General features: G+C 56.7%; 35 protein-coding genes and 6 pseudogenes. 20 read left to right on the plus strand and 21 right to left on the minus strand.

All coding sequences use genetic code 11. From position 1 onward, the window contains the following. Positions 1–137 precede the first annotated feature (137 nt). Positions 138–1,385: a phage NrS-1 polymerase family protein gene (locus D1409_RS23495; RefSeq protein WP_123539397.1), complete on the plus strand. Its 1,248-nt coding sequence runs from the start codon at positions 138–140 to the stop codon at positions 1,383–1,385. 1,078 nt (positions 1,386–2,463) lie between these two features. Here the strand turns inward: D1409_RS23495 and D1409_RS23500 are convergent. Further along, a pseudogene (locus tag D1409_RS23500) lies at positions 2,464–2,943 on the minus strand (DUF234 domain-containing protein); the annotation flags it as partial. A gap of 12 nt (positions 2,944–2,955) precedes the next feature. Then, positions 2,956–3,748, minus strand: a pseudogene (locus D1409_RS23505) (RNA-guided endonuclease InsQ/TnpB family protein); the annotation flags it as partial. Positions 3,749–3,893: 145 nt separating this feature from the next. On the opposite strand from D1409_RS23505, the gene tnpA reads away from it, so the two are divergent. Continuing rightward, positions 3,894–4,283 (plus strand): IS200/IS605 family transposase, encoded by a 390-nt coding sequence (gene tnpA, locus D1409_RS23510; protein WP_123539399.1) that lies wholly within the window; start codon positions 3,894–3,896, stop codon positions 4,281–4,283. Then, entirely contained in the window at positions 4,280–5,518 is a 1,239-nt protein-coding gene (locus D1409_RS23515) for an RNA-guided endonuclease InsQ/TnpB family protein (RefSeq protein ID WP_123539400.1), read from the plus strand. Before tnpA ends, D1409_RS23515 begins: the two co-directional genes overlap by 4 nt. A 70-nt stretch (positions 5,519–5,588) precedes the next feature. On the opposite strand, the pseudogene D1409_RS25495 reads toward D1409_RS23515, so the two are convergent. Together D1409_RS25495 and D1409_RS25010 are read right to left on the minus strand one after the other, a co-directional pair. Continuing rightward, positions 5,589–5,747 (minus strand): annotated as a pseudogene (locus D1409_RS25495) (ATP-binding protein); the annotation flags it as partial. A 240-nt stretch (positions 5,748–5,987) separates the two neighbouring features. Next, positions 5,988–6,323, minus strand: coding sequence for a DUF7344 domain-containing protein (locus D1409_RS25010; RefSeq protein WP_164471878.1), 336 nt, complete (start codon positions 6,321–6,323; stop codon positions 5,988–5,990). Positions 6,324–6,757: 434 nt separating this feature from the next. On the opposite strand from D1409_RS25010, the gene D1409_RS23525 reads away from it, so the two are divergent. Then, a complete protein-coding gene (locus tag D1409_RS23525; RefSeq protein ID WP_123539401.1) occupies positions 6,758–8,401 on the plus strand; it encodes a sensor histidine kinase in 1,644 nt (547 codons plus the stop codon). A gap of 380 nt (positions 8,402–8,781) precedes the next feature. Here D1409_RS23525 and D1409_RS23535 read toward each other — a convergent pair whose 3' ends face one another. After that, positions 8,782–12,549, minus strand: a complete 3,768-nt coding sequence (locus tag D1409_RS23535; protein WP_123539402.1) for an ATP-binding protein — start codon at positions 12,547–12,549, stop codon at positions 8,782–8,784. 103 nt (positions 12,550–12,652) lie between these two features. Here D1409_RS23535 and D1409_RS23540 point away from each other — a divergent pair. Beyond that, positions 12,653–12,832: pseudogene (locus tag D1409_RS23540) on the plus strand (RNA-guided endonuclease TnpB family protein); the annotation flags it as partial. Between the two features lie 183 nt (positions 12,833–13,015). Beyond that, positions 13,016–14,221, plus strand: coding sequence for an RNA-guided endonuclease InsQ/TnpB family protein (locus tag D1409_RS23545; RefSeq protein ID WP_123539403.1), 1,206 nt, complete (start codon positions 13,016–13,018; stop codon positions 14,219–14,221). A 78-nt stretch (positions 14,222–14,299) separates the two neighbouring features. Here D1409_RS23545 and D1409_RS25790 read toward each other — a convergent pair whose 3' ends face one another. Next, entirely contained in the window at positions 14,300–14,740 is a 441-nt protein-coding gene (locus D1409_RS25790; RefSeq protein ID WP_123539404.1) for a hypothetical protein, read from the minus strand. Further along, positions 14,737–15,258: a DUF7342 family protein gene (locus D1409_RS23555; RefSeq protein WP_123539405.1), complete on the minus strand. Its 522-nt coding sequence runs from the start codon at positions 15,256–15,258 to the stop codon at positions 14,737–14,739. The genes D1409_RS25790 and D1409_RS23555 overlap by 4 nt, the downstream gene beginning before the upstream one ends. A 116-nt stretch (positions 15,259–15,374) precedes the next feature. Here D1409_RS23555 and D1409_RS23560 point away from each other — a divergent pair. Together D1409_RS23560 and D1409_RS25695 are read left to right on the plus strand one after the other, a co-directional pair. Further along, positions 15,375–15,467 (plus strand): annotated as a pseudogene (locus tag D1409_RS23560) (IS200/IS605 family transposase); the annotation flags it as partial. Positions 15,468–15,676: 209 nt separating this feature from the next. Continuing rightward, positions 15,677–15,919 (plus strand): annotated as a pseudogene (locus D1409_RS25695) (RNA-guided endonuclease InsQ/TnpB family protein); the annotation flags it as partial. Positions 15,920–16,338: 419 nt separating this feature from the next. Here D1409_RS25695 and D1409_RS23570 read toward each other — a convergent pair. From D1409_RS23570 to D1409_RS23590, 5 genes are all read right to left on the minus strand, one after another. After that, the gene (locus D1409_RS23570; protein WP_123539406.1) at positions 16,339–16,668 is read right to left on the minus strand and encodes a type II toxin-antitoxin system PemK/MazF family toxin; all 330 of its coding nucleotides are present in this window, start codon (positions 16,666–16,668) and stop codon (positions 16,339–16,341) included. Then, the gene (locus tag D1409_RS23575) at positions 16,661–17,047 is read right to left on the minus strand and encodes a helix-turn-helix transcriptional regulator (RefSeq protein WP_123539407.1); all 387 of its coding nucleotides are present in this window, start codon (positions 17,045–17,047) and stop codon (positions 16,661–16,663) included. Before D1409_RS23575 ends, D1409_RS23570 begins: the two co-directional genes overlap by 8 nt. 209 nt (positions 17,048–17,256) lie before the next feature. Continuing rightward, entirely contained in the window at positions 17,257–17,487 is a 231-nt protein-coding gene (locus D1409_RS23580) for a hypothetical protein (protein WP_123539408.1), read from the minus strand. Between the two features lie 245 nt (positions 17,488–17,732). Next, positions 17,733–18,278, minus strand: a complete 546-nt coding sequence (locus D1409_RS25500; protein ID WP_123539409.1) for a hypothetical protein — start codon at positions 18,276–18,278, stop codon at positions 17,733–17,735. A 6-nt stretch (positions 18,279–18,284) separates the two neighbouring features. Beyond that, on the minus strand, positions 18,285–18,800 hold the full coding sequence (locus D1409_RS23590; protein ID WP_123539410.1) for a DUF7437 domain-containing protein: 516 nt from the start codon (positions 18,798–18,800) through the stop codon (positions 18,285–18,287). Positions 18,801–19,087: 287 nt separating this feature from the next. Between D1409_RS23590 and D1409_RS23595 the strand changes: the two genes are divergently transcribed. From D1409_RS23595 to D1409_RS23615, 5 genes are all read left to right on the plus strand, one after another. Beyond that, the gene (locus D1409_RS23595) at positions 19,088–19,501 is read left to right on the plus strand and encodes a hypothetical protein (protein ID WP_206425178.1); all 414 of its coding nucleotides are present in this window, start codon (positions 19,088–19,090) and stop codon (positions 19,499–19,501) included. 239 nt (positions 19,502–19,740) lie between these two features. Continuing rightward, positions 19,741–21,222, plus strand: coding sequence for a hypothetical protein (locus D1409_RS23600; RefSeq protein ID WP_123539411.1), 1,482 nt, complete (start codon positions 19,741–19,743; stop codon positions 21,220–21,222). An 816-nt stretch (positions 21,223–22,038) separates the two neighbouring features. Further along, positions 22,039–23,415 (plus strand): energy-coupling factor transporter transmembrane protein EcfT, encoded by a 1,377-nt coding sequence (locus tag D1409_RS23605; protein WP_235853724.1) that lies wholly within the window; start codon positions 22,039–22,041, stop codon positions 23,413–23,415. Positions 23,416–23,489: 74 nt separating this feature from the next. After that, positions 23,490–24,431: a hypothetical protein gene (locus tag D1409_RS23610; protein ID WP_328587674.1), complete on the plus strand. Its 942-nt coding sequence runs from the start codon at positions 23,490–23,492 to the stop codon at positions 24,429–24,431. Then, positions 24,428–26,383, plus strand: a complete 1,956-nt coding sequence (locus tag D1409_RS23615) for a VirB4 family type IV secretion system protein (RefSeq protein ID WP_235853727.1) — start codon at positions 24,428–24,430, stop codon at positions 26,381–26,383. The genes D1409_RS23610 and D1409_RS23615 overlap by 4 nt, the downstream gene beginning before the upstream one ends. On the opposite strand, the gene D1409_RS23620 is transcribed toward D1409_RS23615, so the two are convergent. Next, positions 26,346–27,356 (minus strand): ROK family protein, encoded by a 1,011-nt coding sequence (locus D1409_RS23620; RefSeq protein ID WP_123539414.1) that lies wholly within the window; start codon positions 27,354–27,356, stop codon positions 26,346–26,348. The genes D1409_RS23615 and D1409_RS23620 overlap by 38 nt on opposite strands. A 348-nt stretch (positions 27,357–27,704) precedes the next feature. Next, positions 27,705–28,544 carry an aldo/keto reductase gene (locus tag D1409_RS23625; protein WP_123539415.1) on the minus strand — a complete coding sequence of 280 codons (840 nt, stop codon included), beginning with the start codon at positions 28,542–28,544 and terminating at the stop codon, positions 27,705–27,707. A gap of 108 nt (positions 28,545–28,652) precedes the next feature. On the opposite strand from D1409_RS23625, the gene D1409_RS23630 reads away from it, so the two are divergent. Continuing rightward, the gene (locus tag D1409_RS23630) at positions 28,653–29,654 is read left to right on the plus strand and encodes a Gfo/Idh/MocA family protein (protein WP_123539416.1); all 1,002 of its coding nucleotides are present in this window, start codon (positions 28,653–28,655) and stop codon (positions 29,652–29,654) included. A 69-nt stretch (positions 29,655–29,723) separates the two neighbouring features. On the opposite strand, the gene D1409_RS25015 is transcribed toward D1409_RS23630, so the two are convergent. From D1409_RS25015 to D1409_RS23640, 3 genes are all read right to left on the minus strand, one after another. Further along, positions 29,724–29,864 (minus strand): hypothetical protein, encoded by a 141-nt coding sequence (locus D1409_RS25015; RefSeq protein WP_164471879.1) that lies wholly within the window; start codon positions 29,862–29,864, stop codon positions 29,724–29,726. 177 nt (positions 29,865–30,041) lie between these two features. After that, complete coding sequence (locus tag D1409_RS23635) at positions 30,042–30,341, minus strand: hypothetical protein (RefSeq protein ID WP_123539417.1); 300 nt, start codon at positions 30,339–30,341, stop codon at positions 30,042–30,044. Positions 30,342–30,487: 146 nt separating this feature from the next. Further along, a complete protein-coding gene (locus D1409_RS23640; protein WP_123539426.1) occupies positions 30,488–30,772 on the minus strand; it encodes a helix-turn-helix domain-containing protein in 285 nt (94 codons plus the stop codon). 355 nt (positions 30,773–31,127) lie between these two features. Between D1409_RS23640 and D1409_RS23645 the strand changes: the two genes are divergently transcribed. Both D1409_RS23645 and D1409_RS23650 read left to right on the plus strand, forming a co-directional pair. Continuing rightward, complete coding sequence (locus D1409_RS23645; RefSeq protein ID WP_123539418.1) at positions 31,128–31,988, plus strand: coiled-coil domain-containing protein; 861 nt, start codon at positions 31,128–31,130, stop codon at positions 31,986–31,988. Positions 31,989–32,797: 809 nt separating this feature from the next. Next, positions 32,798–35,719, plus strand: a complete 2,922-nt coding sequence (locus D1409_RS23650) for a LamG-like jellyroll fold domain-containing protein (protein ID WP_164471880.1) — start codon at positions 32,798–32,800, stop codon at positions 35,717–35,719. Positions 35,720–35,756: 37 nt separating this feature from the next. On the opposite strand, the gene D1409_RS23655 is transcribed toward D1409_RS23650, so the two are convergent. Then, the gene (locus D1409_RS23655) at positions 35,757–36,917 is read right to left on the minus strand and encodes a glycosyltransferase family 4 protein (RefSeq protein WP_123539420.1); all 1,161 of its coding nucleotides are present in this window, start codon (positions 36,915–36,917) and stop codon (positions 35,757–35,759) included. Positions 36,918–37,079: 162 nt separating this feature from the next. On the opposite strand from D1409_RS23655, the gene D1409_RS23660 reads away from it, so the two are divergent. Continuing rightward, positions 37,080–38,171, plus strand: a complete 1,092-nt coding sequence (locus D1409_RS23660; RefSeq protein WP_123539421.1) for a glycosyltransferase family 4 protein — start codon at positions 37,080–37,082, stop codon at positions 38,169–38,171. Here the strand turns inward: D1409_RS23660 and D1409_RS23665 are convergent, their stop codons facing one another. The 3 genes from D1409_RS23665 to D1409_RS23670 all read right to left on the minus strand — a co-directional run bounded on the left by D1409_RS23665 (position 38,172) and on the right by D1409_RS23670 (position 41,722). Next, positions 38,172–39,659: a flippase gene (locus D1409_RS23665; protein WP_123539422.1), complete on the minus strand. Its 1,488-nt coding sequence runs from the start codon at positions 39,657–39,659 to the stop codon at positions 38,172–38,174. 1 nt (position 39,660) lies between these two features. Further along, positions 39,661–40,464, minus strand: a complete 804-nt coding sequence (locus tag D1409_RS25020; RefSeq protein WP_164471881.1) for an alkaline phosphatase family protein — start codon at positions 40,462–40,464, stop codon at positions 39,661–39,663. A gap of 142 nt (positions 40,465–40,606) precedes the next feature. Beyond that, entirely contained in the window at positions 40,607–41,722 is a 1,116-nt protein-coding gene (locus D1409_RS23670; protein WP_123539423.1) for a glycosyltransferase family 4 protein, read from the minus strand. A 291-nt stretch (positions 41,723–42,013) separates the two neighbouring features. Between D1409_RS23670 and D1409_RS23675 the strand changes: the two genes are divergently transcribed. From D1409_RS23675 to D1409_RS23680, 3 genes are all read left to right on the plus strand, one after another. Next, complete coding sequence (locus tag D1409_RS23675; RefSeq protein WP_123539424.1) at positions 42,014–42,898, plus strand: alkaline phosphatase family protein; 885 nt, start codon at positions 42,014–42,016, stop codon at positions 42,896–42,898. A gap of 373 nt (positions 42,899–43,271) precedes the next feature. Further along, positions 43,272–44,483 (plus strand): hypothetical protein, encoded by a 1,212-nt coding sequence (locus tag D1409_RS25025; protein ID WP_164471882.1) that lies wholly within the window; start codon positions 43,272–43,274, stop codon positions 44,481–44,483. A 223-nt stretch (positions 44,484–44,706) separates the two neighbouring features. Beyond that, positions 44,707–45,765 (plus strand): sulfatase, encoded by a 1,059-nt coding sequence (locus D1409_RS23680; RefSeq protein WP_123539425.1) that lies wholly within the window; start codon positions 44,707–44,709, stop codon positions 45,763–45,765. The last annotated feature ends 105 nt before the right edge of the window (positions 45,766–45,870 follow it).

Consider the following 45,870-nt stretch of genomic DNA (forward strand, 5'->3'; position numbering starts at 1 on the left):
ACTGTCTCAGTAGCCGCCGCATTCAAGAAGTCGTTAACCGAAGCTACGTCTTGCAGGGCGTTGGAGCTGGTGGACACAGTTTCCAAACCCTGCGGCCTCCCTTGGGAGGCTTTCTATGACACGCTCTACCGGACGAAATGACGGATCGCGAGCAGTGGGTCTGCTGGCGAATCCAGGAGCGAAGCGGCAAGGAGACGAAGGTCCCGATAAATCCGCACACGGGATCGTTCGGGTCGGCGACGAATCCCGATTCCTGGGCGTCGTTCGAGACTGCCCGCGAGTACGCCACCGACGGGGCCGCCGAAGGGCTGGGATTCGTCTTCACCGAAGACGATCCGCTGGTCGGAGTCGACCTCGATACGTGTCGCGTCCCGGAAACGGGGACGCTGACCGACGAAGCGGCAGATATCGTCGAGCGACTCGCCTCCTACACGGAGGTGAGCCCTTCGGGGACCGGCGTTCACGTGCTCGCGCTCGGTGGTCTACCCGGAGACCGCAATCGAAGGGACTGGGTCGAGATGTACGACGACGCCCGATTCTTCACCGTCACCGGCGAACATCTCGACGGCACACCAGTGACCGTCGAGAGTCGCGCCCCCGCGATCGGGTCCGTCCACGCGGAGTTCGTCGCCGGCGAACAGGACCCACCCAACGATGGAGGCGATATCGAGGCTGCTTCAGAGATAGCCGAGAAGGCGACGGAAGCGCCCGATACATCCGAAGCCGCCGACCAGGGAGAAGCCGACGAGGACGATGGATTGTCCGACGAGAACGATGGATTACCCGACGAGGAGATCATCGACAAAGCCCATGCCGCAACGAACGGCGAGAAGTTCGAGCGGCTTTGGCGCGGGCGGACGACGGGCTACGACAGCCATTCGGAGGCGGACATGGGCCTGTGTGCGCTGCTGGCGTTCTGGACCGGGGGTGACCGAGTGCAGATCGACCGGCTCTTTCGCGACTCCGGATTGATGCGCGAGAAGTGGGACGAGCGCCACTTCGCCGACGGGAGCACGTACGGGGAGAAGACGATCGAGCGCGTACTCGCGGGGACGACCGATTTCTACGAGCCACCCCGGACCGAAGCGACAGGTGCAGGTGCCGACGACACTGCATCGAAATCAAACGAGTCGGTCGAGGCCACGGCCGAGACGGTCACACTTCGACAGCAACTGGACGAACTGACCGCGCGCCAGAAGCGACATCTCGACCTCATCGCCGAGCTCCAGGAGCAAGTCGAAGGTCTCGAAGCACGAAACCAACGGCTCACGGCCGAACTCGAAACAGCCCAGTCCGAGACAGAATCCGACCAGGAAAATCCAGCCGTCGAGTCCGGTTCACTCCTCACGAGACTCCGACAGGTAGTCTCGCGCCGAGACACGTGACCGGAGATGTCGCGTTGAGAAGAGAGCTCTTCAGCTCCGTTCCATCTGAAACAAGGGTGTGTCGGTGATGGGATTCGAGACTGCCGTGGCAGTGGTTGCTCCGTGTCCACAGCGTGTAGTCGGGTGCGGAAGATTCGAGCAGAACAGGTACACCGGGGGAAGAGTCGGTCTCCCCGGTGAATTTGGCATACTCGGGTAATAATGTCCTAGCCACCAGCAGTACGAATAACCAGATTACCGCAATATACTGTGTTTCAAGGGGTGTACCGGCGGTTGCTGGGATTCATAGCTCTCGGAGGGTGGGATAGCGATGTCGGGGACGGCTGAATTCGCTGCCCTCCGGTGATACCTGGGGAGAATCGGAGCGAAACGCTAGTTCGAGAGCGGAACACCAAGTAAGTCTGAGAAGTGGATTTGCCGGTACAGGAGCGTCTCGGCTGTCAAAGTAGGTGATTCGGCAGTGAGCTAGCGGTCGGAGTTCGAACAGGCAAACGGACACGTATCGACGATAGAGCGTGCATCTCCCGATGACCGACCAAGAAAGTTGATGAGCCCAACCATGCCGTTCGATGTCGATGAAGATTCTGCGTCGAGTGGATGACGAAACCCCGGGTACACGGACAGATTCACTGTCGAGAGGTATTCTATAACGGTCTCAACTGTGAATCAGAAGGGCACTCGATCGAGTGACTCTCCCGATATCGCCATGTCTGAACGCCGCCCGTTCGAACGACCGCTTCCTCCGAAGCACCAGCACACCCAGTCCCCAGTACATTACCACAGAAACCACACCTTACGGCCGAAATCGGGCTTGTACCGCCGTTCGAACGACTGATTTCGCTGAAAAACCGGTCCACAGCTTTCCTGTGACTACAAGCCGTCGCTGGAGCGACGAGATGGAGACTGCGGGACAGTACACAACTAGTTTCGAGCCCATTCTCCGCTAGATCCACCGTCTGTTCTGGGAGAGGCGCGCATTCACAAACCCCCGTTTCGACTGCGATAGATCCGTCCCGTGGAAACGGTCGGGTTTCTCCGAGTAGGGAAATTCTGGCCCTGAACCGAGCAGTCACAACACTTACTGGTCGGCTTTACCCTCAAGAACACCAACGATATCGGATAGATCGAAGAGACGGAGGTCGTCACGCTCGTCTGCAGCTTCCTCGACCGAGCGTTTGAACCCGGAGCGGCTGAACAAGGCGAATTCATACGTCGGCTCGCCACTTCCGGTGGGCGTCCAGTCGATGTGCTCTACGTCATCTTCGAGGTCTGCGAGCACGTCATAGCCGAGGGGGGTGTTGGTAAATTTCGCTTCGCCAGCGATCAGCGTTGACTCGTCAGTTGGTGCGACGACATCTACCTCCCGGCCCTTGTACCACCACTGGCTTGGCACCTGTGTGAGCTGGTAGTCTGCATAGAGCGCTGGCACCGCCTGGTGACAGAGCGATTCGAACGTTTCGCTGACGAAGTCGGGCAGTTCCGGTTCGATGAGGTCCGCGTACGCGTTCTCACCGTAGAGTTCGTACTGTCCCTCGCGGCCGTAGAGATACCGGAAGTGAACTACCGCACCCTACTCAACCGTTGAAACGGTTTCCTTGAGGGCGGGGCTTCCTGACTCGACGACGCCACTTGCATCCACACGAACGGAGGCATCGCCTCCGTCGGTGGACACAGCGGTAGCAGTCTCCGCAGGCGTTGCTTCGGAGTGACCCACTCCTATTTGCTGCAAACCACGCGCCAGCACGTTCGCTGCTGCGTTCAAATCCCGATCAGCATCGAACCCACATGACGGACACGAGTCCTCGCGCACCCACAACGGTTTCTCTACGGACACACCACACGACGCGCACTCCTTCGTTGTGCCGCTCGGAGAAACCGGTTCGACGTGACACCCATTCTTCCGGCCGTGGTGCTCGAAAATTGTGATGAGATCACGCCATCCAACTTCAGCTGTATTCCGAGTACTCCCTTCTCCTTGCATGAGATCCCTCACGTTCAGGTCTTCTAGGAACACCGCGTCGTACGTTGTGGTGTAGAAATACGCAAGTTTATGCTTGAAATCACGCTTCTTCGTAGTCATCGATGCATGCACTGACGCGACTCGTCGTCGTTGCTTCGACCAATTGTTCGACCCTTCTGTTTTGCGGGAGAGCGACTGTTGCTCACGTTCGAGCCGCTCCCTGGATGTTGATGCCGAGATCGATGCCGACGCAGTCCGATGCATCGATTTCATCCGGTGACGGAAGTTCAACCTCTACGTCTCGTTCAACGCTGAATGAGACGTGCCAGTCACCTGTGGGTTCGTGTTTTAACGCGACTTCTTTGATGTCTGCGTCGTTCGGTATTGGTCGGTGCTGTGTGATACAGACCGATAGCGCATACCTCTGTCTTCAGGCGGAGGTCAAGCGATAGGCATAGTGCGTCAATCCACGAGTCCCGCCATTGCCGGGTTTCCCCACGGTTTTCCGGGGGTGTTAAGACGACGACGGCCTATAGTGTGGAACACGGATGAAGACCACACGACATGCGACCTACAACCTCAATTACCACATAGTGTGGTTGCCGAAGTACCGCCACTCGGTACTTGTCAACGAGGTCGCCGACCGTGTGCGAAACATCCTCCACGAAATCGCCGACAACAAGGGCTTAGAAATAATCGAACTGACCGTTCAACCCGACCACATTCACCTGTTTGTCAATAGTCCACCAAAACACGCCCCGTCGCTTCTCGCCAACTGGTTCAAGGGTATTTCCTCACGGAAATACAACCACCGCTACGCCGACAACGACGGCGAGAAGATTCGATGGGCGCGGGGCTACTACGCAGGGACGGCGGGGAGCGTTTCCGGCGAAACGGTACAGGACTACATTCAGCGTCACGAGGAGGGCGACCAATGACCGAACTCACGAAGACGCTGGAACTGAAACTGGTAGACCCGAACGCGCACAAACGGCGGAAACTCCATGAGACGCGTGATGCCTACCAGCAGGCCCTCGCCGATGCGTTCGACGCTGGTTGCACCACCCAAACCGAAGCGAACGACGTGGTAGTCAACTACGACCTGTCTGGGTACGCGAAGAACGCCCTCAAGAAGTACGTCCCGCAGTTGACGACGACATACAACGCGGACGAGTTGCACGACGACCACCCCGTTCGATTCACCAACGAGGGACTTCGCCTCGACCACAAGCCCGAGAACGCTATCGAGTGGTACGTCAAAGTCCCGCACCACGAAGACTACCATCTCTGGATGCCAGCACAACCGAACCCTGACCAACGAGACTGGCTGGAAGCGTTGAACGCGGGGGACGCTGAGATGGGCGAGAGTCGGCTATTCCAACGAGACGGAACGTGGTATCTCCACGTCACCGTCACCCGCGACGTAGAGGACTGCTCCGAAGCGTCCGAAGATGAACGGACACCTATCGGAGTGGACATCGGGGAAGCGTCACTCGTCACGGTGTGTCACCGCGACGACCACGGTTCTCCAACCCACCCCAAACTGTGGGCCGACGAGGGCAAGACCGTTCGGCGGCTCAGCAAGACCTACTTCACCGCCACGCGACGGCTTCAGAAGCGAAGCAGTGAGCGTGTCGCCGAATCCTACGGTGACGACCTGTGGAACCAGATAGACGACGTGTTCCACCGCGTCACCCGTGAAGTCGTGGCGTACGCCGAATCCGTCGAGAATCCCGTGCTGGTTCTGGAAGACCTGACGTACATTCGAGAGTCGATGGACTACGGCGAGTATATGAATCGCCGTCTCCACGGCTGGGGGTTCGCCAAACTCCACGCCCAGATTCGGTACAAGGCCGTCGAGAAGCGGATCCCCGTCGAGACGGTGAATCCGCGCAACACCTCGAAAGAGTGCCATGCGTGTGGTGAAGGAGGGTATCGTCCGAAACAAGCGACGTTCACATGTACGAACGACGACTGCTGGATGGGCGAATACCAAGCCGACGTGAACGGGGCAATAAACATCGCAGACCGCTACCTCAGCGGAGAGAGTCGGTCCAGAGAACACAAGACCGACGATGACTCGGCTGAGGATGGGGCGCGTTTGGCCGCGCCACAAGACAGCCACGCCGATGCTGACACCCAGCAGGCGACGCGTGGAACGTATGCGTCTTGAAACCTGAGGGCCGCGCTCGGCCTGAAATCCCATGGTGGGATTCCCGCGCCTTCAGGCGCGGGAGGAGGTCAAAGTACACGGCATCGTCGCGGTCGGCAATCGATTGGCGGACGAGCTCGCTCTTGCCGATCTGGCGGCGCCCATAGATAATTGCGAGTTCTGCAGCGTCACTCTCATAAAGTGACTGCAACCGATCGAGTTCCTCGATACGGTTGACGAACTGGTCCATACCCCCAGTCGTTGTGGGAGATACATATGAATTCCAAAGTTAGGAGTTAGAATATAATAGTCTGAACTATAATATTCCGATCCCTAATACGGTGGATCGATCACAGGATCTCAATGGGGTACTCTATTTTCAACTGAAGCGGTAGCGTGGAGTCCCCTTCCTCAAGGAACGAGCGAAGCGAGCAAGAAGGGAGCAAGTAGGGAGGGGAGGAGCGCGTTCGTATCGGCCACAAACAATTCTTTATTCCGTGAACATTGCCATTGCCTCATGCAATAACTCAGGAACGGACTCGTGACCGTAATACCTGATCTCTTCACTTCTTTGGTCGAAATCAATCCATCCTGTGGATTGCAGGGTTGGAAGATGTCTGTGAAAGAGGGATAGTATGAGTTTTTCACGGTCACGATCTGGCATTCGTGCGGAAATATGGGCGACTAAATCGTTCAGTGGTGCAGAGTGACCGTCGTTAAAATTTTCAAAAAAGTTGATTATTTCCCTTCGAACGTGGTGGCTTAAGTCTTCAAAAATAGTGTCCGCCATCTCAGCTTTCTCTGGATAACAATCTGCGGACTCCATGGATGGCTGTATGTGGTTAACGAATATACATATTGTGGGCCGTGTTTAGACGCTCGGAAGAGCGGTTGAGAAGACTGTTTCTCGAGCCTTCGAGAAGAAACAGTTGACGAGTATCGGCAGCTTCCGAGCCGAGATCGGTCTGATCAGCTTGCAATGGTTGTAGTAGCCGGGCAATTCGAGGCGGGGAAGCAATCGGTCGAGCCGAACTACGTGCGTCTATTCATCCACGATCGAGAGACAGGCTCTCAACGGCCCGCAATTCGGCGTCTAAACAAGGCCGAGGAGGTGCTGAACTAGACAGTGCCTTTGGATTATATTTCACTGGAGAGTGGGTACGAAGAACTGCGGGTAGACCGTGACTCTGTGCTCTGTGGTTTTTTCAGGCGTTGAAAGCCATCAATAGAGTCTTGCCAGTCACTGTCTTTTGTCGCGTTATGGCTTTGTTATCGCCGTCTCTGACGTTTTCTCTGTATGTCGGGTGGTTCGCTCTCGCGGCAGTCGGCTGTTTCGGAAGCGTCACTCGCCTCCAGCGCATCAGCGACGCAGACACACGTCGAGGGCTGCTGGCGCTCCTTCTTACGAGCGGTGGGTGGGCGACTGCCCACGTCGGGTTTCTCGTCTCGCCGGCGAGACAACTCAAGCTCGGCTGGTACGTTCTCGGCTTGATTTTGGGGCTTGCAGCCGTTGGTGCGTGGCTGTACTTCTGCTCGGCCTATACGAATCGAACGTATCATCGTAACCCGACATATCGCCGGCTCGCTATCGGTGTCTTCGTCGTACTCGTCGCTGTGAAAGTCACGAATCCACTTCACCACGGATATTTTACAGCGACCACGGTCGCCACGCCGTTCCCGCATCTATCCGTCTCCACGGGCCCGCTTCATTGGACCGCGATGGGTCTGTCCTACGCGCTGGCGTTCGTTGGCTACTTCATGCTCCTCGAACTGTTCACCGCGATCGACCTCGATACCCGCCCACTCGTGCTACTGGTTGGGATTTCCGGTCTCCCGGTCGTGGCGGACCTCGTCGGCTACACAATGCCCATACTCGTCGATATCACGTACGAACCTCTCGGCGTCGCCGTCTTCGCCATCGGCGTCGTATTCGTCTATCTCGACCGGTTCGAAGCCGTTCAACTCGCTACAGAACGGAATGTACCTGTTCTGGTGCTCGACACAGACGGCCACATTCGAGATACGAACCGGGCCGCCCGTCATCTCTTCCCGGATCTCGATACGGTGCGGGATGCGCCGCTCGATGCGGTGCTCCCATCGGTGGCGGAGTGTCTCGACAGTGAAAACCCGATCCTGAAGATACGGTACAATGGAGGGAATCGATATTTTCGGATCACAGAAACGCCCTACGGAACGGCGAAACGTGGGCTTGGAAGCACCCTGACGTTTACGGATGTAACTGAGCGCGAGCAGTACCGCCACGAACTGGAACGACAGAACGAGCGCCTCGACAGGTTCGCCAGTCTTGTGAGCCATGATATGAGGAATCCGCTGAACGTCGCACAGGGCCGGTTCGACCTCGTCCGCAAAGACCTGGACCCGAGTGACGACAACGTAGCGGCAATCGAACGGGCACTCACGCGAATGGAGACGCTGATCGACGAAATGCTCACGCTAGCCCGGAATGGCCAACAGGTCGAACAGTGGGATGCAGTGCGACTCTCGACGTTTGTTTCGGACTGCTGGGCGATGGTTGAGACAGGTGAGGCTAAAATAACGGTCACATCCGATCTCACCTTCGAAGCGAATCCCGACCGGTTGAAGCGACTGTTCGAGAATCTCTTCCGAAACGCGATCGAACACGGGGGGACGGATGTGACTGTCACTGTGGGTGCGCTTGATGACGAAGCCGGGTTTTTCGTTGCCGATGACGGCCCCGGAATTCCAGGAACTGAGCGTAACAACGTCTTTGGGGCGGGATATACGACCAGCGAAACTGGGACTGGGTTCGGACTGGCCATCGTCGACGATATTGCCGCCGCGCATGGGTGGGAGATTCGAATCATCGAGAGCGCCGCTGGTGGTGCCCGATTTGAGGTCGTGGACGTAGACATCGTCGAGTGAGAGACCATCGAGACACAGCAAGCAGCACGTCTACAGCCTGTCCGCCAGCAGGTGACGGCGATAGTCCTGCCCCGTTCGACCGACAGATCTTGGAGTACCCTTCGTGATCGTCTCGAGACGACGAATCAAGTCACGGATGCTGTGGTCACGGACGCCGAAGGCCATCCCGCTCTACGGAGCGCCGGTGGGATAGCCATCCGAACCCACAGAACTCACACGATCACCTTCACCCGCCACCAGACGCGTCAGCTCCAGGTGAAGATGCAGACTGGCCCAACGACCACCGACGGATGCTCGAAGTGGTTCTCGACGAAATCGAAACGCGAATTCAGGACACCTGGTCGACAGAGAGAGCCACCAGCGACCGGCGAGTCGTCCGCTCACCAGCCCGGAGTGTCGAGGAATCGATTGCGGAACGACCCGATCGTCAGGATGTTCGAGAAGCCCGGTTCGTCGAAGGCGACGCGCGTCAGTGCGTAGGACTCGCTGTATGTTCTCTCGATGCGCGGATTTCCGCCACCGGGATTGTGGAGCGCCCGGATCACTTCGTGACCTTCCGAGCGGCCTTCGACGACCCAGTAGGCCCGGTCGGGATCGCAGGCGGCCATCTTGTCGTAGTCGGCCGGCACTGCCCGGAGGGTATCGTGGTTCGAGCGTTCGGCCTCGCCTGTGATCACGACGTCGCCATCACCGTCGAGGACCGCAACGTCGAGGCGGCCGTCCTCGACTGGGTAGTACGTCTCGACGCTCGCGGCGGGATGGTCGGGGTCGTCGACGAACTGGGATTCGAAGCCGCGCCGCATCGTCTCGACCATCATGACGTGTAGACTGGACTCGCTGAGGTCACCGACGCCGTCTCCGTGGGCGTGGCCCTCTCTGTGGGCGGCACCGATGAGTTCGCGCCCCTTCGGCGTCACCGTATACAGCGTGTGGGGATGGCGGCCGTCGATAGAGACGAGGCCGTCGACGATGAGTTCGTCGAACGCCTCCTCGGAGAGGCCGGCATACGCCCGGAGTCGCTCCATGCCGTCGTGGACGATATCGTACTCCCACCGAGTGTCGTACTCCCGTTGGTGGGCGTTGTATACGAGCTGTAGACAGAGAAACTGGGCGTCGGAGTACTCATACGTCGAGCGCTCGGCCGGCGAACGCGTCACCCCGGCATCGACCGTCGGGACGTCCGCTCGGTCGACAGCGGCGAGATCGCCGTGACACTCGATCGCATCGATGAGAGAGGCCAGACGGCGCCCGTAGCGCGTTCCGCAGGCCGCACAGGCGATGGACTGCGACGGTGGATGAAACTCGACAGCGCCCGGCAGGCGGCGCGTGAAGGGCAACGTGGTATCGAGCGTCGTATGCTCGGTGGCGAGTGGCTTCTCGGGATCGGACTCGGCGTGACTCTCGCGCCCGTCGGTGGGCGAGAACGCAGTCACCGAGGCAGTCTGTGTCAGGGAGATGGCCTGTCGGCGCGAACGTTCGGCGCGCTGGGTTCGAGCTGCCTCGAAGGTCGCGCGTCGGGTCGCAGAGAGCGAGTGGTCTCCCTCGGGATGGCCAGGCGGAAGGGGGAGCGAATCGAGCAGGATCGGACGGGACGGTTCAGCGCCGAAGGGCGTCGGGAGTGAGGCGAGCCACTCACCGGGTGCCAGCCCGCGAAGCCGGTTGGCCGCGTCCGCGGGAGCCTCGTCGTCAGTTGTGAAGAGCTTGGCGAGCGCGGCGTCGTCGGTGACGTTCCCGGAGACGATCGTCCCGATGTTGTTGACGGCTTCGTCGTAGGCCGCCTCGTCGATGCGCTGGAGTTGCTTGGGATACTGCAAGGAGAGCGTGACACCGACGCCGAAACTGCGCCCCTCACGAAGGAGGTCGGCGACGATACCCGAGGCGGCGACCGTCGCGGACTCTTCGAGATGAATATTGACCAGCGGAGGGTCCGCAGATGTCCCGAACTGCTGTCGGCGTTCGCGCTCGCGGCGCTTGAGTGCCGTCCATATCTGCGAGAGGACGACCAGTGTGAGCGCGCGCTGTGGCTCGGCTCGAAGCTTGCTCGTCTCGATGATGACGACGCAGTCCTCGTCGAGTTTCGCCCGCCAGTCGAACGATTCGACGGTCGGTCCGTCCTCCGACTGGGGTGCATAGCTGAACAGCGGTGCGATGCGGCTGTCCATCGCCGCTTTCGCGACTCGCCTGGCGGCGCCGTCGATGATATTCGCGAGCGTGTCGTCGTTGGTCTCGGCGATGCGCTGGAGTTCTCGGCGCAGTCCCGCATCGATCACCGGGGGAGTGTGGCCGGTCTCGGCGAAGCGGCCGATACGTCGCTGGAGGGCTTCGAGCGTGAACTGGTCGCTTCCGTGAACGGGATCGAACATTGCCTTGACGATCGCCTCGATGACCAGTGGTGAGGCAACAGCGCGGTTGAACTGTTCTTCGCCCATGAGCGCTTCGAGCAGTTCCTCGGTGTGGTCGGCCACGTCCTCGACGGCCTGTGATCGGGCGACGCCCGACTCCTGCTGGCGAGTCACGTCGAAAAACGGCTCGGCAGGGACCATCTCTGCGGCATCGAACCGGTAGACGTTCTCGAGCGTGCCGTAGGTGGCGTAGTGGGCGCGCTCGTACTCGTCGGCCATCTGGCCGTCTTTGGGGTCGAAGACGACCGTCGCTCCCTCGGTCGCGGCGTGGTTCGGAAGCAAGCCGGTGACGCCGAAGACACTCTTGCCAGACCCAGTGCCGCCGCCGATGAGCATGTGAAGGCGCTGGAGCGCTGGGGGAACGGCGAGTGGCTCCGCCAGTCGAGTGCGGTCTCCTGTGAGCGGGAGCCCGATTTCGAAGCCGTCCGTTCGGTAGGTATCGAGGACGCGCTCGGGCGGAAGGTCGAGACCGGTGCGCTCGCCGGGTCGTGTTTCGAGCGCCCGGGTGGCCGACTCCGGGAGGTCCGCACCACCGAACACACAGAAACTGCCGACGGTCGTCGGGTCGGCGACGATCCGCGGGTGGGTATTCGTCGAGAAGGGGATCGAGAGACCGAGCCCCGCTTCGAGCCGACGACTCAGGCGAAATCCACGGAGTGTCCGAGAGACGACCGAATCGAGAAGCGCCGTCGCGTCGTCGCTGTCCAGTTCGTATCGAACCGGTGTGAGCCTGTAAAACTCCGTGCTCACGTCCGCGAAGGCCGATTCGAGTTCTTTCAGCGTGTCTTCGGGCGCGAGCGTCTCTGCGGGGCGCCCTTCATTCGCATCTTCGGTCGGAGGGGGAGAGTGGTCGACTCCGGATGTGGACTGGCCGAGTGCATCCGATCGCGGTCCGGTATCAGTTTGTCGGGAGGGGCTGGCCCCGCCGTCGGTCGCTGTCTCGGACGTAGGAGGCTCGAACGCGAGAGCGCGAGCGTTGACGTGGAAGGACTTGCTGGCGTCGACGGATTCGATCGACTCGATCCGCTCGCGACGGTCGGGCGGCAGGTCTCGCTTCGACTTCCGTTCCCACTCGGCCGAATCGGGAGACAGCTCGGCGACGAGTCGGTCCGCCCAGGAGAACTGCGGCGAGTGATACCTGTCGATAGTTGCCGTGGCATCCATCGTCCAGTCGGGCCTGGGTTCGAGGAGGACCTGAAAGACGACCGGTGTCTCGGTGCTTGCGAGCGTGCTGAGAACCGTCGAAAGCGGCCAGTTCGTGCGTTTGTCGGTCGCGAAGGATTCGAAGGGGCGAAGCCGGGTCTGCCAGTCGCTGGACCACGCTTCGCTCGCCAGCAACTCCAGTCCCGCGACCGGACGGTCGGCCAGCGACCGAGCAGTCGAATCGGTTGGGTCGTCGGATTCGCCTGTCTCGGTTCGTGATTTCGAACTAGAGGGTGGACGCGCGGTCACGAGGTCGGTCAGCGTCGTCGTGGTTGCGGACAGTTCGTACTCCCGTGGGAACGCCCGTTGGAGGTGACGTTTCAACTCCTGAGTCTGGAGGCCAGTCGCGCCGAAACAGTAGGTGACACCGTCGGCACTCCCGGTGGTCGTCAGCAGGATCTCGACAGTCGGCGTGTCGTCGCCACCGGCGGCGTGAAGCGCGCGGCAGGCGGTCCCGACGTGGTCGGGGTCGAGCGCGGTCGTCGTCGGGCGAACGACGAGATACTCGCGCTCGGTCGTCAGCGGATCGTCGTCGGTCGGCATCCCTGCGAGAGACCGGAGAATCCGATATGCGTCTATCGATTGTGGGATCCGCAATTTCGGAGACCCGTTCGAAGTGTTTCCCCAAGTAGATACAACTCTCAGAGATGGGGGCGCGAACGCGGCGTGGAATATCCGTTCTCGCGGTCTGCAAGATGTAGGAGTGGGACACTCCGAATCAACGCCTGTGGAGACTGCGCTCCCTGCGGATACGTCCGTATCTGCAAAACGCGTCGTTGAAACAGGAAGCCCCACCCTCAAACGCGAGCCGTCAGGCGAGCGGTAGGGTGGGGCAGTTCACCTAATTCGAGGCGGAGGCCCACCCTCAAGGAGTGCCGGACTTCCGGCCCCGGCGGAAGCACAAGCGAGTAGGGTGGAGAGGAAGCCGACCCGGTATCAACCAGACACCAGACTGTTGCCTGCTAACTCCCAACCATTAAGTAACTACGAGCAGATATATGAAAATATCGTGGAGTACCGTCGAACCGCCGTTATCAAGCTCGACACACCCGAAGGAGCGGATACACACCTGCGGGAGACTGTCGAGCAATTCAAATACTGTTCCAACACCGCGAGCGAGTGGTGCTGGCACGGCGACGACGGCTACCACGTCACATCCAAGGCGAAGGCCGACGATGCGCTGTACGACCAGCTACGCGAGGACACGGAGTTGACCGCGAATCTCGTCCAGAAAGGGATTCATCAGGCTGTCGAATCCATCAAGAGCGGCGTCGAACGGCTCAAAAACGACCAAGATACGTCCCGTCCGACGTTCACGGCGGATACCGCTATCTACGACAAGCGAAGTGCCACGTTCCACCGCGACCACGTTTCGCTATCAACACCGGAGGGGCGTATCGAGTGCGACTACATTCTTCCCGACGACGCCGACGTACCGCCGACGAAGTACGTCACCAACGAGAACTACGAGTTTCGGCGGGCGACACTCCATCGACGCGACGGCGACTGGTACCTCCATGCGTCGATGCTCAAAGAGGATGACACCGACACCACGACCGAGCACAGAACAGTCCTCGGTGTGGACCTCGGTGTGAATCAACTTGCGGTCGCTTCGACCGGACGGTTCTGGTCGGCAAACGAGTTCAACCACTGGAAGCGAGAGTACGAAAAGCGACGTGGCGACCTCCAACAGTGCGGAACGCGAGCGGCACACGAGGCGATAGCGAGTGTCGAGCGCAAGGAGGGCGGACGCTTCGAGATGTTCCTGCATCGTGTCGCCAACGAGATCGTCGCCGAAGCCGCCGAACACGCCTGTTCGCATATCGTGTTCGAGGATTTGACCGACATTCGTGAGAACGTGCCACAGGCGTCGTGGCACCATCTGTGGGCGTTCCGTCGCCTCTACGAGTACGTCGAATACAAAGCCAGAGAGCAGGGTGTCCAAGCCGTCCAAGTAGACCCACGGAACACCTCGAAGCGGTGTTCGACCTGTGGGTTTACCCACGACGACAACCGCCACGGTGAGGACTTTGAATGTCTGGATTGCGGCTACCAGAACCACGCCGACTACAACGCTTCCAAGAACATCGGCCTTCAGTATCTCCGGCGTCAGCAAAACGCAGACGACGGAGGCGCACCCGTAGACGTGCGCTTGAATCGCGGGACGCTGAACGTGAGTGGAGAGTACGACCTTCCCGCCTCATCTGAGGCGTAGAACGGGAGTCCACGCGAAAGCCCTCCCCTCAACGAGCGAGCGGGGCCATTGCCCCCGAGCGAAGTAGGGGAGGGTAGTTTACTGATCGCTCCAGGCCTGTTCGATACGTCGATCGAGAGCCTCGAACACTACCGAGTAGGTCTCCAGCGGATGTGTCGGTAGTGATAGGTCCTCGACCGGATTTCCGTCCGGCGGCCGGTGGAAGTGGGTTCGCGAATTGTGTGCATTTGGATGTCGGTCCCACCGACACTCCCAGTGGGTCTCGTCGGCGTGTCTTTCGAGATATTGCATGGAAAAATCGCCGCTCGTGAACCACCTGATATCGAGTCGAGCATGATCGATAAATTGGGGATATTGGTCTGTGTCCAGCTCGGCCCGAAGGACTCGGAGGTCCTGTGGTCCGGGTTCGAAGCGTGTCTCTCTGACGAGCGGATCGTCGGCAAGATGACCTTCGAGGAGACGGAGCGTTTGTCGATCAGGCGGGCCTGTGGAGCCCGACGGCCCGGTCGGTGGCGTCATGCCGGGATAAGGTGACCATCGTTTCGTGCGATCTGATGAGCGAGTGCATACAGGCGAATATCACGGACGACACGCTGCCAGTCGGTGAGCGCGTCCATCCGCTCGTGGACTGCTTCGTGATCGTCGGCTTCGAACGCCGGTACAGTCGCCGGATCGTCCGCATCGAACCGTTCCTCGTACGCTTGCCGTTCAGCTTCGAGTTCGTCCACTCGCTCGAGAATCTCCTCGGTAGACAGACCGCGAGCGATGCGGCTCGCCTCCTGCCACTCGAAGTACGCTTCGTTGCGCGCATACCGTGCGGGCTGACTGTCCGTGTCCGCACGAGCGATACCCATCTCGGCGAGCCGGTCGAGATGCTTCTTCGCTGCATTCGGCGAACAGTCCGCGATATCCGCGATCTCGGCGGACGACGCGAGCGTCGTCGTCCCTACCAACACGTCGTATACCCGCCCAAATGTATCCGTATCGCCACCCCATCGCCGGCCGTCGGGCGTCGGTGCCGGGTCGAATCTGTCCATGGTGTTCGTATGCGCACTCGCGCAATATAATTTTCGAGTACGCATATATTTTCAAAGTCTATTTTGGGATTCTGAGTCCCGCAGCGACAGAGGGAAGCGAGGAAACGACGCAGAGAGGTCGATACGAACAGTCGTACTACATCGGAACTGCGGGACAAGTATCCAGCGAGACGATTGAACGGTATATCGAACGAACAGAACACGTTTGAGTGTCGGCTTCACCCTCGGGGTCAAGCCCCGAGGCACTCGCCTTGCTTATCTGTAGAGCCCCGATGAATTAATCTGACGGCGATAAATGAATAGGTAGCGGGGAGAGATTGACTATTGATGAATCTACCGGCCATATATGAATATTAAGGAGTCATCTGGTGTTGGTAGATACAACTCTCAGAGATAACCGGATAATTGTCACACTGTCTTGCATATCGGCTTTCGACGACACAAGAGCGACACCGAGCGAAACACCGCCGAGGACGGAACGGTCCTCGGGGTTGACCTTGGCATCAAGAACCTCTCCGTCACAAGTACCGCCTACTTCTTCAGCGGGCAGAATCTATCCCACAACCTCCGCGAGTTTGAGAAGGTGCGTGCTGGGCTCTAAGAGGCCGGAACACGGAGCGCCCACCGGACACTCGAAGAGTCGAGTGGCCGTGAAAGCAGGATTCTCGCGTTGAAAAAAGATGGCCTAAGACAGAATAGGCTATCTGAGAATTGGCTACTCAGAAATAGCATTTCGGGATGGACGGGCCGCCGTCAACCGGCCCCAAAAGGCGGACGACGTGACCGTTCCGACCCGACTCGACCAGCTGCGAAGTCCCCGAGGCCACATCCAAATTGATCAGACTCGCAGCGACCCTCGTGTTTACCGTGCCAGTTGGAGAGAGGATGGGATCTTATGTAACAACGCTCTTTGTGTCGAGGGAATTTGTTACATAAGACAAGATAGAGAGACACGCTGCACGAAGTTCTATCGGCGCTACCAGAGGTGGGGCTCTCGATAGGGTGCTCTGGAAGACAGAATGCATCCACTCAGTCACCCAGAATGCATCCACTCAGTCACCCCGAATGCACAAGTCGCGTTCAGGTGTGGCCGATCGCTTCGGATAGTGCTGCCACAGCCTCATCGACGACTTGCTGTGAGAGCGCGCCGACAGTGTGGTCGATGTTAGTCTCCGAGAGTACGGTCGGATATCTGGGCACAATATAGCTCTGTTTCGACAGCTGGCCGACCTCCCAATCGTCTGCGTTGATCGGGATACTGTCTTGGGCAGTAGTGGTCGAGATCCCAAGTGCGATGTGTTGGTCCGGGTAGTCCGGATTCGCATTGTTGCTGACGATCACATAGGGGCGGTTGTACGGCTGGAAAATCGCCGGATGGGTAACCACCTCGCAGCGGAGGTGCTCACTCATCTGTTCGGGACTCGCGCCAGGTCTCGATCTCCGACTCATCAGCGGCCTCTGCATCCCAGTCGACATCTCCCCACTCATCGTCGGACTCCGAGATCGCTCTCATACTGTTGATCGTGCTTTCGAAGCCTGCGATACGGTCGTCTTGAGCGAGCGCCCAATAGGTGTCCTTGTGTCGCACGAGGTCGCGCTTCTCCAGTCGCTGCAGCGTCGGTCCGATACTCCCCATGGGGATATCGACTTCTGCGTGAATCTCTGTCGGAGTGAACCCCTGATCTGGGTACTCGGCCAGGAACGAAAGTATCGTATGCGCGTTCGATCCGGGCCGGATCCAGTGATCGTAGTCTTCTGATTCAGTGTACTCGTCGAAATCGACTGGCATCCTATTCAAATGTATTTTCGATATCCGGTAGTATAAGCATTGCCACGACAGAGAATGACGAGTCCTGAGGCGCGTCTTATGTAACAAGGAGACTCGTATCAAGGGCATTTGTTACATAAGATATTACAGAGAGACACGCTGCACGAGATTCTATCGGCGCCACCAGAGTGGAGCGCTCTCGAACGGATGCTCTGGAAGACAGCATGCATTCACTCAACCAACTGGATTTTGCGAGTCGTATCGCCAAGCGAGCCCAGTACGAAGCCTTCGAATTCACGCTCATCGCTGAAGGCGCTCAAGTCCGCATTGGTAGTCACGAACATCCGAGCGACCACGAATACCTCGTCCGTATCGACGACGGCGCCCCAGTCGACTATCCCTGCGCCCACGATGAACACGACGAGGGCGCGTGAAAGCATCGCGTTGCCGTGGCGGTCCAATGGCCACCCGTTGATGCGATCACAGGTCGTAGGGATTCCAAGTCCGTCGCTGCGGGCGGTGTCCGGATCGAGATCTCAGTCGAACCGAGTGCCAGTCGCCAACCCACGACTGCAGTCGTGAGTTTTCGCCTCGCTACTCTATGAGTCAGTCCGGTGAGAGGACGACGACGATTTCCTGCCGGGACTGCGTTCACACCGGCAAGAAACCACTTCCTGAGTAGGAATTGCTGTCCGAGTAGCAACTGTCAGTCGAACTCAGAAACGAAGTCCTCAGCGAGTTCGTCAGCAAGTTGTTCACCAGTGAGCCAGACGATCTGTTCAGCGTCGAACCCATATTGCGGAATTAACGATTCCGCTGCTTCGCCGAGCGGAATATCGTTTGTCACAACTGTTACTCGATCAGCGGTGTCATCGAGGAGCCTTTCGAGCGCTAGCCCCACGATCCCTGTATCTGCTTTTTCGATGATGTCTTCTGACCGATCGCTGGCATTTGCGATGAAACTCCGTGCCTGATCCATCACGCTGGAGACATCTGAGTTCGAATATGACGGACTTTCCGTGACTTTCATCCATCCTTCTTGTAGTGCCTCGTCGACTGCAGAACCGACAGCTGCGTATGTGTCGAGAGATGGGTCACCTGCCACTTCGGCATAGACCTGTGGCGAGAGACGGAAGACAATATCACGCTGACGGGCTTCGCGAGCGAGCGCTTGAAATCCCGCACTTTCACGCCGGCCACAACTGATGAGAACCGACGAATCGACAAAAGCGATCTGACTGTCGCGTCCCATCCCGATTCAGTCCTCAACGACAGGTCGGAGTGCGTCCAAAATGATGCCTGCTTCTAAGGACGAAATATCTTGTTCACGAGCCAGAATCTGATGGGTAATCGACCCATCGACGTATTCGTGAGTGTATTCGAGTGCGACGGCAAGTCCGTCTAGTCCGTAGCGATCAATGTACGTATCGATGTCCTCGTCCCGCATTCGTCGAGCAACCGCCTCGACTAACTCCGGCGTGATTCGCCGTTCCGCATCATCTTCTACCAGCTGGATATCTATCTCGTGAGCGATGTACTCTGCCGGTCGTCCGTCATTCGACTGCTCGATAAAACCTGCGGCAACGAGGTCCTCGACGTATTCGTAGACTGTCCGCTGGGGGAGATCGAGTGTCGCGACGATATCTTGGATCGTCACCGACGGATGATGGTGAATATACGTATATATCCATGCTTTACGAGCATTTCTGAGGAGTTCGAACACCTCTCCACCAGTATCGAGCGGGGTGCCCCAGTTCGCTTCTCTCGTCGCCATCCCTAATAGCGAATTGCACGCAATATGCAATAAGGATTGTTGAGATAGATTGTCATGGGCGCTAGAGCGGGGCAAACAACCAATCTCAGAGTAGGTGATCACTATCCATCCGCATCCGCATTCAATTGGGATGTATCACCAGTTATACTGAATTAATTAGGGAATCTACTAATTTCACCCACATCTAGGAAGATATTTATTCGGAAAGCAAGCCAGTCGAGGTACTGTCGTTCGCCCATCGTCGCTCTTCTGAGAGCACCGATGTATCGAGTGACAACTACAAACACATGGACGACGTTGACGACATCGACGTTGCAGACGAACCGACCAATCGATTCACACGCTCGCTCCGGAAGACGGGCCCGACCATCGGCCTACTGATCGCGACACTGGGGGTGTTCGCGATCGATCCCGCGAGCGCCCAGACCACGGGCGAAGCCTTCTGCGAGACGGAGATGGCGACGACCATCCGAAATCTGTTCAGCCTCATCCAGTTCGGCGGCCCGCTCATCGGCGGCGTCATCGCGCTCGGGACAACGATTGCACTCACGGCGGTGCGGACGGTCGATTCGAAGAAAGAGCTGAAATCCATGCGGAATCAGGCCGTGATCTGGGGTGTTATCGTCGCCCCGCTCGGGACTGCAATCTTGCAGTTCCTCCTGACGAGTGTCGTCGCAGGTGGCTCCAGTTGCAGCTTCTGAGCCACTCGCTCGGTGGTACGCTCGCCATTGCACTCGCACTCACTGCTGTGGGCACGACCGCGACGCAGGCGTTCGCAGGGTCGACTGTCGCTCTGGACGTCGGGCACGGCCACGCAAACGGGAGTGGGCACGGATCGAGCGATCCAGCACTCTGGTCACGTGACGTGGATATCACGGATTCGACAGCGCTCGAAGCGCTGACTGGAAACGAAACGACGGGCCGAGATGCGCTAGCCCTGATGACCGACATCCCGTTCGACTCGCCGCCACCCGGGGTTCGCCAGTGGAATCGGGAGAACGTGGATGAGTTCCCGGGCTTTCGCCAGGAGACGTCGGTTCATCCACCAGGCGCATCGCTGACTGACAAGCGATACGTCCGAGACGCCTACGTCGAGATATTCACTGTCCAGCCGTCTACGCGGGCGAAACTCTCACCCGATACCCAGCCTCGGTATGTCGCACCGACCGGGAGGCTACTGGGAGTCTCTGACTATCGAGTTCGCCTTCCCGAGGACTCGGAGACCGAGACCGAACGAACCGAGTGGAATCTCACCGCGTACGACGTGACCGACACGCGGTTGCTGGTCGACGGCGAGGTGGAAGCCCGCAACAACGGGAGCCGGCGGCCACAGTTCGAATACGACCTCGGCGACAACATCGGCATCGACCACACGCTGACGGTCAAAGCGAACATCACGGTCACAGTCGGTCGATTGCACGAGCGGTGCGTCCGGACGCCGCCGGACGACGAGTGTTCGTACTGGATCACGTCGTTCGAGAACCGGACCGAGACGGTGACGGTCAGCGATTCGATCGCCGTCACCGAGTACTACCTGGACATCATGGGCTTGCACGCTCGCTATCCAGACGGCGACCTCGGGCTGGTCATCATCAAGAGCGACCCGTGGTTGGGGTACTCACTCCCCGAGGGAGACGTCCGGGGTGTCTGGCGGTTCTACTCGGCACGCGATCCCAACTGGGACACGCTCGTCACGGAACGTGAGTCGAGATCGTCTACGAGTCACTCACCAGTCCATCCCCTTGGAGTCGTTGCCTATCCCATCAAGACCGGGCCGACAGTGTCGCCGGCCGATACAGTCGAACTGCAGATGGTCAGTGGCGGGCAGCGCCAGCCGCCAACACTACCCGGGGCTGTCGACCTGGACGTGCTCGAAGAACCCTATACGGAGAGTTTCAGCATCGCGACGCGGTTGAACACGCCCGACCAGACCCTCTCGGACGTGACCGCCCACGGACTCGTCCGGGGAGTCCAGACGAACGCGGACCCACGGCTGTTCGAGGAGGTCGCGATCCACCGGAGTACCCTCTCGCTGGCGGTCCTGAACACGACGGCAACGACGGCAACCGTCCGCGTTTCGCTCCGAGATGCGAAGACGGGTGACCCGATCCGTACGGCGACACGCGAAGGGAGTGTCGTACTCGCGGGTGAGGAAGTCCAGACCGGTCGTGACGGGACGCTCACGACGACGATTCAGCGACCGAGTGGAGCGATCAGTGCGCGATACGAGCCCGGCGAGTGGTGGCTGTCCACGACAGCCTACGTCGGCGCCTCGGATGCGGCGTCCGTCGACGGGACGGCGCTGTCGGTCGTCCGCTCGCTCTACCGGGCGGGTGTCCCAGTCGGGTTGTTCCTGCTGGCCGTCTTCCTCATCGACCGGATCACCGGAATGGCTGTCTGGCCCCCGTGGAGGGGCTTATGACGGGTGAGAGAGTGTCTCGGCGGCGGTTCCTGACGGCCGGGCTTGCAGCGGGTGTCGCCGGGCTTGCGGGCTGCTCTGGCGGAGGGACAGCTGGCACCCGGACGCCCTCGAATCCGGTCTTCGAAGCGACTTCGATTTCCGGGTCCGATCTGGTCGTCACACTTCAGGAAGGTCACGACGTGGACAAAGTGAATCTCATCACACCCGACGGGAGCGCTTTCCGTTCAAGTACAGTGGCGGCAGGAGCGACTACGGCCCAATTTTCGCTCTTTCAACATCGAGTCAGGAGCCACTATACTCCAGGTGAGCATACACTGGTTGCGATTGTAGAGGGCGAAGAGTTCGCCTCGGTATCCCTCGAATTAGTCCCAAAAATCGAGATCATCGATGTAGAGCCCTACACGGGAGGACGAGAAACACTGTCCAACCGAGGGAATCTACTCGTTACGGCCAAAAACACGGGGACTGGACCGACCTGGATCTACTTTCTCGGCTATGAAGATGCACCGAATAGTTCGGCCTCGATCTTCCCGTCTACCGAATACGCACAGACGACACCTCACCACAACTTCCGACAACCCGAGACGGAACACGAATTCATTGTCGAGCCAGGACAATCTCGAATACTACTAGGCCGCCAACCACCGCTCAATCCCGGACGTAGTCTCTGTGACGGTCGAACTGTAGAGTTCTCTGCTGTCGTTCTAACCGGCGTCGGAGACGACGTCCGGCAACCACTCCGAGCCACAATTGGTACCGAACAGTCGACGGTGAACTCTCAGGATATCTGTAGTGAGATCGAGATCGAACTTCTTGATGAGCGAGGATCCACCGATGGGTAGGTCCGAGCGAGTCGTACCGATCATCGTCTCTGCTGTCGGTATCCAGTATTTCATCGGTGCTGTCCGTGCGCAGACGGGAGAAGGCAGTGGAGGCGGTGCCCTCGGTGACGTCATTGTGTGGGCGATTACAGAGGCCCTCAAAGTTCTCTTTAGCCCGCTCGAAGGAATTATCCAGACTCATGCGAATGACGCGCTCACGATTATTATCGGCACACCTCACCCGAATGTGGTCTTTACAGAGCCAACAAACAACTCCTGGCCGGGGATCTATACCTACTTCTGGGACGTAATTGTTCCACTCTCACTCTTGTTGTGGGCGTTGGCAGTTGGGATCGTCATCTTCCTAGAATCAACAAGCTATCTCTTCAGCAGCTATCACCGCACAAAGCTCAAGCGCCGGGCGTTTGCCGGGTTACTTGGAATCTTAGCATGGTGGTGGATGGACGCACTTGCGCGTCAGTTCATCCACGAACTCACCATCTTCCTTGCTCCGAACCTCTCCGACATCACACTCTTCGAGACGCTCTCGTTTGGAGCAGTCGGCAGCATCACGGCAATTGCAGCGCTGTCTATCGATCTGTTCCTTCTGGGCCTCGTTATTCTCATCTACTTCATCCGCGAAATTGTCCTCTACTTGTTTACGCTGCTGATCCCGATCCTGATCGCTTTTTGGATACCGGGTGTCGGCCCATTTCGACTCGTCTCAGAGTTCGTGAAACGGCTCGCTGGGTTCTACGTCCCCTTCCTCTTCATGACAGTGCCAGTCGCGTTGTTATTCCGTCTCGGAGACATCCTAGGGAACAGTTTTGGATTCACTTTACAGGGCCTCGGTGCCTGGCTTGCTGCGCTGATAATCCCGATCGTTGCGGTCGCTTCCCCGTTCATTCTGTTCTGGCAGGCGGGGTCGATCTTCTTCATGGCCCAGAGTGCTTCCCACCACAGTTCGAGACGACGGGCCCACGGTCGAGTTGCCGGTGCCCAGGAGAAAGGCCAGACGGCCACCCGCGGCGGTCAGAACTTCGTGCGCGGTGTCCGTGGTCAACAGGCTGTGACCCCCGATGGACAGGCCGTGTCCAACTCCGGTAATTCACGAGTCCACGCGGCTGGCTCTCGACTCAACACGGCCGGATCACGACTTCGTGGCGCGCTCGCCCGTGAGAACAGCGCCGGTGCCGATAGCAACACCAGCCTGTCCGGGAGCGACTCGAGTGGATCGACTTCGAACACCACCTCCGAGAGTCGTAATCAGCGATTCGACACACTCCGCAATCGCTCCGATTCGACGGACCGGACGACACGCGAGAAACGCGACGATAGAGCCGTCGACGACGAGCCGCGATACATCCAATAATGCACGAACGAGACCCCGCAAAGCGGATTCCGAAATCCCTGGGCACAGACGCGAAACTATTCGGGAGCTACACCATGACCGACATCGGTGTCGCGCTCTTCCCGGGCGTGCTCGTCATCCTCCTCTTTCAGGTCGTCTTGCCGGCCTCGATGACTGTCGGTGGCTACCGACTGGAGACACTGACGCTTCCGCTCGCCGGTGTGATGATCCTCGTCGGTGCGATCTTCGTCTATCTCACGCCGGCATACACGACCAGTGCCGACTGGGTCACCGCGATGGTCACCTTCTATCAGCGCTCGGACGAACTCGGCCACGAGGAAGCGAAACAGCACACGCAGATCGAACGGGTGTATCCGAACCGCGGCGCGATAGAGCGAACCGACGGCGCGTTCCTCGGGTTGGTCCAGGTAGCGCCGCCGACGATGGCGCTCGCGACCGACGAGGAGTGGGCCCAGAAGGCCGAGGGCTTCCAGAACTTTCTGAACACGAGCGTCGAGTTCCCCATCCAGATCTATTCGACGACTCGGGCGTTTCCCGCCGAGGAGTATCTGGCTCGCTACGAGTCACGTCTCGACGATCCCGACGTGGAGGCGAATCCACAGCTGGAAGCGCTCATCGAGAACTACGTCGAGTGGTACGAGCGGGAGCTCGACGAGCGGCGGATGACCATTCGCGACCACTACGTCGTGGTCCCGGTGACTCCCAGGGAGGTGCAGTTCGAACGAGAGAGTGTAGTGCAGAAACTTGCCGGACTGCCAGTCCTCGGCGTGTTCATTCGCGCGTACTTCGCTCCGCGGATCGAGGAGCAACGGGATGCACTGTTCGAGGAACTCGACGACCGGCTTCGCCGCATCCGAACGGGACTCCGGGAGATCGACGGCTGTAACGCACACCGCGTCGATACGCCAGCGGCGACGCAGGTCATCGGCGAGTTCTGGGCGGGCGAATCACAGGACTACGGTGATATGGAGCAGGTGCTACGGACGCGGACGATGGTTGGAGGGGTGGAGCAGTGATCGATGCCCTTCGGTCGGTCTTCTCTCGAGGGAGCGTCGATGGAGACGAAAGCAAGGATGGCGACCGAGATGATGTCTCCGTTGACTACGAGCCTGTCCCAGCGGGGGTGCCCGACATCGGTGGGTCACATCAGACAGTGATCGGGCCGGATAGTCTCGAGCGGTCGCCTGATGCCGTTCGAACGGGCCAGACGTGGGCACGCACCCACTGGGTCGGAGACTACCCTGACGCACCCGTCGACGGCCTCTTCGAAGGCCTCTATGCGACGGCAGAGACGCGCACGACGGACATCAGCCTGCACATCAGACCGCGCGAGACGAGCGCGACGCTCGATACGATCGAGAACACGATCGAAGATCTGGAAGCCGACGTCGAGTATCTCTCGGAGAAGCGCCGGGCGGGCGCCCGTGGTGTCCGCAAAGATTTAGAGGATTACCAGGCGCTCTACGACACCCTGCGGAACACCTCGATGCAGGCGTTCGATACCTCGATGTATCTGACGACGCACGGGGCCGCTCGGGAGGATATCACCGGCGACGGCGTCTCGAGTACCGCGCGGCAATCACCCGCGAATCTGACGCCCGTGTTACCTCGGTGGGCGCAGCTGGACTCGCTGATTGCGGGGAGCCCCGTGGGAGTGGACAAGTTGAACGAGTCGATGGATACGACGACGCCGATGCTGGGTGGCGCGCTCGGTGCAATGTTTCCGTTCGTGGCTGGCGCATTCGCCGAGCCCGGAATCGAGTACGGAACCTACGCGTTGAACGAGAGCCCGTTAATTCTCGACCGGTTCAATCGCGAGACGGGGTACTGTACGATGGTCATCGGACAGCTGGGGGCAGGGAAGTCGTTCTCGACGAAGCTTCAGTTGTTGCGGCGGGCGATGTACGACCAGGATACGGTCATCATCATGCTCGATCCCCTGGAAGGGTTCGCCGGCGTGAACGAAGCGCTCGGTGGTGAGCGCATTACGGTCGGGGGCACACGCGGATTCAATCCGCTCGAACTGAAAGCGACGCCGCCGGATGTACTGGCAGATGCACCGGACGTCGACCCGTGGTCCGAGCAGATCGCGTGGGTACTGACCTTCTTCGAGACGTTCTTCACCCACGTCGCGACGAATCCGCTCGCCGGTCGAAAGCAGACACTCCGGCGAGCTGTGCAAGAAGCCTACGATAGAAAGGGGATCACGCGAGCGCCGTCGACGCATAGTCGAAAATCGCCGACGATCCGCGATGTGATCGTCGTTCTCGAGGATCTGCTCGACGACCCGACCGAGTTCGGCTATGCGACTGCGGGTGAGCAGGAGAGTGTACAGGGTGATGCCCAGTCGCTGTTGACGGATCTTCGGCCATCGTTCCGTCCGGGTGGAGACCTCGCGAATCTCGCGGCGCCGACTGACTTCGATCTGGACTCGTCAGTGCTGTACCTTGACTTGCACCAGGAGGAGGGCGCGACAGGTCGTTCGGAGACGAGCCTCATGATGCAGGTGTTGTTCAACGCCGTCTACGAGCGGGCGAAGGGGACGGACAAGCGAGTCGTCTTCGCCATCGACGAGGCGCACTACCTGATGAACGATGCGACCTCGCTGGAGTTTTTGGAGACGGCCGTTCGCCACAGCAGGCACTACGATCTGTCGCTGCATTTCATCACACAGACCGGTGGTGAGTTTGCCTTGACGCCCGAGGCGCGTACGATCGCGAATCTCTGTTCGATGACGGTCATTCACCGGGTGCAAGAAGAAGCCGAGAAGTTGGCGGAATGGTTCGGATTGAGCGAGCGTGAGGTGAACTGGATCCGGACTGCGAAGGCCGGGAACGACGAAGACGGGTTTTCTGAGGCGTTACTCGGCATCGACGAAGAGGGGTGGTTCCCGCTTCGGGTTCGAGCGAGCGAGTTCGAGATCGAGAGTCTCAGCGAACGGGGCTACGACTGTCGACCGCGCCAGTAGATCGGTCGGCTGACTCGCCGAGCACCGCAGCCAGCGCGCCGTACAAGCCGATATCGTCGCCGAGCGGTGTCATCTGGATGGTCGGAGGGTCGACAAACAGGTACTCCTCGAGGGACGACTCGATCCCCTCGATGATCCAGTCGGGATTGTTCAGTGCGACGCCCCCACCGAGCGTGATTACCCCGGGGTTGACTGCGTTGCAGATGGCGGCGATGCCGGCGGCATTGTACTGCGCGATCTCGTCTAAACAGTCCTGCGCGAACCTGTCCCCTGCAGCGGCAGCGTCAAACACGTCTGCAGCTGTCCAGGTCGAACGGTCGGCGTCCAGTGACAGCCCGCTACCTGCCCCACCGTCGTCGATGGCGTCGCCACTCGCAGCCTCGCCAGCGCGCTGGGCGACGTACTGCGGGATGCCACGGCCGGAACAGATCGCTTCCCAGGCGCCCCGGACGCCGGTACTCCTCAGGTCGCTGTGCGGCGCGACCGGCAGCAAGCCGAACTCGCCGGCCTCACCGGCCTCACCGCGGACAAGCCAACCCTGCTCGACGATGCCACCGCCGATCCCCGTCCCGAAGGTCACGTGGACGAGGCAGTCATGGGTATCACGCGCCCCAAACCACCACTCACCGAGTGCGGCCGCGTTGCAGTCGTTCGCCAGAACCACGGGCAGGCCATGGGCCTGGTCGATCGGCGTCGCGATATCGAGGCGGTCAACTGTCTCCCCAGCGGGCGTGTCCAGGTCACGAATCACCCCCGCCGTCGAGTCCACGAGACCTGTACACGAGATGCCAACAGCATCGAGCGTGTGTGGCGTCACTGTCTGTAGCTCATCGATCGCTGCGATGAGTTGGGCCGGGAGGTCACGATGGCGTGTCGATTCCACACTGACATCTCCGACGAACTCCCCGCGGGAATTGGCGACCGTATACCGAAAGTTCGTGCTGCCAATCCCGAAGACTGCGACGTAATCCATCGATGCAGTGGTTGTCTGCAATCATGATGAGTATACCGGACTTACCGTCTTTGCCGTGCCTCGTCGAACGAGCGGGGATGACGAGTTCTGAGTCGTGGCTTCTGTACCGATACGACTCGTATCGAGGGCAATTGTTACAGAAGAGATTGCAGAGTGAACCCGCAGCACGAGAGTCTATCGGCGCCACCAGAGGTGGAGCGCTCTCGAACGGGTGGTGTGGAAGACAGCATGCATCCATTCAGCCAACTCGACGTACCGGACACGCACTCGTGGATCTCGTCGGCTCGAGAACCAGTCGCTGTGTCGGAACGCCGGAGCGATGCGTTCGACGTAGCGTCTCCGCTGTGCTCACCGGGCGATGCCGAACGTCTCATTCGACCAGTCGGTCGGCGCGAGGTTGTACACCGACCGGCTCCGGTCTCGCTCGTCGATACGACGGCAGTCATCGGCGGACAGCTCCCAGTCGAACAGCGTGGCGTTCTCGCGGACGTGACCGGGGTCCGTCGACTGCGGGATGACGGTCGCCCCCCGCTCGAGAGCCCACTTGAGCACGATCTGCCCGGGCGAGCGGTCGTACGTTGCGGCCAGCTCCCGTATCATGTCGTCGTCGAACACCTGCGTCCGGGCGAGCGGCGCGGCCGCGTCGACCACGACTCCACTCTCCTCGCAGTACTCGACGACGTCCGGCTGCTGGTGCCACGGGTGGAACTCGATCTGGTTGACCGCGATCGGGACGTCCGAGACGTGCTGCGCACAGCTGAGCTGGTACGCGCTGAAGTTCGAGACGCCGACGTTCCGGACGAGCCCGCGGTCGCGGAGCGTGGCCATTGCGTCCAGCGACTCGCGGAGTGACACTGCGGGATTCGGCCAGTGGATCAGGTACAGGTCGAGGTAGTCGGTGCCGAGCCGGTCGAGCGACGCCTCGCAGGCCCCGATCAGTGACTCGTAGTCGAGGTTCGAGGGGAGCACCTTCGAGGTCAGGAAGAGCTCCGACCGGTCGGCGTCGGCGAGCGCATCGCCGAGGGCGTTCTCGTTGCCGTACCCTTCTGCGGTGTCGAATCGCGTGTATCCAGCCTCGAGCGCCGTCGAGACGGCGTCCCCGAGTTCGTCGCCGTGGAGACCACCAGTTCCAAATCCGACGACCGGCATCCGGTCACCGTCCGGGAGCGCGACTGCGGGACTGTCCATGCACCCCTCTCTGTGTGCGAGACCGAAAAGGGCCGAGGATACCGGATCTATCGCCGTGGTTCCGGGAAACGAATGTTGAACAGGGGGAGCGACCTACGACCAGGAACCATGACAGATCCGACCAGATACGGGATCGTCGGCGTCGGCGGGTTCGGCAGGAACCACGCCGACTGCGTCGAGCAGGTCGCGGACGCCGAACTCGTCGCCGGCGCCGCGAAGAGCGACGCCTCCGCGCGGGCGTTCGCCGACGACTACGGCGTGACCGGGTACACCGACCACGTCGAGATGCTGGAGTCCGAGTCCCTCGACGCCGTCAGCGTCTGCACGCCCTCGGGCACGCACGCCGCCATCGCGACCGACGCCATCGAGCGCGGCGTGAACGCCCTCGTCGAGAAACCCCTCGACGTGTACCTCGACCGCATCGACGAGCTGATCGAGACGGCGGACGAACACGGCGTCGTCCTGGCGGGCGTGTTCCAGCGGCGGTTCACCGCCGAACGCTGGACCGCCCGCGAGTGGGTCGAGGAGGGGCGCTTCGGCGACGTGATCCTCGCGGACGCGGCCGTCAAGTATCACCGCCCGCAGTCGTACTACGACGGCGGGTGGCACGGCCAGCGCGACCTCGACGGCGGCGTGTTGCTCCAGCAGGCGTCTCACTTCGTCGACCTGGTGGAGTGGCTCTCGGGCGGTATCGAGTCCGTCGACGCGACGACCGACACCATCGCCCACGACATGGAGTGCGAGGACGTCGCCGTCGTCACCGTCTCCCTCGAGGACGGCGGCTACGGCTCCATCCGGGCGACCACCGCCGTCAAGGGCGCCGACCGCGAGCAGGTCGAGATTAACGGCACCGAGGGATCGTACACCTCCGGTCAGTTCGCCGTCGGTGACGAGACGGTCGAACCCGACCTCGTGGAACCGCCCTGTGGGACCGGTCTCGAGGGACAGCTCCGAGATTTCGTGGCGGCGATCCGGGACGGTCGCGACCCGGTCGTCGACGGTCACGAAGCACGGCGGGCGGTCGAAGTCGTCCTCGCCGCGTACGCGTCGGCATCGCTCGACCGCGAGGTCCGCGTCGACGAGGTCCGGGACCTGGCCGACCACACGTGAATACTCTCGGTCAGGCGGCCCCTCAGCGAGCGTCCTAGTTTACGCCATCCGTCTATCCGTGAGCAGCTTTCAGAACTCTTCGGCAGTCTCGGCCGAGACGACCGTCTCTCGCTGCTCGTCTTTCTCGGCAGCCCCGACGGCCTCGACCGGCTCGTCGAACGCATCCTCGGCCGAGGAATTAGTGATGTGTACCGTGCCGGGAACCGTCAATCGGTCCCGGCCATCTCCAAATCACTTACTCGCTCGCGGCCGGTCTCACGCCAGTGACAGCCTGCGAAAACCTCCGTCACTCGCCAGAGCTTCGATTCCGACGACGCCTGCACGAATCTAGTTCTTCGCCGCGGGCCGCTTGCCGGTGAGTACTCGACTGCAAGTTCGTCGTCCATCTCAGACACACTCCGTCGAGCCGTGGCCAGTGATGATCGTGGCCCAGCCGTCAGTGCTCACGCAGTGGTCCACCCAGGGGCCGCGTTTGGTCTCGACGTGGGTCAACCAGTCCGTGAGTGTCGTCAGGGGCGTCTCCGCGAACGCCCACGATTCGACCTCGCCGGCGTCAACGACGTAAACCGTCCGCTCGTAGCGACTCCAGTAGTGGGTGGCGCCGTTGGCGTCTGTCCCGAGGTACTGGGCGTCGTGGGCTAGTTGCTCAACAATACCTTCTTGGGGGGTTGGATCGTTGTTCGACATGGGTTAGTTGGAACCCAGCTCGCCTGGTTCCAGCAGGCGGGCGCTTTCTGCGAGAGATCGCCCGATAGAGCCGGTGTTCCTAGACTACAGTAGTGACTACAATCTCTTTAATATTTCGTTTATAGACGAAAGACCGCAGGTCTTTCTTAAGTAACCCGCTCTTTCCCCTGTTCGGTAATGTGATAGTAGGCACGTCGAGAACTTTCATCGTCATCGATTGGCGTAATCTCGCCATCGCGTAAGGCTGAGGTATCAACTCGATAGATGTCACCGTTCTCGGTGAGCTCGCTCAGAATATTCTGGACTGTTCTGTATGAAAACGTAATCCGGTGATAGCGAACTAAACCTGAATAGATAGCTAATGGCGGAAGCGGCATGTCGTGTTCGGCGAGGAACTCAAGGACGAGTACACGACGGTCTTCTGCAGGCACAGTCTCGAAATTAGCGGCTTGGTTCTTAGCGACTGTGATATCATCAGTATTGTTACTGTTATAGCAATTATTCATCTATAACCCTTTCATTTCATCTATTGACGAAATACATATATGCTTTGCGTAAGTCAACAGCATATGGCTCTGCGCGGTGGGATCTCGCCCGAAAAATCGGCGACCGTGTGAGGGCACGGCCGACGCGCGGAGTCGGAACGACCGACATGTTCGCAATCGCGCCGCGGGGGCTTCAATGTCCCGCACGACGAGTCGCATCGCCCTGCAAGTATACTGTGATCCGTGGAGCTATGGCTGCCTCTGCTCACTCGACACACTACAGTTCGGGAGGTGATCGTCGATGACCGACAGTAACTCACTCGAAGACCGTTTCAATGCCCTCGAAGCCACTATCGAACAGCAGGCTGCCCGCATCGACGAACTCGAAACCGATCTCGAATCAGAGCGCCAGGCGCGTGAAGCAGCTGAGACGCGCGTCGACGACCTCGAAGCGATCGTCGAACGCCAGGATGCCCTCCTCGATGCACTCCGAAAACGGATGAAGACCAGCCGCGGGATGCTCGGCGAACTTCAGTCCCGAGAACTCGAGAAAGGTGCGCACCTCTGCTGGGAATACGTCAAACCCACACTGGACGACGATTTGCTCGACCTCCACGAAGACACCGTCGAGCGGATCAGCAAAGACGACGGGAAGTACGTCCGCATGCCTGCAGAATCCGACCCGCTTGAACGTGGCGACGGTGTGTCGCTCGCCCACGGCGACCTGCTGCCCATCCAGCAACTCGCACAGCTGGACGAGGAGACGCTCCAGTCCGTTACGGACGCTCGCCCCGACCGACTGGCTGCACAGGTGTGGCAAGCCCGTCAGGAGTCGTCTGCGGACCTCTGGAACACGGGGTGTAATGGGGTTCGTGAATATCTGGACGCCGGCGAGTTGGCGACGTGGATCCGTATTCAGGAGGGCGACGTGAGTCGTGACTATGCGACGAAGCTCGCACGCCGGACGATCGATGCACTGCTGGATCTATCGAAACACCGGTTGTACGACGAACTGCGGTCGCGGCGTGCCGATGGGCTCCAGTACAAGGAGCGGCGAGTGGTGTTGCCAGCAGACGCAGAGATACCCGGGGAAACGCGTTCGAGGAGTGAGTCAGCAGAATCCGGGGGAGTCCCGGCGACAACTGGTGTCGCCGGTGACTAGCGTCGGCGGAGCGAAAGAGACGCCCAACCGGGCACTGCTTGGTTAACGGTCGAAACCGAATCGGCCGCTGGGGGGTGTTGTTTGGCGTCGTTAGCTTGTCGTATCGAGTCTCGATCGGCAGTCGTCGGCTAGTAACGAGGACTGCTGTTGGGAGTTCCATCGGGGACACCAACTGTCCGTGGGGAGTTTTCGATTAAGATTGGCGAGCCTGAGATCCAATCGGTCGGAGGGATCGGAACTCTGTTCTCGACAAACTAGTAGCTCACCGCTAGATGTGCTTTCACTGGTGAAATCCTCGCCTTTCGTGACGATCGCCTCAGTATCCTGGACGCAATGGCTCGCGATCAGCAGTGAATCGTGCAGTGTGATGGTTGATGAGGCTTCCGTACATTGCAAGTCGAGTTCTACCTGTTTGAACAACTCGTCTGCAGTCACCGAGAACCGATCGGCGAGGTACCGCGCTACGCACGCCGCCGAGGGTGTAACGTTTCATCTTCGGAGAACGAATATAACGTTACACTGCGTTACACTGTCGCGATGAGACCCATCTGGGTTTGAAGAGTTATGTCTGGTAACCAGATTGTTCGTCTGTCCTCAGTCTCAGCCTGTAGAGACCAGGCTCTGGTTCTGGAGAAGACGCCACAGTGTTCCCGTGCTTCTCTCTTGTCAAGAGTGTTTCCTACATGTAACTATGTAATGGCCAAGAATTTCCGTCGTAGAGATAGAAGTAAAAATGGCACTGACCAAGACTGGTATCTACCGATTACATCTCCGATGGGTTTATTCACATCTCAATGGTTACGCGACGTATGGATGATGTACGCGAGGCGACCGACGACCTCCTCGCGGACAAACCCGAAGTGGAACCTGCACTTGAGGAACTTCTCGCAGTCGACGAGGACGGTTCCTGGACGTACGATGATCTCTCGATAGACTCTGGAACGTTTGGCGAGGTGGTCTCTCGTGGGATCGTTGAGGATAGTGGTGACGGGTATCGGGTGACAGAGCCAAATGCCGTTCGTGCCGCTTTAAACGGAGATATAGTAGACTCAGAAGCTGAAACGGGCAGCAGATTCGATCTTCCATCTTTGACGCTTCCCAAATTCGATCGGCGAACCTCGTTTATTGTCGGAGGCGCGTTAGCATTCGTTGCACTGGTCCGGATCGTATTCATGTGGTCGAGTGTATTTCGTAGCGGCGACATCGTCCTCGCCGGAAATGATCCCTATTATTATCGGTACTGGGTCGATACGTTGTTAGCGAGTGACCTGCAGGCCTTCGACGTTGGATCGTTGACGCGACTTCCCGAAAAAGTCGCGAACAGCGACACGCTATTAATCGTGGTATTATGGTGGTCCGCAAGTTTGTTCGGAAAGGGTCAGGCTGCTTCAGGACTTGTAGTTGCGTGGTATCCTGTTCTGGCGGCTGTCGTTAGTGCCGGGCTGGTGTACCTACTCTCGGTCTTGGTTACGAACGACAAGAGAGTCGGACTGGCAGCCGTGTTGATCCTTGCAGTGACTCCCGCTCACGCGTTTCGATCGGCACTCGGCTATGGGGACCACCATGCGTTCGATTTCGTTTGGCTCGCACTAACAGTGCTTGCTATCACTGTTCTCGCAGTAGACGGAAGTGAGCGTGAGTGGCACAACTGGGTGAAACCATTGGGTGTACTCGGTGTTAGCGTCGGGGTGGTAGCACAAACGACAGCTTGGCGCGGTGGCCCTATTTTGCTATTGCCGATCGCTGGATACCTAACGGTAAAAATCGTTGACGACGTGCGCGCCGATCGGTCCCCACTGGTCGTGAATCGCCGACTACTCTCTGGTCTCGCAGTGGGAGGTCTGTTGACACTATTCGTCTACGGCATATTTGGCTGGATGGAAACCTATCGCGGAATCGCACCAGCGTTATTAGCTTTGGGTTCCGTCGGAGTGGTTGGCCTCGGCGAAGCTTGGAGTCGGTTCAACCGCCCTGCGAGAGAATTGGCTCTGGTTGAGGGAATCTTGCTCATAGCTGGAATCAGTGGTATCTGGATCGGTGTGCCCGGTCTACGGCCAGCATTGGAGCGGTTTCGGGAGTTTGTCACGTCTCAGTCAACCATTGCAGAGACGCAATCGCTGTTCGCTGGTGACCTCGGTTCGATAGCCGCGCCAATACTCGTATTCGGATTTTTCCTGTTCTTGGCCCTTCCATATCTCGCTGTAGCCACATGGCGCGCATATCGAGAAAGTCGCCCTGAATGGCTGGTCTGTGTGATATTCGGCTGGTGTCTATTTGTATTATCCATCATTCAGGTACGATTTGCAGGAGAATTCTCGGTGATCGTCTCACTGTTTTCAGGGATAGGGTTACTCCATTTCGCTGAAAAGGTCGAACTCGTCCGACCCCGGGTACCGAGTAGTGGCTCATTCGAAGAACTCCGTGTTCCTACAACACGAACTATCGCTTTACTCGGAGTTCTCTTCCTGCTTTTTGCCAGTTTCGGGTTGATCCAGACACCCATCAAGATGGGTCAAGTCGCAATCGACGATGGGACGTATCACACAGCAAAATCTATCGATACACACGCCGAACAGAAAGAAATCGATTATCCTGAGAACTACGTGTTGAGCGACTGGGGCCGAAATCGGGTGTATAATTATCTAGTCAATGGAGAAGCGGACTCGTATGGCTTTGCGAGGGATTATTACGCGGACTTTCTGATGTCGTCAGACCTAGAAACGTGGTACTATAATCTCTCGTCGAAACCGGTCGGATACGTCGTAGTTGACTCAGCCGTCAACGCCGACGCTGGTTCCATACAGTCACAATTGTCTGCATGGGACAGAGAGACCTGTACTGGTTCCGGACTCGGTCACTACCAAGTTAGCCACGTGGGTAACAATAAGAAGGTGTTCAGGTTCGTTCCGGGAGCAAGGATAATTGGGGCGACAAATCCTGAAAGATCCGTTCAACTCAACTTCAGTGCTGAGATCAGTGGTGAGACCTTGAGATGTTCCCATCAGATAGAGGCGAACCCATACGGCGTGTACGCCGCGACGGTCCCGTATCCTGGGACATACACAGTGAACGGGTCCGAGGTGCAGATATCCTCCACAGATATAGAGTCCGGTCGACACCTAGGTGGCCACAACCAAACAGGGCTTTTGCACTGGCCGTTCAACACGAATCAAAGCGAAACCGCATACGACCGGATCAGCGGATACGAGGGTCAGATCTCGGGGGCCAAAACGTCGAGTACGGCAATAGAAGGGTCGGCACTCCGATTCGACGGCAGCGGAGGGGCAAGTGTGAATGTCCCCACACCGGACGAGTTTACGATCAGCATGTGGGTACAACCGGACAGACTCGACACGACTGAAGGAGATAACTTCCATCATCTAGTCAGGGCGGAGTCTGGGGATCTCGTGAACCTCGAAGGAGGTGGTGGGGTGTCGTTCCGGGTCCCGGGTGTCGAGAGCTCGTTCTTCGTTGGCGGGGACGTGCCAGCGAACGAATGGTCGCACATCGCGGTCACCTACAACGGGTCACATCGATCGATATACGTCGACGGACAGAACGTGAGATCTCAGCAAATCGAGAACGGGACTGCCGACTGGGGCGGGAAGTTACACGTTGCTGACGGCGGTAACACTTCAAACTCGTACAGCGGCCTGCTTGACGAATTCCGGATTTACAATAGGGCACTCGACCCTGATGGCATCCAGCGTCTAGCCTCGGAACAGCAGTAAGTTCGAGCGGAGAGATTCACATCCGGTATCTCCAAACTCAGACCAGAGATCTATACAGAGCCTCGTGTCGATCTACGCAGTGTTCTAGGGAGAAAGTCGAACAGACCCGCTCTCTCGCGTTCGCAGCCCTCCTCGTCGACTCGTTCTCGTCCCGGAGGAGTTCTATGACCGCATTTGCGAGTTCAGTGGGATTCTCCGACGGAACTAGCCATCCATCTTTGCCGTCGGTAATCTGTTCCGGAACGCCGCCTACTCGCGTAGCGACGACTGGACACTCCATCGCCATCGCTTCAAGAACGACCATTGGGCAGGCTTCAGCGACAGACGAGAGAACGAATGCATCGAACGCCGCCATCAGTTCGGGGACATCGTCCCGTTTTCCGAGGAAGACAACGTTATCGCTGACGTCGAGCTCCTCGCAAAGGTCGACTAGATCTTCGTAGTACTCCTCTCTGGAGTCAAGTTTGGCACCGACGATCGGTGCGATTACTGGACGGTTGAATTGCTCTTTGATGGTCGCGATAGCTCGGATGAAGTACTCGTGGCCCTTGATCGGGTTTACGTTGCCGACGGTTCCGATGACGATCGGGTCTTTGGAGCTCCCGGAACTATCGTAGAAATCAGTCGCCGGAGAAACTATCTGTGGATCGAATTCATCGACATCTACGGGGGAGTAAATCGTGGTCGTGTCCACTCGGTCCGAGAAATAGTATTCTGCGACGCTCTCCGAGGCCACCACGATTTCGTCCGCAAGAGACATCGCTGCCCTCGTAGCGATCTGCTTAGCCGGTGTTGGTACAAGAGTATCGTTGAAGTGCCATGCGAGTGGAACAGAGGATATCGAGGCCGCGACAGCTGGACAAAAACTCAGGGACATATTCGTATGCACAGCATCAATATTTTGATCCTTGAGAACGCCGTGTACTTTGCTCACCGCCAGTGGGAACCCGAATAGATATCTTGCATTCTTACCGATATTCTTCGGTGGGTTAACTCGCGAGATTCCCGGTCTATGGACTACAAATCCCTCGTTCGTGGCCATCGAAGCAAAGCCATCATCGCCATCAGGAAGCAAAAATTCCGTTTCAATCCCCCGCTTTCGAAGTTGTCCTGCCACTGCCAGTGATCGAAGTTGTGGTCCCCCCGTACGAGGGTCATTCATCGTGTTCAAGACACGTAGTGGTTCGGTGTCATCCATATCTCTCAGAAGTCTGTTTTCGCTGTTACTGCATAGATTCGCCAGCACACTTATCCGTGATGAAGTGCCTTCACTGGGTGATTTGCGAATCTTATCCCGAACTCAAGGTTGTGCCAAGATAGGATGTATAGATTGAAGCGTTGATGGAGGCAAGCCGTGTATATGGGGAGTATCAAGACGGCTCTAGTACACAACATCGTAACTCCGTATCGGACTGTTCTATTTGATGCACTTGCCGCTCACGAAATGATAGACCTCCATGTTTTTTACTGTGGCAAGTCTCACGAGAAACGTAACTGGAATATATCAGACACGGGAACACACGATCATTCTTTTCTCCCAGGAGTTGCCTTAGACAGGGGAGATCTTCACTATCACATAAATCCTACAGTAGTGACTGAGTTAATGTCAAGCGAATTTGATTCCGCAATTATTGCAGGGAGTACGAATTTCACGATGCAGCTTGGATTCGCAGCGTCGAAGGCCAATCTTGATGGAACTATTCTCTGGACAGAAAGAATACGACCGACAGAGAATATTGTCGGGAAGGTTGTCAATCCGATCACGCGATCGATAGCAAAATACGCAGATAGCATCGTTGTACCCACGAGCCTTTCCAGACAGTTTCAGGAAAGTAGAGGAATCGACAGGAACCAAGTGTTCGTTGCTCCGAACGTTGTGGACAATACTAACTACTACAGAAATCGAACTGAAAGGGGGAAGATTCGGGTTCTCTTCATCGGCCAGCTCATTGAGCGAAAGGGAGTCCCGTACTTGCTTGAGGCGTTTGATGAATTAGAACATAGAGAGACAGAGTTGGTAATTGTCGGCGATGGCCCGAAACGAGAGGCGTTTGAACAGTCAGCCCGTGAGAAGGGGATCGATGTGGTCTTTACTGGCTGGGTGTCTGAGGAACGTAAACGGAAAGAACTAGCGGACGCTGATCTGTTTGTACTGCCGTCGCTCGAAGATCTCGCACCGCTGGTTCTCAATGAGGCAATGGCATCTGGACTGCCTGTGTTGACGACGGAAGGGGTCGGAAACGCTGCAGATATGATCATAGAGGGAGGAAACGGGGAAATAGTTCCGACTGAAGACACGCCTGCCCTCAGTCGGGAACTGTCGAAGCTACTTTCTGATCGCGAGGAGCTTAACCGAATGGGCGATAGGTCGCAGCGTATTCTTGACGAACGATTTTCACCAGAGTCTTCCGCCAACCAGTTCGCTACTGCGATTGAAGCTGCACTCAACTGATCAATTATTGCTTTTTATTAAAGCAATTAGCTCTGATACATCTTCGTGCGTCAACGACCCGGTAACTACAAGCAGAATGAGATACAGTGGACCAAAGATTAGTCCGAACGCAATAAGAGCCGGTAACGGAGGAATCGTTAACCTGGAAATCCCATTCGTTACGACAATAGCTATAAATGTTGAACATACGATCAAAAAACCCATATCATAGTCTACAGGTAGGACATGTTCAGATCTATATAACTCGGCGGAATTGAGCACGTTCAATACTGTATACGAGATCGCAGTCGCAACTGCAGCGCCTACGATGCCATACAGCGGTATTAGTATCAGATTGAGGACTACATTTATAATAGCAGAAACGGCAGTAAATACAAATATGATTTTGCTCTTACCAAGAGCTACCAGTGCATTTGAATTCGGCCCAAGTATCGTGTGCACAAAAAACCCGACCGTCAAAATAGCCAAAGTGAGATTCCCCGGAACATATTCCCGACCAAATATAAAAGAAATCATCTCAGTTGGCAATAGAGAGAACCCAAGAAAGACAGGGATAGTTCCCACAACAATCCATTTCGTGGCAAATGTGTAGATAGAATTGATATCTTTGTTCGTCGAATCAGCATCAATCGATGAAAAGATGGGCATAACAATGAATCCAAATGCAGCAAGAAACACGTTTGAAAGGCGTGATAGTGGGTATACAGCATTGTAGATCCCAACTTGAGTCGCTGGTTCAAAGATAGCGATAATAAAGGTATCTAACCTATTCAATATCTGTCTCATGAACCCCGATATCATTAGTGGAGCAGAGAATAGAATCAGATCATGTCGAAAAGAGAGAGACTGAAAAATAGAGGGTAGGTGTACTTTTTTCACAACATAATAAGTGCCGATCACCGTGCCTGGCACATATGATACCGGAATTATATATGTTGCATCAGTACTGCCAATGCTAAACAATAACACAGCAGTAGTTCCCGCGAAGAATGTTGCCGGTCGAAGTACATTTATGATTATGACTTTAAGACTGGCGTTCTTGTACCCCCTCCCAACGCCGACTGCAACACGCGATACGACTAATAGCGGGATTGCATAAGTAGATATCCGAATGACACGTGAAAGGTTCCCCTCTTGAGAGAGGTGCATTGCGACCAAATCGGCGAAGAGATAGATGATCACCATAATGGCGACTGACACAAGCAAGCTGACTAGAACACCAGTGAGTATCGTATTTGTCTCGTCACTCTTCGACTCCGAGCGTGGAATCGTCCGCGCAACACCGTCCTGAAGACCGATAGTACTGACAATTGTCGCCACCGTTACGAGGGCAAACCCGATTGAAAACGCACCGAAGTCAGCTGTCCCTAGATATTTTGCTACGGCTACCTTCGCGAAGAAGGAAAACACCAGCTCAAATCCGATACCGAACGTGATGAACGCAGCGCCTTGAAATAGTTTCTGACGATGAGAACCTTCTTCTCCCATACTATCTGTACCCGAGAGAGCTAAGTCGATCTTCAAGAACGTCTTCTGAGACTTCCGCCCGATTAGTCGGTTCTTCCGCTTTAGTCTCCCGCCTAGTTTCCGAGTCCATCGTTAGCCACGGAACTTTCACGAGGGGTTCGGATCGGATATACCAAGGATGTCCGTATCCTCTTACAGGTATCGGAGATAACCGTTCTCCAAGAAGATTTCCGTGGTCAGAAGTGATAACTGTTTTACCATCCAGCTCTTCGACTAAATCACGAACATACGGGAAGACCAATTCAAGGTTTGCCCTGTAGGCTTTCGTTACCTGCTCAATTGTGGTATCTTCGATGTTGTAGCGTAGGTTCGTCCATACGGAAAGGTCGCCCCAATGTTCAGTTTCCTTCTTTTCGAGACCTGTCTGAGGAAGTTCGTCACTGTGTTCGCCGATAAAGGGCTCGTGTGGTTGCATGAAGTGGACGATCATCCGTTTATCAGGAAACTGTTCGTGTGCGCTCAAACTCTGCTTTAGCATATCTGACGGATGAACGGTGCCGTGTGATTCATCCCAGTGTGTCAGGAATAGATTCTCGATGTGATGAAAGGTGTCCTCGGGCACCGACCTCGTATGCGGATTCGAGGAAACGTAGATCGTATTGTGAAACGTTTGGTCATTGAAATTCTCTTCCAAAAACTCCAGTGTACAACTCCCAAGGGAGGAAATAGATTGTAACTCTCCATCGAGATGTTCGGCGTATGCATCACGAAACATGTCGAATCTACAGGCATCAAGTATGAGGAGATTATCCCAGTCCTGATTCATCACGTTCAACCCGGATTTAGTTACGAAACGGCGATGATATCCAGCATTCATCCGCTGAAGTTGGTTTCCAACTTCACCGACAACAGCAGTTGGATTCTGAAATACCCGGGCGATATTCGAGGGAGTCACTCGTTCGAACATATTAGATACCACATTCTTTTAGTAACGATTCAAAGTCGTTTTTTGCCGATTCAAATCCGAATTCCGATCTGATCGTTTCTTGAGCGTTCTGTGAAAGCATCGCTAGAGCATCTGAGGCCAGTAATTGATTGGCGGCGTCTGCGAGCTGGTCTGCAGTGGGATCGTTAACCAGGAGCCCATTCTCCCCATCCTCAATAACGGATGGGATATTCCCGACGGGCGTTGTGATGGGGACAACTCCCGCTGACATGGCTTCGAGAAGCGCCTTTGGCAACCCTTCTGATCTCGATGGTAACATGATAATTTTACTTTCGCGTAGATGATCTTCAACAGCCTCCTGTTGTACCCAACCGCTGAACGACATATCGTTGCCGTACTCATCTCGCAGTTCCTCAAGAAGGTTCCCGTCACCGAGAAATGACGCAGTAACCTCTGTCTCGGTGTTCGCTGAAAGCAGTCTGACCGCCTCGGCCGCACGGTCTGCTCCTTTCAGTTCACAAACGCGTCCGAGGTACACGATTTCAATATCCCGTTCAGGTGGGGCAGGGGTGTCTTCAACCACAGTCTCAAAGTTGAACCGGACTCTAACACACTTCGACTGGTATCCTTTGAGTGGTTTATAAGATAGCATATCCATGGAGAAGACTACGATCCCGTCAGCAGCATAGTATGCAAATCGCTCGGCTATCAGAACGGCCTCCGTGATTATTTTGTCGAGAAGATGGCCAGAGGAGATATTTTCGTACCCCTTGTGCGGTTCACCGATCACACTCACAGTAACAGGAATGCCGAGTAACTTGCACGTGATAATCGGAAGAACAAACAGAAATCCCCCAGCATGGAGAAATACCATGCCCAGTTGATTTTTACGTTCATACAGAGCATATGAGAGACGTGCCTGATAAATCAACAGAAGAAATACATTGAATAAGATATTCTCGGAAGTACGTCGCTCCACATCAACTGTCTCTGTACTTTGCTCCTTGAACCGGTCCTCGAACGTGATTATATTCTCGAAATACTCTTTTGAGACTGATATGATGTTTTCTATCGCCTTTGCCGATGGATCTCGATCTTGGGACTGGGATGGTATCCGGATAATGGCAAAACTGTTCATTGATCTGTTGAATAGATTAACTGGAACGTTTTAAACTGCGCATCTAATGCCAGATTGATAGAACCTATCCAAATGCCAGTATTCGAAACAAAATTCCATACTGTGTTCATAGCCATCAAATTGAGTAAGAGTGTTTACTGAGTCATTGACATAGGTCGTTAAAATGTTTCTCATCATCGGACCATGTCTATCAAGATCTTTGAAGAGCGATGGAGGCCAGACATTCGGTGTAACCTGTATTTGTGGTCCGACTTCCAAACAATAAATACTGGGTGGGAATAAAAAGGAGGCATGACTATTGCCGTACTTGGATTAGACGCCTTAGACTATGCTCTCGCCGAAAAGTGGGGCTGCGACAACATCCTCCTGGAGAATCATCAGCAACTGAAGACCGATTCTCACTCGCTTGAAGTTCCAGCGACAATCGAGGTCTGGCCTACTATCGCGACAGGGATGCCCCCCTCCGAACATGGCGTTTTTTTAGATGCCACGAAGCGTGATGATGGCGTTGCGATAACTTTCGCCCGGCAACTCGTGGAGATGATGCCATCAAAACTCCACAAACAGATTATTGCAGTGAGGAATTTTAGCTCTAACGGACAGAATTATCCAACGACTGACCGGGAACACGTTTTCGAGAGCGGAGTCGTCAAAAATTGGCCCGGCATATCACCGTGTGAGGACTGGGCAATTGCAGGTGAGTGGTTCTCCGCATTCACAACAGAGGAATTGAAGCCAAATGAATTCCGAAGTCGATACTTACGACAAACGGGCGAACAATTCGGCTGGCTCGTTGGAGCAGCTCAAGCTAAGGAACCGATCGCTGGGGTTCATGCTCACATCCTGGATCACATGGGTCACGCGTACGCAGAGCGTCCAGAGACGCTTCGACAGTACTACACGATTGTCGACAACCTGGTCGGGATGATCCGAAAAGTGTTACCAAAAATTGTAATAGTTTCTGACCACGGGATGCAAACAACTGTGACCGAAGATGAGGAGCCGGGAGTTCATTCAGTGCGTGCAACTATCTCAAGTTCAATTGATAGTGAACTACCCGCCTCGATCTACGAAATTCGGTCTTGGCTTGAAGAGCGAATTGATTCCGGGCCTGCTACTGAATCATCGGGCGTTGACGCACCAATGGACCATCTCAAAGATCTCGGCTATCTCTGAGAACTATCAGCCGCTGTTGATAGAAGACGGAGATAGATTGTTAGTATAAATATCCTATAGGAGGGGCTAAAAGAAGTTTTTAAAAGTATAGATACAGTATCTTCTGCCAATGTATCGGCGTCAAAAAATCTCGGCCATTTGTTTCATATTGACAGTCATTGTTGTCGCTGCATATCTCGCTATCAGGCCACGCCCAACCTTTTTCCAACTTTCATTCACAGCGTCAACTGCGGCAGCGGCGCAAGACGGTATCTTATCTATTAACCCTCGTAGCAATGTACCTGCCCTCCAGAGCTGGTATGTTACCCTTCATCGGGTGACTGGGATTCCATTTCAGTCTCTGAATTCGCTCCCACTTGGAGTTGTGGGTAGAATGCTCCTGGCCGCAGCTATAGTAATGCGACTACAAGAGGACACCTTGCCTGCCTCAATGATGGCCTTAGCAGTCGGTGCAAATAGTTGGGCGTCCTGGGGATTCAATTCTATATTCGTTCATTCACTTGGTTCTATACTTGTCCTCACTACTTGCCTGCTACTTATCATACGCCTCAGCAAAGTTGAAAATAGAATCGGGCTGTCACTTTGCATACTAGCCGTGACTGCTGGGGCATGGAGCGTAGATTACACCTCTCTCGCATGGATTGGAGCGGCACTCATGACTGTGGTTGTGCTCGACCTAAGTAAGTCGAAAGAGTTCACTCATCTCAGTTCACGGGGTTCTGCTGCTATTCTGGCTGTGATCGCAGGTCTTCTTGGTATGACGAAAGATACTATCGTCTCAGCGCTCAGTCTGTCTATATTCGCATCAAGTGAAAAAAGTGCTTCAAACAGTTTTACCTATGCCAGCCAGGAATCTACACTTTCGTTTTCAAAAATATACTACTACACAATCGCATTGGCACTTGCTGTATATGGTGTTCTCAAGATTTATCAGACAGCTAAAAGTAGAATCATTATTCTCTCTGGCCGAGAGCAGATCTTGGGAGTCCTGTCTTTTGCCTCGGGAGCTGTAATCTTGTTGTATCTACTGATGGGACGGTTCCAGCAATTTTTCATCTTTTTAATAGGCCCAATCTTGGGTTTGATTGTTGTCGACACTATCGGGAAGGAGAGGCTTGCTGGTCAATTTTCGACAGTGTTTCAGAAACACGGCGTTACAGCGTTCCTTCTGATATTGGCTATAGCGGCAACCGCCGGGTTCGCAGCAGCGCCGTCTAATCTTTCTCCTGCCTCCGAAGCAAACGCGGAAAGAACCGGATACTGGATTACCGAGTATAGAGACGACACTACCGTCCTCACAGATTTAACCACTCAAGCTAGATTACGAATGGGTGCACACCATGCTGGAGATATAGAGACCATTGAGCCAATCAGCTATGATCCAGAACGATACGGTTCACTCGTAAGTGGGGGAGACGTTGGTTCTCAAGCAGTCGTCGTAGACTACGTCGCTAAGAACGGAGTCGGTGCTCCCGGCTGGAAGCGATTCGAGAATCTCTCAGGCTACAGAGCCAACATTACAGCAAATAAGAATATAAATTCAGTACACACTGACGGGCAGGTGACGACGTATATAGTAAAATAGTTGCGCACGGAATGGATCTCGGTCAGTACCTGCCAAACTCGAGCGTTCTACACACCAGTCGGGGAGACCTCCATTCTGTTTGAGAACAATTTTTTGACCCAACAGCCACACTTCTGACAGAACTAGAGGACTGTTCACGCGTGAGTGGTTGGAAGAGTTTGAGCGTGAAGGAAAGTGCTATATTTTTAAACGTATTCCTCCAAAGCGAGTACAGATACTCCAGATGGTAACCGACTCAGTTGTCTTGATAACCGTCGACTGTCTTCGGGCCGACCACGTAGGCTGCTACGGTTACGAGCGACCGACTACCCCGAATATAGACGATTTTGCGGAGGGAGCTACAGTATATGAACACGGATACGCAAACTGCCCTGGGACTCGGTGGGCATTTCAGGCACTCCAGTCAGGTGTTTACACCCACCAAATTGACGGTATCGGAGTCCCGAAAGAAGCAGAGACACTTGCAAACCAGTTCCAAAAACAAGGATATGCGACGGGAGCGTTCGCTAACAATGGGTTCCTCTCCGAAGAGTATGATTATGATACTGGATTCGACACATTCTATGGAGCAGAATACTTCCACGAAGAAACACCGTTGCTGACCAAAGCGGGGTTTTATATACGCGACCTGGTAGATAATGAGACGTTCAGCAGACGTGTCCTGCGACCAATATACCGCGAACTGTCTAAACATTCTACTGGTGACGGAAGCAATGGATTCAAGCCGTCGAATACAGACGTTGATACGGTAGACCCAGCGATTGACTGGATACGAGAGCAGCAGTCGAACGACCGACCATTCTTTGCGTGGATCCACTTAATGGACGCACATGACCCGTATGCTCGCTGGGACTCCCATTTGCAAGCGCTCCGAGGTGATACTTCTATTGAGCATGCTATCAACGGGGATGATTACGTCGAAGTTGGTAAGGAACCGCCACAGGCGGTGATAGATGCCTACGATAGTGGAATCAGAAGCGCTGACGAACAGATTGGACGAGTGCTCTCACTCATTGACGATGAAACCGTAGTAGCCCTGACGGGAGATCATGGCGAAGAGTTTGGCCGTTACAAATCATTCCATTCTGCTTCCCTCTATAGCAGCATGACTCAGGTTCCACTCATTGTCCGCAGTCCGAATTTGCCATCGACGCATATTGAATCGCACTGGGCCCAGCACCTCGATATTCCGCCAACTTTGCTCACCGCTGTCAATATAGATCCCCCAGAAACGTGGGAGGGAACACCGTTACAAAACATGTATGTGTTTAGCCCGGGCTGATTTCGTCACTGTCTCGTAGGAGGCGTTCAATGGGGGCCGTATGCACTGGCAGCAGAGTTCCGGTGCGGCTCTGAGGGATGGGCTCCATGGCGGAGCCCATCCCGG

The organism is Halosimplex salinum, assembly GCF_003730195.1.
GTDB lineage: Archaea > Halobacteriota > Halobacteria > Halobacteriales > Haloarculaceae > Halosimplex > Halosimplex salinum.

What these genes read in the sequence shown, in the direction of transcription:
- D1409_RS23495 (WP_123539397.1), top strand. Translation starts at nt 138, where the DNA reads ATGACGGATCGCGAGCAGTGGGTCTGCTGGCGAATCCAGGAGCGAAGC.
- tnpA (WP_123539399.1), top strand. Translation starts at nt 3,894, where the DNA reads ATGAAGACCACACGACATGCGACCTACAACCTCAATTACCACATAGTG.
- D1409_RS23515 (WP_123539400.1), top strand. Translation starts at nt 4,280, where the DNA reads ATGACCGAACTCACGAAGACGCTGGAACTGAAACTGGTAGACCCGAAC.
- D1409_RS25010 (WP_164471878.1), bottom strand. Translation starts at nt 6,323, where the DNA reads ATGGAGTCCGCAGATTGTTATCCAGAGAAAGCTGAGATGGCGGACACT.
- D1409_RS23525 (WP_123539401.1), top strand. Translation starts at nt 6,758, where the DNA reads ATGGCTTTGTTATCGCCGTCTCTGACGTTTTCTCTGTATGTCGGGTGG.
- D1409_RS23535 (WP_123539402.1), bottom strand. Translation starts at nt 12,549, where the DNA reads ATGCCGACCGACGACGATCCGCTGACGACCGAGCGCGAGTATCTCGTC.
- D1409_RS25790 (WP_123539404.1), bottom strand. Translation starts at nt 14,740, where the DNA reads ATGACGCCACCGACCGGGCCGTCGGGCTCCACAGGCCCGCCTGATCGA.
- D1409_RS23555 (WP_123539405.1), bottom strand. Translation starts at nt 15,258, where the DNA reads ATGGACAGATTCGACCCGGCACCGACGCCCGACGGCCGGCGATGGGGT.
- D1409_RS23570 (WP_123539406.1), bottom strand. Translation starts at nt 16,668, where the DNA reads ATGAGTGAGCACCTCCGCTGCGAGGTGGTTACCCATCCGGCGATTTTC.
- D1409_RS23575 (WP_123539407.1), bottom strand. Translation starts at nt 17,047, where the DNA reads ATGCCAGTCGATTTCGACGAGTACACTGAATCAGAAGACTACGATCAC.
- D1409_RS25500 (WP_123539409.1), bottom strand. Translation starts at nt 18,278, where the DNA reads ATGGGACGCGACAGTCAGATCGCTTTTGTCGATTCGTCGGTTCTCATC.
- D1409_RS23590 (WP_123539410.1), bottom strand. Translation starts at nt 18,800, where the DNA reads ATGGCGACGAGAGAAGCGAACTGGGGCACCCCGCTCGATACTGGTGGA.
- D1409_RS23595 (WP_206425178.1), top strand. Translation starts at nt 19,088, where the DNA reads ATGGACGACGTTGACGACATCGACGTTGCAGACGAACCGACCAATCGA.
- D1409_RS23600 (WP_123539411.1), top strand. Translation starts at nt 19,741, where the DNA reads ATGACCGACATCCCGTTCGACTCGCCGCCACCCGGGGTTCGCCAGTGG.
- D1409_RS23605 (WP_235853724.1), top strand. Translation starts at nt 22,039, where the DNA reads ATGAGCGAGGATCCACCGATGGGTAGGTCCGAGCGAGTCGTACCGATC.
- D1409_RS23610 (WP_328587674.1), top strand. Translation starts at nt 23,490, where the DNA reads ATGACCGACATCGGTGTCGCGCTCTTCCCGGGCGTGCTCGTCATCCTC.
- D1409_RS23620 (WP_123539414.1), bottom strand. Translation starts at nt 27,356, where the DNA reads ATGGATTACGTCGCAGTCTTCGGGATTGGCAGCACGAACTTTCGGTAT.
- D1409_RS23625 (WP_123539415.1), bottom strand. Translation starts at nt 28,544, where the DNA reads ATGGACAGTCCCGCAGTCGCGCTCCCGGACGGTGACCGGATGCCGGTC.
- D1409_RS23630 (WP_123539416.1), top strand. Translation starts at nt 28,653, where the DNA reads ATGACAGATCCGACCAGATACGGGATCGTCGGCGTCGGCGGGTTCGGC.
- D1409_RS23635 (WP_123539417.1), bottom strand. Translation starts at nt 30,341, where the DNA reads ATGTCGAACAACGATCCAACCCCCCAAGAAGGTATTGTTGAGCAACTA.
- D1409_RS23645 (WP_123539418.1), top strand. Translation starts at nt 31,128, where the DNA reads ATGACCGACAGTAACTCACTCGAAGACCGTTTCAATGCCCTCGAAGCC.
- D1409_RS23650 (WP_164471880.1), top strand. Translation starts at nt 32,798, where the DNA reads ATGGATGATGTACGCGAGGCGACCGACGACCTCCTCGCGGACAAACCC.
- D1409_RS23655 (WP_123539420.1), bottom strand. Translation starts at nt 36,917, where the DNA reads ATGGATGACACCGAACCACTACGTGTCTTGAACACGATGAATGACCCT.
- D1409_RS23660 (WP_123539421.1), top strand. Translation starts at nt 37,080, where the DNA reads ATGGGGAGTATCAAGACGGCTCTAGTACACAACATCGTAACTCCGTAT.
- D1409_RS23665 (WP_123539422.1), bottom strand. Translation starts at nt 39,659, where the DNA reads ATGGGAGAAGAAGGTTCTCATCGTCAGAAACTATTTCAAGGCGCTGCG.
- D1409_RS25020 (WP_164471881.1), bottom strand. Translation starts at nt 40,464, where the DNA reads ATGAATCAGGACTGGGATAATCTCCTCATACTTGATGCCTGTAGATTC.
- D1409_RS23670 (WP_123539423.1), bottom strand. Translation starts at nt 41,722, where the DNA reads ATGAACAGTTTTGCCATTATCCGGATACCATCCCAGTCCCAAGATCGA.
- D1409_RS23675 (WP_123539424.1), top strand. Translation starts at nt 42,014, where the DNA reads ATGACTATTGCCGTACTTGGATTAGACGCCTTAGACTATGCTCTCGCC.
- D1409_RS25025 (WP_164471882.1), top strand. Translation starts at nt 43,272, where the DNA reads ATGCTCCTGGCCGCAGCTATAGTAATGCGACTACAAGAGGACACCTTG.
- D1409_RS23680 (WP_123539425.1), top strand. Translation starts at nt 44,707, where the DNA reads ATGGTAACCGACTCAGTTGTCTTGATAACCGTCGACTGTCTTCGGGCC.